Source organism: Nocardia sp. NPDC057668, assembly GCF_042799795.1.
Taxonomy (GTDB): Bacteria; Actinomycetota; Actinomycetes; order Mycobacteriales; family Mycobacteriaceae; genus Nocardia.
In genome coordinates this window covers 1,241,573-1,286,549 of the sequence record NZ_JBHVIC010000001.1, presented here as the reverse complement: position 1 = coordinate 1,286,549, position 44,977 = coordinate 1,241,573, and the positions used below count along the sequence as shown (strand labels likewise).

Sequence of the window (44,977 nt, the reverse complement as noted above, 5' to 3'; positions counted from 1 at the left end):
GTTTTTTTTTTTTACCCCCAACCCCCCCCCCGGGGGGGGGGGGGGGCCCGGGGCCCCCGGGGGGGCGCCCCCGGGGGGCGGCCGGCGAACCCCAGGGTTCGCCGCCGGCCGCCGCGCTCACCGCCGCGTATCGCTGTCGCGGAGCAGGGTGTTCATGATCGCGCCGATCTCCTTCGCGCCCCGCGGATTCATCATTCCGGTGTGCCACTCGTCGATCGGGATCTCGTGGATGGTCCCCGAGATGTGCCCGTCCCAGGTGTCCGCGATCTGATCGCGGTAGGACTCGCGCGTGGCGACGAACAGGACGGCGTCTCCGTCGTAGTGCGGCGGCGTGTGCGGGACCGGGGTGGTGAAGCATTCGGTCACGCGTTCCACCTGCTGCGCGGTCAGGATGCCTTCGCTGCTGAGCCGCTCGGCGATGAGCGGCAGCACCTCGTGCGGATCCTCGATCTGCTGATCGTCGGGCAGCGCGAGGAATTCGCGCCACCCGCGCAGGAACTCGGCGAGCTCCACCTGATCCCGCTCGCTGTCCGGTACCGGCGGCTCCGGGAGATTCTCCGCCACGCCCGCGTCCACGAGGGCGAGCAGACCCACCGAATGGCCCGATTCCTGCAGCCGCGCCGCCATGGCGTGCGCGATCTTCCCACCCAGCGACCAGCCGAGCAGGTGATATGTGGTGTCGGGGAAGGCCCGCAGGATCTCCTCGACGTACCGCTCGGCGTACGCGTCCACCGATTCGAGCCGGGGCCCGTTCTCGACGATGTACGGATCCTGCAGTGCGTAGATCGGCCGATCCGGGTCCAGGTGTCCCGCGAGCGCGCCGTACACCCAGGACAGGCCGCCGCCGGGATGCACGCAGAACAGCGGGGTCTTGTGTCCGCCCGACCGCAGCGGTGACAGCACACCGAGCGAAATGCCCATCTCCGATTGCGGCGCAGCCAGATACCGGGCCAGCGAGGCCGGGGTCGAATCGGCGAACAGCAATCGGTAGGGCACCGCGGTGCCGGTGCGCGCCCGCAGCTGGGACGTCAGGCGCATGGCGACCACCGATGTTCCGCCCAGGGTGAAGAAGTCGTCGTCCACGCCCACCCGCTCGACCTCGAGGATCTCGGAGAAGACCTCGACCACGATCTCCTCGAGCGGCGTCGACGGCGCACGGTACGGCGTCACCACCCACTCCGGCGCGGGCAGCGCCCGCCGATCGACCTTGCCGTTCACGGTCAGCGGCAGCGCGTCGAGCACGGTGACGGTGTCGGGCACCATGAACGACGGCAGTCGGTGCGCCACCGCCTGGCGGATCGCCGCCGGCTCCGCGGTGCGGCCCGGTGCGGCGGTGACGTAGGCCGCCAGGCGCACGCCGCCGGTCTCGCTGCCGCCGGGTGTGTGCACGGTGACCACCGACTGGCGCACGGCGTCCAAATCCGCCAGCGCCGTTTCGATTTCGCCGAGTTCGAGCCGCTGGCCGCGGATCTTGACCTGGAAGTCGGCGCGGCCCGCGAACATCAGCACCGCGTCTCCGTCGGCGTCGCACGCCCACCGCACCAGGTCCCCGGTGCGGTACATGCGCGACCCGGCCGGTCCGAAGGGATCGGCCACGAAGGACGTCGAGGTCCGGCCCGCCCGGTCGATGTATCCCCGGGCCAGGCTCGGGCCCGCCACGTACAGCTCCCCGATCGCGCCCGGCGGCACCGGCCGCAGCGCCGAGTCCAGCACCGTGAGCCTGGCGTCCGGAATCGGCCCGCCCAGCGACACCGGCACCCCGGTCCGCAGCGGCAGGCCCGCGATCCACATCGAGCACTCGCTGGGACCGAACACGTTGTGCACCCGGCGAATACCGGCGGCGTCGGTGCCCGACCAGCGCCGCACCAGCTCCGGCGGGCACGCCTCGCCGCCGCACAGGAGCTCGCGGAAGTCGTCGAGCCCGGTGGGATCGACCGACATCGCCACGGCCGGGGAGAGGAAGGCGTGCGTGATGCGCTCGGCGCGCAGCAGTTCGGCCAGCGGTTCCGCGGCGAAGACGTCGTCCGGCGCGACCACCAGCACCGCGCCCACCGGTATCGCGACCAGCAGCTCGATGATGGCAGCGTCGAAAGTGCGTGCGGTGCCCGCCAATACGCGGGAGTCCGCGTCCGGCTCGTACCGCTCGAGCTGAATGGCCATGACGGCCGCGAGCCCGGTGTGGGTGACCGCGACGCCCTTGGGCTTGCCGGTCGACCCGGAGGTGTAGATGACGTAGGCGGTGTTGTCCGGCCGTACTTCTCCGCCCCGGTCCGCATCGCTGATCGCGACATCGCCGTACCCGCTGAGATCGAGCGCGTCCAGATCGAGCACCCGGACGTCCTCGCCCACCCAGTCGGCCGGATTCGTGCCGGCGGCACCGCCCGCCCGCGAACGGATTTCGGTGCTGGTGAGCATGACGGTCGCCGTGCAGTCGGCCAGGATGAACCGATTGCGCTCGGCGGGATGGGCGGGATCCATCGACACGAACGCCGCGCCGGTCCGGGCCACCGCCCACACCGCCCGCACCCATTCGGCCGATCGCGGAATCGCCACCGCGACAATCGACTCGGGCCCCACGCCCGCCTCGATCAGCATGCGCGCACACTGATTCGACCACCGATCCAGCTCCCGGTAGGTCCACTCGCCGCCGGCGTCGGCCAGCGTGATCCGGTCCGGGTGCTCGACGGCCGCGCGATCCAGAATCTCGGCGAGCGTGCTGCGCTCGGGACCGCGCGGTCCACCTCCCCACCGCGACAACAGTTCCCGCTCGGCCGGATCGAGCACCTCGATGTCCCGCAGCCCCACCTCGGGGTCCGCGGCCACCGCGGCGATGACGTCGTGCAGGCGACGGGTCAGCGCGAGGATGGTCGGCCGGTCGAACAGATCGAGCGCGTAGCTCACCCCGACCAGCAGACCGCCGTCGTTGCCCGGGTCGTCGGACACGGTGACGGTGAGGTCGAATCGCTCGACCCCGCTGCCGAGATCGATGGGCGTGCACCGGATTCCCGGCAGCAGATCGTCCGCCGGATCCAGATCCAGGTTCTGGAACGCCAGCATCACCTGGAACAGCGGGTGATGCGCCTGGGTGCGCGGCGGATCCACGGCCTCCACCACCCGCTCGAACGGGATGTCGGCGTGGGCGAAGGCCGCCAGATCGACCCGGCGGCATTCGTCGAGCAGGTCGCCGAACGAGCCGGCCTCATCGATCCGGGTGCGCAGGACCAGCGTGTTGACGAACATGCCGATGAGCCCGTCCAGCGCCGCGTCGCCGCGGCCCGCGACGGGTGTGCCCACCGCGATGTCGCCGCCGCCCGAGACCCGGGCCAGCACGATCGCCAGCGCGGCGTGCATGACCATGAACACCGTCGCGCGGTGTGCGCGCGCGATCTCGTGCAGACTCGCGGCGGTCCTCGCGTCCACCGCGAACGAGTAGGTGTCCCCGCGGTGGGTGGCCACCGCGGGCCGGGTTCGGTCGGCGGGCAGCTCGATGCGATCGGGCAACCCGGCGAGCTGTTCGGTCCAGTACGCGACCTGACGGGCCGACACGCTCGCCCGATCGGACTCGGACCCGAGGACCTCGCGCTGCCACAGCGTGTAGTCGGCGTACTGCACCGGCAACGGCGCTGCCCATTCCGGAGCCCGTCCGGCCCGGCGCGCGTCGTACGCGAGCGCCAGGTCCTGTGCCAGCGGCGCGAGCGACCAGCCGTCCGCCGCGATGTGATGCATCACCAGCACCAGGACGTGCTCACCGGAACCGCTGTCCAGCAACGTGACCCGCAGCGGCGGTGCGGTCGTGAGCTCGAAGCCGCGCCGCACCAGCGGCACCAGCTCGCGGTCGAGATCGCCCGGCTCGACCCGGCGCTGTTCGATGATCGTCACCGATTCGGCCGCCGGAATGATCCGCTGGTAGGGATTGCCGTCCCGGTCCGGGAACACCGTGCGCAGGGTTTCGTGGCGCGCCACCACATCCCCGATGGCGGCGGTCATCGCGGCGACGTCCAGCTCTCCGGTCAGGCGCAGCACGAGCGGGATGTTGTAGGCCGGTGAGTCCGGTTCGAGGCGGTTGATGAACCACATTCGCCACTGCGCGAATGACAACGGCGGGTATTCGGGCCGTTCGCGCACCACGAGCGCGGACCGGCCCGGCGCGACGCCGGTCGACCGGTCGGCGAGCAGGCTGCCCAGCTGGGCCGCGGTGGGCGCGTCGAACACGTCGCGCACGCTCACCTCGACCCCCGCCGCCGCGGCCACCCGGGCCGCGACGCGGGTCGCGGACAGCGAATGCCCGCCGAGATCGAAGAAGTCGTCGTCCGCACCGACCCGGTCCGCCTCGAGAATCTCGGTGAAGGCCGCGACCACGATGTCCTCGAACGGCGTCGCGGGCGCCCGATAGGTGACGGTGACCCACTCGGGGGCGGGCAGCGCGCGCCGGTCCACCTTGCCGCTCGAGGTGAGCGGCAGGGCGTCCAGCACGATGACGATGCCCGGAACCATGAACGAGGGCAGCCGCTGCGCCACCTCCTGCCGGACGGCGTCGGGATCGGGGAACTGCCCGGGGGCCGGGGTGACGTAGGCGGCCAATCGCACCGCGCCGCCGGGGTCTTCGCCCGCGGTGTGCGGGACGACCACCGCGGCGCCGACCTCGGCGAGCCGGGCCAGCGCGGTTTCGATCTCGCCGAGTTCGAGGCGCTGGGCCCGGATCTTGATCTGCCGGTCGGCGCGCCCGGCGAACATCAGCGCGTGCGTGTCGCCGGAGGGCACCCACCGCACCAGATCTCCGGTGCGGTACATCCGCGCGCCGTCCGTTCCGTCGGGATCGGCGACGAAGGACCCGGCGGTCAGCCCCGCCCGGCCGAGGTAGCCGCGCGCGACGCCCGGTCCGGCGATGTACAGCTCGCCGACCACGCCCAGGGGCACCGGGCGCAGCCACGCGTCCAGCACCGTGAGCCGCAGGCCCGGAATCGGCCCGCCCAGCGATACCTGCTCGCCCGCGAGCAATTCCGCGACGGCGGCCCAGATCGTGGTCTCACTCGGCCCGTACAGGTTGAACAGCCGGCGGACGCCCGCGCTGTCGCTGCGGGACCACTGGCGCACCAGCGTTTGCGGGCACGCTTCACCGGCCACCATGAGCACGCGCAACGTGTCCAGCCGCCGGGCGTCCAGGGTGGCGGCCACCGCGGGCGTCAGACAGGCGTGGGTGACCGCTTCGGCTTCGATCAACTCCGTCAGGTCGGGGCCGGCGAAGGTCTCGCCGGGGGCGACGATCAGGGCCGATCCGGCGGTGACCACCGACAGCATCTCGAACACCGCGGCATCGAAAGTACGTGCGGCTACGGCCAATACCCGCGCGTCCACGCCCAGCCCGAAGCGGCGGCGCTGTTCGGTCGTGACCGCCGCCAGTCCGGCGTTGGTGACCGCGACGCCCTTCGGCGTGCCGGTGGTGCCCGAGGTGTACACCAGGTACGCGGTGTTGCCCGGCCGGACGACCGCGCTCCGGTCGGCGTCGGTCACCGGCACATCGCTGAACTCCAGCAGGTCCACCAGGTCCGGGTCGATGAACCCGATGCCGTCGTCGTGCCATTCGGCCGGTCCGGATTTCTGTGCGCCGGTTGGTGTTCCGGTATGGGCGAGAACCACTGCCGCGCCCACGTCGGTGAGTACGAACCGGTTCCGCTCGTGCAACTGGGCCGGATCGATCGAGACGAAGGCGGCCCCGGTCTTGGCCACCGCCCACACCGCCCGCACCCACGCCGCCGAGCGCGGCAGCGCGATGGCCACGACCCGCTCCGGGCCCGCCCCGCGCTCGATGAGCAGGCGCGCGCACCGATTCGACCAGCGATCGAGTTCCCCGTACGTCAGACGATGCCCGGCGTCGGCGACCGCGAGGTGCTCCGGGAACCGCGCGGCGGCCCGGGCGAGCATCTCGTTCAGTGTGATCGGATCGGGTGCGGAGCCCGCATCACCCCACTGCCGCACCGACTTCCGTTCGGCGGCGTCGAGCGGGTCGAGCTCGTGCAGGGCCGTCGCGGGGTCGCCCGCCGCCGCGATCAGGATGCGTTCGAACCGGCGTGCGAGCGCCGCAACGGTCGCCCGGTCGAACAGGTCCGTGGCGTAGCCGATGGTGACCGGGATGTCGCCCCGGGCGTCCGGTAGGTCGGCGACGGTGATGGACAGGTCGAACCGTTCGACGGTGACGCCGAGACTCATCGGCGCGACCCGCAGTCCGGGCAGCTGTGCGGCCGCCGGATCCAGATCCAGGTTCTGGAAGGCCAGCATCACCTGGAACAGCGGGTGGTGCGCCTGCGTGCGGGGCAGGTCGATGGCCTCCACCACCTGCTCGAACGGAATGTCCGCGTGTGCGAAGGCATCGAGATCGACCCGGCGGACCTGACCGAGCAGATCCGCGAACGACCCGGCCTCGTCGACGCGCGTGCGCAACACGAGCGTATTGACGAACATGCCGACGAGATCGTCCAGCGCGGCCGCGCCGCGGCCCGCGATCGGGGTGCCGATCGCGATGTCGGACGCGCCGGACAGCCGGGACAGCAGCAGCGCCACCGCGGCGTGCACGACCATGAAGACCGTCACCCCGTTCGCCTCGGCCATCGTGCCCAGGCGCGCGAACAATCCGGCGTCCAGCGCGAAGGCGTGGCTGTGACCGGCGTGCGAGGCGACCATCGGCCGCGGCCGATCGGCGGGCAATTCCAGTCGATCCGGCAGCCCGGCCAAATGCGCTGTCCAGTAGGCGAGTTGAGCGGCCGCCCGCGACTGCGGATCGTCCTGCGCACCCAGCGTCGCGCGCTGCCACAGCGTGTAGTCGGCGTACTGGACCGGCAGCGGAACCCAGCGCGGGGACCGTCCCGAGCGCCGCGCGGCGTACGCGGTGGACAGGTCGCGGGCCAGCGGTGCGATCGACCAGCCGTCCGCGGCGATGTGATGGATCACCAGCGCGAGCACGTGATCGCCGGAATCGCTGTCCAGCAGCGTGACTCGTATCGGCAGCTCCGCGGACAGGTCGAAGCCGTACCGGATCGCCACCGCGACAGCGGCTTCGAGCCCGTCGGGCGCGACCGCCTGCTCGATGACCGGGAGCACGGCCTGCTCGGCGGGCAGCACCCGCTGATACGGCGTGCCGTCCGCGTCGGGGAACATCGTGCGCAGGCTCTCGTGCCTGCCCACCACGTCGGCGAGCGCGGCGATCAGCGCCTCGGTGTCGAGGTCACCGGTCAACCGCAGCACCAGCGGAATCGTGTACGCCCCCGCGGCGCCCTGGAATCGGTTGATGAACCACATGCGCAGCTGGGCGAAGGACAGCGGCACCCGGTCGGGACGCTCCCCGGCGATCAGCTCGGGTCCCGCCGCGGCATCCGGTGTCGCGTCCAGCACCCGCGCCAGCAGCACGGGGGTCGGCGACTCGAACACATCGCGCACCCCGATCCGGGCGCCCGAGGTCGCGGCGAGCCGGGCGGTCACGCGCATCGCCGAGAGCGAATGCCCGCCCAGGGCGAAGAAATCGTCGTCCACACCGACCCGGTCGAGCCCGAGCACCTCGGCGAACGCCTCGGCCACCGTGCGCTCGGCCGGGGTCGACGGCTCGCGATAGGCGCGGCCCGACTGCTCCGGTTCGGGCAGCGCGGCGCGATCCACCTTGCCACTCACCGTGAGTGGGAACTCGGGCAGCACGGTGCACATATCGGGCACCATGTGCGCGGGCAGCCTGTGCCGCGCGCCGGCCAGGACCCCTTCCGGTTCGAGGTCGTCGCCCACGAGATAGGCGATGAGGCGACCGGATCGGGCGTGCTGCACCACGATCACGCTCTGCACCCCGGGCTGCTCGCCGAGCACCGCCTCGATCTCGCCGAGTTCGACGCGCTGCCCGCGCACCTTGACCTGGAAGTCGTTGCGGCCCGCGAACTCCAGGGTGCCCCTGGTGTTCCAGTACGCCAGGTCGCCGGTCCGGTAGAGCCGGGAACCGTCGCGGCCGAATGGATCGGCGACGAAGGCCGCGGCGGTCTGCCCCGGCCGGTTCGAGTAGCCGCGGGCCTGCTGGATGCCGCCCAGGTACAGCTCGCCCCGGACGCCGACCGGCACCGGACGCAGCAGCGCGTCCAGGACCACCGCTTCGATGCCGCGGATCGGACCGCCGAGGGTCACCGGCGCGTCCGGCGCCATCGGCTCGCTCAGCAGGGTGACGATGACCGTCTCGGTGGGTCCGTACGCGATGTACAGGTTCCGGTTCGGCGCCCACGCGGCCACCAGCTCCGCGGGCACGCGTTCGCCGCCGGTGACCAGCACCCGCAGGGTGTCCAGCCCGGCCGGGGACATGGTCGACAGCACGCTGGTGGTGACGAAGGCGTGCGTGACCCGTTGCCGCCGAATGAGATCGGTGAGCCCGGGCCCGCCGAACACGTCCTGCGGGGACACCACCAGCGTGGCGCCGTGCGGATGCGCCATGAGCAGTTCCATCATCACCGCGTCGAAGCCCGTCGCCGAGACGGCCAGCACCCGGGCGTCCGGGTCCAGCGCGTATCGCTCGCGCTGCTCGGCGGCGAAGTTCGCCAGACCGTCGTGGCTGACCACCACGCCCTTGGGTGTCCCGGTGGAGCCGGAGGTGTAGACGACGTAGGCGATGTTGGCCGTGCGGAGTGGCCGCGTCCGGACGGTGTCGTCCACCGGGTCCGCGGCGAACTCCGCGAGCCGAGCGGGCAGTTCCGGGTCGTCGAGCATCACCCGGTCGATGGTGTCCGGCACGGTGGCGACCGTCTCGTTCACCGAAAGCACCAGGCGCACATCGGAATCGGCGATCATTCCGACGACGCGTTCCAGCGGGTGCCGCGGGTCGATCGGCACGAAGGCCGCACCGGTCTTGGTCACCGCCCACAGCCCGACGAGGAACTCGGTGCTGCGCGGCAGCGCCAGGGCGACCGCGGTGCCCGGTCCGGCGCCGCGCTCGATCAGCAAGCGCGCCAGCCGGTTCGAGCGGGCATCGAGCTCACCGAAGCTCATCGTCCCGGTGCCGGCCACGATCGCGGGGGCGGCCGGGTCGATGGCCGCGCCCGCGGCGAGCAGCTCTGCCAGCGTGCGCGCCCGCTGCGCCGGGAGACCGCGAACCGGTGCGAGCCGGTCGCGTTCGGCGGGGGAGAGCAGATCGATGGACTCGGCAGTGCCCGGGACGTCGGCGGTGAGTGCGGTCAATGCGCGCACCAGCCGGTCCGCCACGGTCCGCACCCACTCGGGCTCGAAGGTGTCGGGCCGGTACTGCAGCAGCGCCCGGAACGGCTGGCCCTTGATCACCACCAGGGCCAGCGGATAGTGCGCGGCGTCGTTCGAGCGCAGTTCCTCGACGCGCATGTCGTCGATCGCTGCGGCCTGGGCCGCGAGCGCGGCCTCGTCCACGGGATAGGACTCGAAGACCAGCACGGTATCGAAGAGCACCGAAACATCCAGTGCGGCATGGATATCGGACAGTCCGATGTGGTGATGGTCCAGCAGGGCCGACTGCTCCGCCTGCACGCGGTTCAGCAGCGCGGCGACGGGCTCGCCGGTCCGCGGTCGGATCCGCACCGGAATGGTGTTGATGAACAGGCCCACCGCGGCTTCGATTCCGGGCAGCTCCGCGGGCCGGCCGGACACCGTCGCGCCGAACACGACGTCGTCGCGCCCGGCCAGATAGCCCACCACGATGGCCCAGGCCACCTGGAACAGGGTGTTCACCGTGACCCCGGCCGACACCGCCGCGGCGATCACCCGGTCGGAGAGTTCGTGATCGAGATCCACCGTGACCGAACCCATTCGCTCGGACTGGGCGGGCGCGTCGGTGTGCGGTGCGAGCAGTGTCGCGTCGGCGCCTTCGAGCGTCTCTCGCCACACCCGCACCGAGTTCGCCTGATTCTGGCGGGCGAGCCAGTCGAGATAGGACCGGTAGGAGCCCGCTGACTCGCCGCCGCCGGACCCGTCGGGTTCCGCGTATCCCGCGAGCAGGGTGCGCAGCAGGGTTGGCATGGACCAGCCGTCGAAGAGTACGTGGTGGTACGAGAGCAGCAGCGTGTATCGGTTCGGTGCCACCGTGACCAGGGTGTAGCGCATCAGTGGCGCGGTCTCGGTGTCGAACGGCTCGGCTCGGTCCCGTTCCATCACGTCCGAGAGGGAGGATTCGGACTCTGCCCGCAGGTCGATCTCGCGCCACGGCGCGGTCACCTCGTCGGCGACGATCTGCACGCCCTCACCCGCCTCGGTGGCATTGAAGGCCACGCGCAGATTCGAGTACCGCTCGAGCAGACCGTCGGCCGCGCGGCGCAGGCGTGCGGCGTCCACCCTGCCGGACAGGCCGATCGCGAGCTGGACCGCGTACACGTCCACCGTCGCCGCGGCCAGGCGGGCGTGGAACAGCAGCCCGGACTGCAGCGGTGAGAGCGGCCAGACCTCGGCCAGCGCCGGGTAGCGCGCCTCCCACGCCGTGATGTCGGCCTGGGTGGCCCGCACGAGCGGGAAGTCGCTGGGGGTGTGCCCACCGGCGTGCGGGTTTCGCAGCCGGGCGACGACCGCGTCCAGCGCGCCGACCCACAGCCCGGCCAGTTCGTCGACCTCGGCCTCGTCGAGCAGGCCGGAGAGGTAGCCGAACGTGGCCGAGAGACTGCCGTCGGTGACGGCCGCGGTGACGTCGACCACGGCGGTCGCCAGCACGTGCAGATCGTGATCGGCGATCGGCGCGCCGAGTTCGTCGGTGACGCCGAAGTCGGAAACGCCCGTGCCGCCCGATGTTCCGCGCGGGGAGAGCTGGCCGAGGTAGTTGAAGGCGACCTGTGCGGGCGGTGCGGCGGGCAGTGTCGGTGCCGTCTCGGGGTTGAGATAGCGCAGCAGCCCGTAGCCGATGCCGTGGTCCGGAATCGAGCGCAGGTGTTCCTTGGTGCTCTTGACCACCGCGTCGATCGCCGGGCCGCCGGCGTAGGCGTCATCGAGATCGATTCCGGCCAAGGGGATCCGGACCGGATACATCGTGGTGAACCAGCCGGCCGTCGCGGTCAGGTCCGCGCCGGGCACGGCCTGTTCCTCGCGGCCGTGCCCTTCGAGCCGGAGCAGAGTCGAGGACTCGTGGACACAGCGATCGGCCCGCCAGCGCAGGACCGCCACCGCCAGCGCGGCGACCAGCGCGTCCTGGACTTCGCCGTGGAACGCCGCGGGCACCCGGGTCAGCAGGGCCTCGGTGGTCTCCGGCGACACCCGCACCCGCCGCACCCGAATCGTGCTCGCGCCGTCGCGGGCGGGATCCGCCGCGCGCGAGCCGAGCGCGGGGTCGGGTCCGTCGGTGATGCGCTGCCACAGCGGCAGTTCCGCCGTGCGGTGCGGTGCGAGGGCGTCCTCGGCCAGGCCGTGCGCCCAGCGCCGCATGGAGGTGCCCACCGGCGGCAGCGCCACGGCGCCGTCGGCGCGATACCGCTGCCAGGCCGCGGCGAGATCGGGCAGCAGGATCCGCCACGAGACGCCGTCGACCACCAGGTGGTGCGCGACGACGACGAGCTGACCGCCCCGGCCGGTATCGGCCGGGGAGAACCAGAGCACCCGCAGCACCGCGCCTTCGGCCGGGTCGAGCCGGTTCAGCGCGGCATCGACCTCCGCCGCGACGAGCCGTTCGCGTTCGGTCGCGTCGAGATCGGGGGACAGCGGGATCGCGTGCACCAGTGCGTCGGCCTCGATCGCCTCGCTCGGGCGGACCTCGAGCCGCCAATCCCGGCCGTCGTGCCACAGCCGGGACCGCAGCATGTCGTGCCGGTCGAGCAGCGCGCGCACGATCGCGGTCAGTCCGGTCCGATCCATGTCGGCCGGGGCGGTCAGCACCAGGGTCTGGTTCAACCGCCCGAACCCGCCCTGATCGACCATCCACCGGACGATCGGCGTCAGCGGCATCTCGCCGACTCCGCCGCCGGGCAGTTCCGTGAGAATCGTTGCGGGCTCGACCGATTCGGCCACGCTGGCCAGTGCTGCCACCGTCCGGGCCTCGAAGACCTGGCGCGGAGTGAACACGACGCCGCGTTCCTTGGCCCGGGCGACCAGCTGAATCGAGACGATGCTGTCGCCGCCCAGGGCGAAGAAGTCGTCGTCGGCTCCGACACGGTCGAGTCCGAGCACCTGGGCGAAGGCCGCGGCCACGGTCTCCTCGGCCGGGCCGGCGGGCGCGCGGTACGCCGTGGTCGTCCACTCCGGCTCCGGCAGGGCCCGCAGGTCCACCTTCCCGGTCGCGGTCAGCGGCAATTCGTCCAGGACCGTGACGGTGTCGGGAACCATGTACGACGGCAGCCGCCGTGCGGCGGCGTGCCGGATGGCGGCCGGGTCGGGCTCCCGGCCGGGAGCCGCGGTGAGGTAGGCGGCCAGGCGCACGGCATCGCCCTGGGTGACCTGGGTGACCACCGCGCGCTGCACGTCGCCGAGTTCGGTGAGCACAGCCGCGATCTCGCCGAGTTCGAGGCGCTGGCCGCGAATCTTGATCTGGGTGTCGGCGCGGCCGACCACCACCAGGGCGCCGCCGCCGTCATCCGTGGGCTGCCAGCGCACCAGATCACCGGTGCGGTACATGCGGGAACCGGCGGGTCCGGACGGATCGGCCACGAAGGCCGCCGCCGTCACTCCGGCACGGTTCAGGTAACCCCGCGCCACCCCCGGCCCGCTGACGTACAGCTCGCCGACCACGCCCGGCGGCACCTCGGTCAGCCAGGCGTCCCGGACCGACGAGCGAATGCCGGGAATCGGGGTTCCGATCGATACCGGCTCGCCGGCAACCGATTCCGTGCCGGTGACCCAGATCGTCGCCTCGCTGGGGCCGTACAGGTTGTGCACGGCGCGCAGGCCCGCCGCGTCACTGCCGGACCACTTGCGCACCAGGTCCGGCGGGCACGCCTCTCCTGCGAGCACCAGCACCCGCAGCTCGTCGAGCCGATCCGGGTCGAGGGTGGCGCCGACCGCGGGAGTCAAGCACGCGTGCGTCACCCGCTCGGTGCGCATGAGCTCGGTCAGCGGTGCGCCGGCGAAGATCTCGGCCGGCGCCACGACCAGTGTCGCGCCGACCGGCACGGCGAGCAGCAGTTCGAAGATCGCCGCGTCGAAAGTGCGCGCGGCGACCGTCAATACGCGGGCGTCGGCGGTCGTGGCGAGCTCGTGACGCTGTGCCGTGGTGATGGCGGTGAGGCCCGCGTGGGTGACCGTCACTCCCTTCGGGATGCCCGTCGAGCCCGAGGTGTAGACGATGTAGGCCGTGGTGTCCGCGCGCAACGGGCCGAGTCGGTCGGCATCGGTGAGCGGAGCGGAATCCCGTGCGGCCGGGTCGAACTCGACCAGATCCAGGACGGCCGTCCCCGGGGTGTCCCAGGCCGCGGCCGTATCGGCGGTGAGCACGATGGCGGCCGCGCAGTCGGCGAGGATGCCGAGATTGCGTTCCCGCGGCTGGGCCGGATCGAGGGAGACGAACGCCGCGCCGGTCTTGGCGACCGCCCATACCGCCCGCACCCAGTCCGCGGATCGCGCGATGGCGATGGCCACCACGGTTTCCGGTCCGGCTCCGTGGGCGATCAGCGCCCGCGCGCAGCGGTTCGACCAGTCGTCGAGCTCGCGGTAGGTCCGGGTGCGGTCCCCGAACGTGAGCGCGGGCCGGTCCGCGAATTCCCGGGCGGCGTGCTCGAGGATCTCGGCCAGCGTGCGGGGCTCCGGACCGGGGCCGCCATCGTTCCACCGCCGCAGCGATTCTCGTTCATCGCCCGCGAGCAGATTCAGATCGCGCAGGCGGATCGCCGGATCGGCGACCGCGGCGCGCAGCGTGCACACGAGCCGGTCGGCGAAGGCGGCGATCGTCTGCTCGTCGAACAGATCGGCGGCGAACCCGATGGTGACGGGCACGTCTCCGCCCGCGTGCGCACCGTTGATGTCCGCCACGGTGATGGTGAGATCGAATCGCTCGACCCCGATGTCGAGGCTGCGCAGCGGTTCGACCTCGAGCCCGGGCAGCACTGCCGCCGTGGGATCCAGATCGAGGTTCTGGAAGGCCAGCAGCACCTGGAACAGCGGATGATGGGCCTGGCTGCGGGGCGGGTCCAGCGCTTCGACGACGCGTTCGAAGGGGATGTCGGCGTGTGCGAACGCGGCCAGATCCGTTGCCCGGCAGCGATCGAGCAGATCGGCGAAGGAACCGGAACCCTCGACCCGGGTGCGCAGCACGAGCGTATTGACGAACATGCCGACCAGCCCGTCCAGCGCCGCCGCGCCGCGCCCGGCGATCGGCGTGCCCACCGCGATGTCGGCGCTGCCGGACAGGCGCGAGAGCACCGTCGCCAAGGCCGCGTGCACCACCATGAACGCGGTCACCCGCCGGGTGCGTGCCACGGTGTTCAGCCCGGCCACCGTCTCGGCGTCCAGGACGAAGGTGTGGGTACCGCCGCGCTGGGACGCCACCGCCGGGCGCGGGCGATCGGCGGGCAACTCGAGGTGGTCGGGCAGTCCCGCCAAATGACCTGTCCAGTAATCCAGTTGGCGAGCGGCCGCGCTGTCCGGATCCGATTCCGCGCCGAGCAGCTCGCGCTGCCACAGCGTGTAGTCGGCGTACTGCACCGGCAGGGGCGTCCATTCGGGCGCGCGGCCCGCGCGGCGTGCGGTGTAGGCGTGGGACAGATCGCGCACCAGCGGCGCGATGGACCACCCGTCGGCCACGATGTGGTGCAGCACCGTGACCAGCAGATGGTCATCGGATGCGGTGCGCAACAGCGTTGTTCGCCACGGCGGCAGCACGGCGACGTCGAAGCCCTGGCGCACGATGGCGGTCACCCGGCCGGTGATCTCGGCCGGATCGACGGTCTCGACGGCGACGGCCGAGATGTCCGTGACGTCCCGGGCCGCCAGCACCCGCTGGCACGGCACCCCGTGTTCGTCGGGGAACACCGTGCGCAGGCTCTCGTGCCGCGCGGCCAGGTCGGCGATGGCCGCGGACATGGCCGCCGCGTCCAGTTCCCCGCGCAGCCGCAGCACCATGGCGATGTTGTAGGCGGCGGAGTCGGGTTCGAATCGATTGATGAACCACATCCGAGACTGCGCGAAGGACAGGGGAATTCGGTCCGGGCGGGGCTGCGGGGTGAGTGGAATGCCCGGCTGTTCGGCCGACCGCGCCGCCAGGACGGCGGCGAGCCGGGTGGGGGTGGGAGCGTCGAAGACGTCGCGCACCTCGACCGTGACACCGGTGGCCGTGGCGACCCGTGAGGCCACGCGGGTCGCGGACAGGGAGTGCCCGCCGAGCGCGAAGAAGTCGTCGTCGGCCCCGACCCGGGCGATGCCGAGAATCTCGGCGAAGACCGAGACCACGACCTCCTCCATGGGTGTGGCCGGCGCCCGGTAGACCGAGGCGAGCAGCTGCGGTTCGGGCAGGGCGCGCCGATCCACCTTGCCGCTGGGCAGCAGCGGCAGCTCGTCCAGGATGACGATCGCCCCCGGAATCATGAACTCCGGCAGGCGATGGGTGGCGAACTCGCGCACCTCGGCGACCAGATCACCGATGCCGGGGTCGTTGGCATAGGCGCTCGGCACGTCCAGCGGACCCGCAGCCAGGTAGAGGTCGTCGAATACCGCGGCGTCGTCGGCCTCCCGGACCAGCAGCGCGTCCATCAGGCCCGGCACCGGCGACCAGGTGACCGCGACGGTGTAGCCCAATGCCGTTCCGACTTCGCGAATCTCGTGCGGCAGCACCGAGGTTGTCGTATGCGTCAGGTCCAGCTCCGCCACCGGGGTGTGCTCGTCCGCCGCGTCCACCGTCCTGGTGGCCGTGACGTCGGACATCGTTCCGGTCTGCGGGATTCCGGTGACGCGCAGCGCGCCGGGATCGTCGGCGGCGAGCCGCTCGCGCAGTCCGCTCAGGTCACCGAAGTCGGTCCAGGCCCGCTGCGGCAGCGCGGCCAGCGAGCGCACGCGCGCCGGGGACTTGCGCAGCACGATGTCGTAGCGGTAGCGCGTCAGCTCGTTGTCGACCGGCGCGTACTTCAGTTCGATGTCCACCGCGGCGATCTCGGCGATCTGTTCCCGCAGGGCGAGGAAGAATTCCGGGGCGACCAGCAATTCCTGCTCGGCCAGCAGGGTCCGGCGCGCGCGTTCGCGCACCGCGGCCGCCGTGTCCTCGTCCCCGCTGCCGGCCAGCTGGGTGCCGGTGGCGAATTCCCGCAGCAGCGACAGGTTTCGGATGTCGCCCAGGAACAGCGCGCCGCCGGGGGCCAGCAGTCCCATGACCTTGGCGATCACGTCGATCAGGTAGGCGGCGTTCGGGAAGTACTGCGCGACCGAGTTGATGACCACCACGTCGAATCGGCCCGCGGGCAGGTCGGTGGTGTCGTCGGCGGCCTGTACGCGCAGCAGGACCCGCTCGGCCCAGTCCACCGCCGACTCGTGCAGGCGCGAACGGAGATTGGCGATGGTCGCCGCCGAGAAGTCGGTGCACCAGTACTCGGCGCACCGCTCGGCCAGTCGCGACATGAGCAGGCCCGATCCGACGCCGATCTCCAGCACGTGTTCGGGCCGCAGCTCCAGCACCCGGTCCACCACCGCGTCCCGCCACTCGCGCATCTGCGGCACCGGAATCGGCTCACCGGTGTAGCTGCTGTTCCAGCCGCCGAAATCCGCGTCCAGGGCGAGTGGTTCGGCGAATTCCCGGCCGTTGCCGAGATAGCTCTCCTTGCCCCCGTACAGGTTGTCGTAGACCTGGCGCCAGTGGTCGACGAGGTCGGCGGCGCGGTCGTCGTCGTCCCCGACGCTCGCGGCGCGGTCGCGCACGATGTAGGCGACCAATTGCTTGTCGAGCACGGCGGATTCGTCGCCGGACCCGAGCGTGCGCGCCACGACGACCGCCCGCGAGATCGCCGGATGCGCCACCAGGGCCGCTTCGACCTCACCGGGTTCGATGCGATAGCCGCGCACCTTGACCTGATCGTCGGCGCGGCCCGCGAATTCCAGGACGCCGTCGCGGGTCCACCGCACCACGTCCCCGGTGCGATACATGCGCTCGGCGGTACCGAACGGGCACGCCACGAACCGCTGTGCGGTCAGCGCGAGCCTGCCGGAGTAGCCGCGCGCCAATTGCGCACCGGCCACGTACAGTTCGCCGGCCACGCCCGTCGGCACCGGCCGCAGTCGCGCGTCCAGGATGAACACCCGCACGTTCGGCACCGGTGCGCCGATCGGCACCCGGGCGCCGGGCGCCCAGGGCTGCGCGGCGAGGATTCGGTGGGTCGTGACGCAGACCGTGTTCTCGGTCGGTCCGTAGGCGTTGGCGATGTCGATGCCGGGCCAGCGGTCACGGAAACGGGTCACCGCCGCCGAACTCAGCGCGTCGCCGCCGGTGACGACCTGTCGCACCGATTCGGCCGCGAGTTCGGGCCCGGCGGTGGCGAGCAGTTCGAACAGGGCGGTGGCTACGAAGAGCGTGGTCACGCGATGGCGGGCCACCGTGCGCATCAGCACGGTGAGATCGAGTCGATCGGGCGGTGCGACGACGAGGGTCGAGCCCGCGAGCACCGCGGGCCAGAGCTCGTACGCGGAGGCGTCGAAGGCCATCGAGGAGTGCAGCAGCACCCGCTCGCCCGGGCCGCCGGGCCAGCCGTGCACCGCCATGTTGATGACGCCGTGGTGCTGGACCACAACGCCCTTGGGGCGTCCGGTCGAGCCGGAGGTGTAGATGACGTACGCCGCGTCGGACGGCGACAGCCCGGGCAGCTCACCGCCGGCCACATCGCCGTCGAGCGCGGTCTCGTCCAGGCACAGCGGCACCCGATCGCCCAGCGGCAGCTCCGCCGCGGCGGCCGCGGTCGTGACCACGAGCACCGGGTCGGCGTCGTTCAGGATGAATTCGATTCGGCTGCTCGGGTATTCGGTGTCGATCGGCAGGTACGCGGCGCCGGCCGCCACCACCGCGAGCAGCGCCGTCACCAGATCGGCCGAGCGCGGCATCGCGACCGCGACCACCGAGCCCCGCACCACACCCCGGGACATCAGGACGCGGGCGAGAACATCGACGCGCGTGGCTAGCTCGCGATAGGTCAGCCCACCGTCCGCGTGGGCGACGGCGATCGCGTCCGGCGCCTGCGCGACCCGTTCGGCGAACAGCCGGTCCAGCGAGGGCGCCTGCGGCAGGGCCGCGGACGTGTCGTTCCAGACACGCAGCAGCCGGTCGTGCTCCTGCGGCGCGAGCAGCTCCATGCGGTCGATGGACACGGCGGGATCGGCGGTGACCGTCGCCAGCAGGCGCAGGTACCGGTCGGCGAGGTCGAGCACGGTGCCGCGATCGAAAAGGTCGGTGGCGTATTCGATCCGGCCCGACAGCACCGGCGCGGCGGTGCTGTCGGCGGGATCCATCCGCTCGACCACGTCGACGTGCAGATCGAATTTGGCGGTGCCGGTGAGCGCAGGGACGATCTCGGCGTCCAGGTCGGGCAGGCGCAGATCGGGCAGCAGGTTGTTCTGCAGGGCGAACGACACCTGGAACAGCGAGTGGTAGGCCGGTGAGCGGGTCGGCTGCAGCAGTTCGACCAGCCGCTCGAAGGGCGCGTCCTGATTCTCGTAGGCGGTCAGGGCCTTTCGGCGGACCTGCTCGAGCACCTGCTCGAACCGCGGGTCGCCGGACAGGTCCACGCGCAGCACCCAGGTGTTGACGAAGAAGCCGATCAGATCGTGGGTCGCCTCCTGCGTTCGCCCGGCGACCGGGCCGCCGATGCAGACGTCGTCCCCGGCGCCGAGCTGGGACAGCAGCACCGCGAGGGCGGACTGCAGCAGCATCGACACCGTCACCTGGCGCTCGTGGGCGAGTTCGTAGAGCCGCGCGCTGAGCGCGGGCTCGAACGCGAACTCGATGACGTCGCCGCGATTGCTGGCGACCGCGGGGCGCGGGCGGTCCACCGGGAGCGTGATCGGCTGCGGTGCGTCGGCCAATTCGGTTTCCCAGTAACGGAATTGGGTCGAGAGCACGCTGTCCGGATCCGATTCCAGGCCCAGGGTCTCGCGCTGCCACAGCGCGAAGTCCGCGTACTGCACGGGCAGGGGCGTCCACGCCGGTGCGCTGTCCTGGCGGCGCGCGGTGTACGCGGCGGTCAGGTCGCGCACGAACGGCGCGATCGACCAGCCGTCCGCGGCGATGTGGTGCAGCACGAGCACCACGATGTGATCGTCGGAGCCGTTGCCCAGCACCGTCACTCGCAGCGGCGTCGAGGTCGAGACGTCGAAGCCCCGGCGGACGAGCGTGATGATGGTCCGGTCGAGCCCGGCGGGATCGGCCGTGCCCGTCTCGATTTCGGGCACGGCCGCCTCGGCGGGCAGAATCCGCTGGAACGGCACCCCGTCCTCGTGCGGGAACACCGTGCGCAGGCTCTCGTGCCGTGCGACGACATCGCCCAGGGCATCGGCCAGCGCCCGCTGATCCAGCGGGCCGCGCAGGCGCAGCACCATCGGAATGTTGTAGGCCGGTGAATCGGGCTCGAACCGGTTGATGAACCACAGTCGCGACTGCGCGAACGAGAGCGGCGTGCGTTCGGGCCGTTCGCGAACCGTCAGCGCCGCCCGGGTGGGCTGCGCCGCCGCGTCGCGGTCGGTGAGGGCCGCGGCCAGCCGGGCGGAAGTGGGGGCTTCGAAGACCTCGCGTACCCCGACCTCGGAACCCAGCAGCGCGGTCAGCCGCGAGGCCACCCGCATCGCGGACAGCGAATGCCCGCCCAGGGCGAAGAAGTCGTCGTCGACCCCGACCACGTCCAGCCCGAGCACCTCGGCGAAGACGGTGACGACGATCGTCTCGGCGGGGGTCAGGTCGGCGCGCGACGCGGTGACGGCGATGCTCGGCACGGGCAGCGCACGCCGATCGACCTTGCCGTTGGGAGTGAGCGGCAGCGCGTCGAGCACGACTACGGCCGCGGGCACCATGTACTCGGGCAGTCGATCCGCGACGAAACGCCGCAGCTCGGCGGCGCGCGCAGCCTCATCGGCGCCGGTATCGGTATCGGAGTGATCCAGCACGACGTACCCGACCAGTCGCTTGTCCGCCACGGCCGTGGAATCGGTTGCAGCCGAGCCGATCTCGCGCGCTATCACCACCGCTTGCGCGACCAGCGGGTGCGCGGTCAGGGCGGTCTCGACCTCGCCGGGCTCGATCCGGTACCCGCGCACCTTGACCTGTTCGTCGGCGCGCGTGACGAATTCGAGGATGCCTTCGCGCGTCCACCGCACGACATCGCCGGTGCGGTACATCCGCGTGCCGGCCCCGAACGGGCAGGCCGGGAACCGTTCCGCGGTCAAGCCCGGCCGATTGCGGTAGCCCCGCGCCAGCTGCGTTCCGGCAACGTACAGTTCGCCCGCCACGCCCACCGGAACCGGCCGCAGGCGCGAATCCAGCACGAACACCCGCATGTTCCCGATGGCCGCGCCGATCGGCACGCTGCCCCGGTACATCCCGTCCATCGCGCCGGGTATCTCGAAGGCGGTGACACACACCGTGTTCTCGGTCGGCCCGTACGCGTTGACCACTCCGATGCCGGGCCATCGATCCCGGAAACGGGTGACCGCGACCGGTCGCAGCGCGTCACCGGCGGTGACCACCCGCTGCACGGTGTCCAGGCGCAGTTCCGTACCCGCGCCCGCGAGCACCTCGAACAGCGGCGTCGTGACGTACAGGGCCGTCACCCCGTGCCGCGCTATGGTCCGGCCCAGCTCCGCGAGATCGGCGCGACCGGGTGGTGCGACGACGAGGGTCGAACCCCCGAGCAAGGTGGGCCAGAGCTCGTACGCGGAGGCGTCGAAGGCCATCGAGGAGTGCAGCAGCACCCGCTCGCCCGGCCCGCCCGGCCAGCCGTGGGCCGCCATGTTGACCACGCCGCGGTGTTCGAGCACAACGCCTTTGGGGCGTCCGGTCGAGCCGGAGGTGTAGATGACGTAGGCGGCATCGGCCGGGGACAGCTCGGGGAGCTCGATCCCGTCGGGCGCGCCGTCGAGCGCCTCGGTGTCCAGGCACAGCACGGGCCGCTCACCCAGCGGCAACCCCGCCGCGGTCGCCGACGTGGTGAGCACCAGGGACGGATCGGCGTCGCCGAGAATGAATTCGATTCGGCTGCTGGGGTATTCGGGATCGATCGGCAGATACGCGCCGCCGGCCGTGACCACCGCCAGCAGCGCGATGACCAGGTCGGCCGAGCGCGGCAGCGCCACGGCCACGACCGAGCCCCGGCCCACGCCGCGGTGCACCAGCTCGCGGGCCAGTGCGGCCACCCGCTCGTCCGTGTCCGCGTACGTCAGTTCCACCTCGCCGCAGGCCACCGCGACCGCGCTCGGGGCCGCCTCGACTCGTGCGCGGAATGCCTCCGTGACAGTCGATTCCGGCTCCGCGAGCGCCGCATCGGCGTTCCAGCCCGTCACCAGTTCGTCGCACTCGGCGTCGTCGAGCAGGGCGATGTCGGCGACCAGCTGGGCCGGATCCGCGCTCACCGCGGTCAGCACGCGCAGGAAGCGGTCGGCGATGCCGGTCACGGTGTCGTGGTCGAAAAGGTCGGTGGCGTATTCGATCCGGCCCAGCAGCGTCGCGGGGGTCTCCGCGGTGGCGAGGGTTTCGATCAGATCGACATGCAGATCGTGTTTGGCGCTCGCGGTGGACACCGGCACGAACTCCGCGACCAGATCGGGCAGTACGAGGGCGGGCAGGCCGCCGCTCTGCAACTCGAGCGAGACCTGGAACAGCGGCGCGTGCGCGGTGGACCGGATCGGGTTGATCCGCTCCACCAGCCGCTCGAACGGCGCGTCCTGATTCTCGTAGGCGGTCAGCGCTTTTCCGCGCACCTGATCCAGCACCTGGTCGAACCGCGGGTCGCCGGACAGGTCCACGCGCAGCACCCACGTGTTGACGAAGAAGCCGACCACATCGCGCAGCGCCTCGTCGGTGCGACCGCCCACCGGTCCGCCGATCGAGACGTCCGGTCCGGCGCCCAGCCGCGACAGCAGCACCACCAGGGCCGCCTGCAGCACCATGGACGCGCTCACCCGGTGTTCCCTGGCGAGCCGGTACAGCTCCTCGCGCAACGGCGCGTCGACGGTGAATTCCACGACGCCGCCGCGATTGCTCAGCACGGGCGGGCGCTGCCGGTCCGCGGGCAGCGCGATCGGCTGCGGCGCACCGGCCAATTCCCGTTCCCAGTAGCGGCATTGGGCCAGCAGGGCGCTGTCGTCGTCGGCCTCGGTGCCCAGCAGGTCCCGTTGCCACAGCGCGTAGTCCGGGTACTGCACCGGCAGCGGGCTCCAGCCCGGTTCCCGGCCCGTGGAATGCGCGCCGAACGCCGCGGACAGATCTCGCAGCAGCGGCGCCATCGACAGTCCGTCCGCGGCGATGTGATGCACCACGAGCACCAGGACGTGCTCGAGTCGCCCGGACCGCAGGATCGTGGCGCGCAGCGGCAGGTCGGTCCGCAGATCGAAGCCGCGCCGGACCCGCTGTGCCACCGCATCGCTCAGCTCGCCCGGTCCGAGGTCGACGACCTCCAGGAGCGCGGCGGCGTCGGGACCGGGGACCACGTCCTGATAGGGCACCCCGTCCGCCTCGGGGTAGCGGGTCCGCAGCGCTTCGTGCCGGTCGATCAGCGTGTTCAGCGCCGCTGCCAGGGTCCCGATGTCCAGCACACCGGCCAACCGGAAGACCAGCGGAATGTTGTAGGTCGGGGCCTCGGGTTCGAACCGGTTGCCGAACCACATCCGAAGTTGCGCGAACGACAACGGTATTCGCGCGGGCCGCGGCCCGGCGACCAGCGCCGGGTGCTTGCGGCCCGGGCCGATCTCGCGTGCGGCGAGCACCCGGGCGACCCCGGCGACGGTGGGGGCGTCGAAGATGTCGCGGACGCCGACCGCGCGACCGGTCACCTCGGCCAGGCGGCCGGCCACCCGGGTAGCCGAGATGGAATGCCCGCCGAGCGCGAAGAAGTCGTCGTCGGCGCCGACGCGGTCGACCGCGAGCGCCTCGGCGAAGGCGGCGGCGATGATCTCCTCGAAGGGCGAGGCCGCCGGCCGGTAGGCGGCGACCGGGCGCAGCGGTGCGGGCAGGGCGCGGCGATCCACCTTGCCGGTCGGGGTCATCGGCAGGTCGTCGAGCACCGTGATCGTCTCGGGGACCATGTACGACGGCAGTCGCCGCGCCAGCGCCTGCCGGATCGCTCCGGTGTCGGCGGTGTGGCCCGGCGTGGCGGTGACATAGGCCGCGACCCAGGTCGAGGCGTCCGCGCCCGCGGTGCCGACGACCGCCTGCCGGATCTCTTCCAGGTCGGTCAGCGCCGCCTCGATCTCGCCGAGTTCGAGGCGCTGGCCGCGGATCTTGAGCTGTGAATCGGTGCGGCCGACGAAGATCAGCGTCGTCGCGCCGTCCGGTCGCGGCTCCCAGCGCACCACGTCGCCGGTGCGGTACATCCGCGCACCGGCCGGACCGTCCGGATCGGCGACGAACGCGGCCGCGGTCAGATCGGCCCGGCCCAGGTAGCCGCGCGCCACCCCGGGCCCGGTCACGTACAGCTCGCCCGCGACGCCGAGGGGGACGGGCCGCAGCCACGCGTCCAGCACCGAAAGCCGTACGCCGGCGATCGGAGTGCCCAGTGCGACGGGGCCGTCCGGGCGCAACTCGGCGCCGGTGACCCAGATGGTGGCCTCGCTCGGGCCGTAGAGGTTGTACAGCCTGCGGACTCCGGCGGAGTCGCTGCCGGACCACTGGCGCACCAGCGCGGGCGGGCACGCCTCGCCCGCCACCATGAGCACGCGCAACGCGTCGAGCCGCGGAGCGTCGAGGGTGGCGGCGACCGCCGGAGTCAAACATGCGTGCGTCACACCCTGGGCCCGCATCAGCTCGGTCAGCGGCGGACCGGCGAAAACACCTGCGGGGGAGACGATCAGGGCCGCGCCCGCCGGAACCGCGGCCAGCACTTCGAAGACCGCCGCGTCGAAGGTGCGGGCCGCGACGGCCAGCATGCGCGAATCACGGTCGATTCCGTACTGCCGCACGAGGGTGTCCGAGATCGCGGACAGGCCCGCGTGCGTGACCGCGACACCCTTGGGGGTACCGGTCGAACCGGAGGTGTACACCATGTACGCGGTATTGCCGGGCTGGACCGCGCCGCGCCGATCGGCGTCGGTGATCGGATCCGCCCGGTGCGCGGCCGGTTCGAACCCGTCGAGGTCGGCCACCCGGGCGCCGCATCCGTCCAGACCGCTGATGTCCGGTGCGCCCGCGCCGTCGATCAGCAGGATGGCGGCGGGGCAGTCGGTGAGGACGAACCGGTTGCGCTCGACCGGCTGGGTGAGATCCAGGGACACGAACGCGGCGCCGGTCTTGGCCACCGCCCACAGCGCGCGCATCCAGGCCGCGGAGCGCGGGATCGCCACCGCCACGGTGGTTTCCGGCCCCGCGCCGAGCTCGATCAGCGCACGGGCGCACCGGTTCGACCACTCGTCGAGTTCGCGGTAGGTCCAGGTGCGCTCGTCCGCGCGGACGGCGATCCGATCGGCGTGCGCCGCGGCCGCCCCGGACAACAGCTCGGGCAGGGTGAGCTGTTCGGGACCCGGCGCCCCGGCGCCCGCGCGCCGCAGTTCCCGGCGCTCCTCGGGCTCGAGCAGTTCCACCGAGCGCACCCGGGTAGCGGGATCGGTGAGCACGCAGCTCAGGAAGCTGTCGAAGAAGTGCGCGAACCGCTCGTGATGCGCCGCGACCTGTTCGGGGGTGTACGCGCTCGGATTGGCGAAGAAGTCGACGCGGGTGCTCTCCCCGCCGACGGCCGGGTAGACGTTCACCGACAGGTCGGGAACCAACCCCGGGGTGAGGACTCGCAGCCGGCCGGTGATGTCGCCGAGCTCGATCCGGGTGTCCAGGATCATCAGGTCGACCATCGGCCCGGCGGCCTGCGGAAGATGGCGCGCGGCAACCGATCCCGAGTCCGCGAGCATGTCCTCGTGCCGATAGCGCTGTCCGCGCAGGACCTCCATCAGGGTGCCCTGGGTCCGCTCGAGCAGCTCGCCGACCGACAGATCCGGGGTCAGGCGAATGCGGAACGGGACGATGTTGGCGGTCATGCCGCCCGAGCGGCTCATCGACGCGGTGACGCGCGCGGACACCGGAAGGCTCAGCACCACATCGTCGGAGCCGGTCATCCGGGCCAGATACACCCCGAACGCGGCCAGCAGGAAGACCGCCGGGCCGGTGGCGCGGCTCGCGACCGCGGCGCGCAGCGCGTCGTCGGTGCCGGCGGACAGCACCGCGCTCACCGCGAGCGGATGCGCCTCGGCCAGCGCCACCCGATCGGTCAGGGTGACCGGTTCGGGCAGCTCGGCCACATACTCCGCCCAGAACAGGCGGTCGTCGCGGAAGCGCTGCGACGATCGGTACTGCTCGTCAGCCGCCACGATCTCGCCCAGCGTCCGAATCGCCTGGCGCGCGGGCTCTTCGCCCGCGAGCGCCGCGGTGTACAGCCCCGCGCTGCGGGTGAGGATGTTGAGCGCGGCGACGCCGTCCATCACGATGTGGTGGGCGCGCAGGTACCAGAACCAGCGGTGCTCGGCGACCCGCAGGACAGCGCCGAGCACCACCGGGCCGTGGGGCAGGTCGATGGGTGCGCGGAAGTCCGCGTTCATCCAATCCTGCGCGGCGGCAACGGGATCGGGTGTGGCCGTGAGGTCGAGCAGCCGCACCGCGCCGTTGGCGGTGTCGTCCACCACCTGGCGCGCCACGCCGTCCACCTCGACGATTCGCACCCGGCTGACCTCGAACTCGTCGAGCGCCCGCCCGAACGACGCGATCAGCAGCGCGGTGTCCAGGTCACCGGCGAGTTCGAGGTACAGCGCGTTCGACACCGGTGTGTCGCCCGCGAGCTGTTGCAATAACCGAATCGCACGCTGCGCCGCTGTGAGCGGGTAGGTCGATGCGGGGCCCTCGAGGGCTTGCAAAGGTGATCGATGGTCGCGCATCCCGCCTCCTGAAGATCCGAAACTCAAAGAGAACGTGCTTTGTTTGCCAGGGTGGCCAGCGATTCCAGGCCGTCGAGCACCGTCGGAACGGGCACCCCGAAATCGATGAGACAGGCGATCTCGTCGGCGCCCGCCCGATGCAGGCTCTCGACCATGGGCAGCGCCGACTCCGGGGTGCCGAACAGTCCGCTCTCCCGGTAGTACCGTTCGAAAGCGAAGTCCAGCACCTTGTTTCGCGACCGGTCGTCCAGCTTGTCCAGGGCTTCCGCGCCCCGGCGCCACAGGTCGACCGAATCGGCGAGGTAGGTCTTGAACGGGTCCCGCACGGTCTGGCGCACCGCGGCCTCGTCGGCTCCGACGAAGGTGTGCAGCATGACGGTGACCTTGCCCGCGCCGTGCCCGTGGCTCGCGCGCGCCTTGCGATAGGCGGTGATCTTGTCCGCCAGTTCGTCCACGCTCTGGAACAGCAGGGCGGTCAGCACGTTCGCGCCGGACTCGCCCGCCATCTCGAAGCGCTCCACCCCGCCGCTGCAGGTCAGCCAGGTGGTGAGTTCGGGCTGGATCGGCGCGGGGAAGATGCGCACCGATCGGGATTCGCCCGCGCCGTTCGGCAGTTCGATCGGCTCACCGCGCCACAGCTGCTTGACCGTGTCCATACCCGAACGCGTGAACGCGACCCGGTCGGCGTAATTGTCCGGGGCCAGCACGAAATCGTCGGCGTTCCAGCCCGTGGCGAAGGCGATGTCGACCCGGCCGTCCGAGAGGTTGTCGACCACCGACCAGTCCTCGGCGACCCGGACCGGGTGGTGCAGCGGCAGAACCACGCTGCCCGCCCGGATTCGGATCCGCCGGGTGCTCGCCGCCAGTGCCGCGGCCAGCACGGCCGGGTTCGGGTACAGCCCGCCGAAGGTGTGGAAATGGCGCTCCGGCAGCCAGATCGCGGCGAAGCCGTGCGTGTCGGCGAAGCGGGCGCTGTCCAGCAGTAGCCGGTAGCGCTGCGAATCGTGATGCTGCGCGTCGCTGGCGAAGAAGAACAGGCTGAGGTCCATCCCCGCGCCGGGCTGCCGCGCCCGCCCGGTCTGCCCGGTCGCCGCGGCGACCGCCTGGGCGGCGGGGGAGCCGTGGTCGGCGACCGCCGCCGCCAGGTCCGCCACGCACATGCCGCCGTAGATGTCCTCGGCCGAGACCTCGATGCCGAAGCGGTCCTCAAGGATCGTCAGCAGTTCCGCGGCCTTGACCGAATCGAGGCCGAGGGCGGTGAGCGGCGTGCTCGGGTCGACCGATTCGAGGCCCAGGCGCGCTCTGGCCCAGTCCAGGAAGAAATCCGTGGTGTCCGCGTCGTCCCGTGGCTCGCTCAATTGGCCCTCGATTCGAATTCGTTGGCGTACAGGGTGCGTAGGTGCGATCGGCGAATCTTGCCGCTGGTGGTTTTCAGGACCTTGCCCTTGTCGACGAAGAGCACCCGGTACAGCGCCACGGCGTGTTCCCGGCTGACCGTTGATTTGATCGATTCCGCCAGGGCGGCATTGTCATGGGTGGATTCGGAATCGAGCTCCTGAATGACGACCAGCCGTTCCTCGCCGTCCGCCTCGACCGACAATGCGGCACAGCCGCCGCGGCGCAATTCCGGATGCGTGGATTCGATGCTCCATTCGATGTCCTGCGGAAAGAGATTGCGCCCGTTGATGATCATGACTTCTTTGAGCCGTCCGCAGATGAAGAGATTGTCGTCCACGGTGAAGCCGAGATCGCCGGTGCGCAGATACCGCTCGCCCGGCTCGCCGTCGATTTCCGCCGCGAACCCGCGCGCGGTCTCCTCCGGCTTGTTCCAGTAGCCCGCGGTGATGCTCTCGCCGCACAGCCAGATCTCGCCGACGCGACCGGGTTCCACGCGCCGCAGGGTGTCCGGATCGACCATCGCCGCTGTTCCGGCCTCTACCGGTCCGTAGCCGACCAGCTCGCGCCCGCCCGTGTTCGGCACCGCGCGGCCCTGTTCCAGCTCCTGGCTCGCGAACGACGTGGTGCGCACGCCCGCACCGACGGGACCGCCGGCGACGTACAGGGTCGCCTCGGCGAGACCGTATCCGGGAAAGAAACTTTCGCGCCGGAATCCGCTCGCGGCGAAGATGTCGGCGAATGTTCCCAATATGGTGGGATTGACCGGTTCGGCGCCGATGAATGCGATTTCCCAGCCCGAGAGATCGAGCTGTTCGATGTCCTCGCGGGAAACTCGTTCGGCACAGATCGCGTAGGCCAGATTGGGTCCGCCCGCGGTGGTATTCGCTTTCTGCGATATCTCCCGCAGCCACATGAGAGGATGACGCAGGAACGCCAGCGGTGACATGAGTGTGACGGGATATCCGGTGAACAGTGGTTCCAGGATTCCCAGGATCAAGCCCATATCGTGCGAGGGCGGCAGCCAGTGCACGGCCGTGCTGTTCTCGTCGTGCTGGAGCACGCGCCGCAGGACGTCGAGATTGGTCATGATGTTGCGGTGCAGCACCACCACGCCTTTGGGGCTTCCGGTGGAGCCCGAGGTGTATTGCAGGTGAGCCACATCGTCCGGACCGGGCAGGGCTATGTCGAGCAGATCCAGTCCGCCGCCATCGGTGGCGGGGGCACTGTCGATGATCCGCTCGTCCGGCCAGCCCAGCAGCTCGCGCGCCACCACGCCGACCGACCGCGGCGCGATGACCGCGACCGCGCCGCTGTCGCGCGCGATCGCGGCGACGGTGTCGGAATGCCGTTGCGAGGTAGGCACATACAGCGGCACGGCGACACGCCGTGTGAACAGGCACGCGAGGAACGCATGCACCATGCCGGGTCCCGGCGGGCACAGCAGCAGGATCCGATCGCCCGGCGCGCTGACCGCCTGCAATCGGGTGGCCAAGGCGGCCACCCGATTCAGCAGCAGCGTGTAGTCCTCGACCTCGCGATTGCCGCGATCGTCGATGAACGTGTAGCCGATCCGTCCGGGTTGCTCGACGGCACGACGCATCAGAATGTCCGCCAGGGTCGTCGGGCAACCCGGTAGTTGTTGGTAACTCATCGACCTTCGACCTCTCGAATCAGCTTCAGCCACAGTGGACGAACGGTATTCAGGCCTGCGAAAAGGCGCTCGGCAGCGGGCTGGGATGTGCGCTGCGCGCAGGACATCTTCGCAGGTATTCGGCCGATCACCGGGAGGCGCGAGGAGCCCGTCGCGAACGAGGTTGCGGCGACCCGAAGTTCAGCGCGTCCGCGAAGATTGTGATAGCTAAAAGATAGCTGAACTAACGACGGCGCGGCGATCGGGTTTCTCTGCCGCGCCCGAAGCGCGCGCACCGCTGCGGATTACACGCGTGTCGCGGCGTCGGCACGGCGTTCGAGCGGCCGATCTGCCTGCTCGATGACGGCATGAAGGAACGCCAGGACATATCGAACCGTGGCACTGTGCTCCTTTCGTAGTGGGGCGCAACGGCAGTGGTCGAAGTGTCCTGTTGGATCGTCGCCGCGAGTTGGTTCGGCACCGGGGGTGCGGCGGATGGGTCGGGGTCGATGTCGAATTCGCAAACCTGCGGTCGGTACCGGAGTCGGCCCGCGCGGCCGCGGACACCGCGCGGCGCACCCGGCCGCGAGTGCGGTCCGCCGTCTCGAGATGCGCCGACGCCGGTTCGGTGCGATGGTTCTGACCGCTTGGTTGTGTGGAATCAGGGACGGGAGCGTCGTCATAACACTTCGGATTTGGCTGAGCAGTGCCGGCGCGGTGAGTGCGCAGATCATGCGGCTGTTGCGCGAGAACCCGGACGAGGCCGACGTCATGATCTACGCGGGCAACGTCGATCCGGGCGCCGTCGCGCTGCTGGCGTGTGATGTGCCGGTCGTCGAACCCCGCTGGGTCGACAACGACGAGTACGCGCGGTTCGCGCTCGACTTCTGTCTCAGGAACGGGATCGACGTCCTCATACCGTCCCGGCGGCTGGAGGCGCTGGCGCATCGCGCCGCGGATTTCGCGGCGGTGGGCACCAGCCTGATGTGCGCGCCCGCGGCGGCGGTGCGGGCGCTGGTGGACAAGGCACGCACCTACGAAATCGCCGGGGCGGCAGGGGTTCCGGTGCCGCCGTGGCGGGTGGTGTCCGATGCGGACGAGCTGTTCCGGGCGGTCGGGGAACTCGCGCCCGCCGGTGAGAAGCTGTGCATCAAACCCAGCGGCGAGTACTCCGCGTTCGGCTTCCGCATCCTCGACGATCGCCCGCTGAGCATCGCGGGCCTGCTCGCGCCGCCGCAGCCGGTGGCCTCGGTCGACCAGGTCGCGGCGGCCCTGCGCGTGGCCGCGGCACAGGGCGAGCGGGTGCCGGAACTGATGGTCATGCCCTATCTGGACGCGCCCGAGGTCAGTATCGACTGCCTGTCCGGTCCGGGCGGTGAACTGCTGGTGGCCATTCCCCGCGCCAAGCACGGCCGCTTCCGCACCCTGCTCGACGATCCGGCCCTGGTGGACATCGCCCGCCGCCTGATCACCGGTTTCGAACTGCCCTACCTGTCCAATGTGCAGCTGCGCTACCTGCACGGCGAACCGGTCCTGCTCGAGGTCAATCCCCGCGCCTCGGCCGGTCTGTTCCAAACGGCGTTCGCCGGTGTCAACCTGCCCTGGTCCGCGATTCGCCTGCTCCTGCACGGCGACTCGTCCCAGCCTCGCACACCCCGGCTCGGTGTTCGCCTGGCGGTGACCGAGGCGGTGATGGAGGTGGCCGCCCCGCGGCCCTGCCCGGCCGTTCCCGCCCGGCCCCGGCCGACCCCCGCGCCGGCCGTGGAGACCCCCGCGCTGGCCGTGGAGACCACCGCCATGGGGGTGTGAGGACGGCGAACGAGGCGCTGCCGCATACGTTATGGCCGCGGGTAAGGTTCCATGTCGCGCAGTCGCTGCCGGTGACTGCGCTGTAGTTCGCTCACCCGGGTGAGAAAGCCCGCGATCAGTTCCAGTTCGGCGGGATCGTAGCGGCTCAGCATCATCCGGTAACCGTCGTCGACCAGCGTCGACAGCAGATCGTGCAGTCGCCGGGTGGCCAGATCGGTGGCCACCACGATTACCCGCCGCCGATCGGTGGGGTGCAGCGAGCGGGCGATATAGCCCTGCTTTTCCAGCCGATTGAGCATGATCGTCACACCCGCGGCGGTGAGATCCAATCGCTCGGCGAGCATTCCGGGCGTGGTGGCTTTCGCATCGCCGAGCAGAACGATTTCCAATGCCCGCCTATCGGTTTCGTTCACACCCAGCAGCCGGATCAATTCGCGGGCCAGATCCTCGAGGGTGCCGTGATAGAACTCCAGCGCCTTGCGCAGCTCGACCGCTATCGGCGCCGGATCAATTGACATCGGACGCACGGGCTCCCATCCTCGAACACTCGAAACATGAAACCTCTCAACAGGAGTCACCGTCCACGGGGGCCGGACATTGCACTGTACGACACGTCTGCCGTGCCGAAGGCCCGCATCGCACACCCGAATCGGAGTATTCACCGCGGCACGAAACCCGCGGCGGCGCGGCGGGATTGGGCGAACGTCGCACGCGCGAGCCTGGACTGGGCCGCTGATCGCAGCCCAGTCCAGGCACTCACCACCACTCAGCAGCGTGCATGCGGGCCGTCACGCTGCACCGTCGGCTCAGGGATCAGCTGACGGTCGTGGTGGTGAGGGTCGGGGACGGATTCGGGTAGCACGCGGTTGCCACGTTGCCGACGAACGCCACCTTGGTCGTCATGGTCATACCGGGATTGCCGTAGCTGGTCCCGGCGTACTTGCTGGTGATCGGCGTTCCGGGCGAACCCGCGGTGACGTTGATGGTCACCGCCGGCGGGGTGAAGCTGGACCCGCCCGCGATCGGGCCGGGCACGGTCAGCACCACGTTCCCGCCCGAGGTGGACACCGAACCGGCCACGGTGCCGCCGGAGGCGGTCGCCGAGACCAGCGTCGAATTCGCGGGCACCGGGAAGGTCATCTTCAGATTGCTGATGTTCGTCACCGTGAATCCGGACGCCGAACTGGGCACCGAGGAGGCCCCGGGCGTGAGGGTGATGGCCACCGCCGAACCGGAGGTCGCCGACGCCGGCGCGGTCCCGGTCACGGTGGTGCCCATGCTCGAGGTCTGCCCGATGCCGAAGATGGTGCCCTGGCAGCTCCAGTTCACGCTGATCGGTGCGGCATTCGCGGGAGCGGCGAAACTGAAGAAAGTGGCAAGCGCCACCGGAGTAACGATGCCGGCACGAAGCAACACGGATGCGGTCGTTCTCATGACAATCTCCAATATTGTGAAGCAATGGCACGACCCGGGTTGCGAGCCGTAACCGTAAGAGATCTGAAATATAACCTGTTCTCATGGCACCGTGGGTGAATTCGGAAATAAATTCGCCAGGTCGGAGACGTGGGAAAACATCACGTGTTCGGTATGTATCTATCCGGAATTGATTATTAACTCCGGAAAGTTAACTCGACCAAGACATCGATACCGATGAATTAATTCCGGCGTGCTCGGCCGGAATTGCAGATGCAAGAACAATGCGGCGAGAACTCGCTTTCGCCGCTGAATTGCCTACGGGTGTGGGGCCGCGGCGTCAGGGCAGATCGAGGGCGCTCACCGGGACGCCGTAGGGCAGGAAGCGGACGCGGCGGCGTTCGTCGGTGTTGTCGCGGTGCGCGCGCAGGGCCTCGAGTTCGCTCGGGAAGACCTGGTCGATTCGGGCCGCGCCGTCCTCGACGGTGTAGATGGTCCAGACGCCGCTGCCGGTTTCGCCGGTGGTCTCCTCGCGCGGCTCGGCGGCCCGCGGGCGTTCGGGCGTGATGAACTGGCCGAGCAGCGAGCCCAGGGTGTTGGCGCCGGTGCGGTCGATGTACTGACCGGCCTTGCCGATGAGGTCTTGGAGGTTGATCCCGGCGTCGCGTAGTGCGCGTTCGAAATCCTCGGGATCGATCCCGAAAGGCCCGTTGGTTGCCATCGCATGTGCTCCTGGAGAGAGGAAGGGGGCGCTACGCACCCAGTCTCCCCGCGAATTCCGGCCCGCGCCACGTCCGTTCCGCGTGCGGCGCGGCGGACACGCCTCGGCGTTACCGGGCTGCCGGGCATTGTCGGTGCAGGTCACTACACTGCGGGCCACCCAGCCGAGGAGGACCCGCATGGCAGTCATCAGCGTCGCCCGCACCATCAACGCACCCGTCGAGCGGGTCTGGGCGGTGTTGACCGACCTCGACCACGCCGCCGACACCCTCACCGGCGTCCGTAAGGTCGAGCGGCTCGCGGGGGAGGGATACGGGGTCGGCACGCGCTGGCGCGAGACCCGGGCGATGTTCGGTAAGGAGGCCGCCGAGGAGATGGAGGTGGCCGAGGTGTCGCCGCCGAATCGCACGGTGGTCGTTGCCAATTCGCGGGGCGTGGACTACCGCACCGAGATCACGGTCGAGCCGCGCGGTACCGGATCCGAACTCACCTTCGTCTTCTCGGGGGAGACCCAGCGGCCGAGCCGGCTGCGCGCTCTCCTCGAACGCGTCACCATGCCGCTGGCCGCGTCCATGACGAAGAAGATGATCGCGGCCGACCTCGCCGACATCGCTCGCGTCGCGGAAGCGGGATAACGCGAGCGGTCGCCGCCGCCGAATTGTGCTGGAATGCCGCGGTTTCGACGCGCCGGCGCGCCACCGTCCCTACGATGAGAGGATGAGTAGCTCTTTTTCTCATCATTCCGAGGGTGCGGCCGCCGCGCACGTGGTCGTTGCCGGAGGCGGGCTGGCCGGGCTGGCCTCGGCGGTGTGGCTGGCCGAACGCGGACATCGAGTCACCCTGGTGGAGAAGGCGGGCCGGCTGGGCGGGCGCACCTTCTCGTTCGAGGTGCCCGGGGTGGAGGGGCTGGTGGACAACGGCCAGCACCTGTTCGCGGGGTGTTACGACGCGCTGTTGAGCTACGTCCGGACCATCGGCAGCGCCGAGGGATTGCGCTGGGACGCACCGCCGCTGGCGATCCGGACCGGTCCGGGCGAACTGCGCACCGGCTCGGGCCCGGCGTGGCTGCCCTCGTGGGCCAGGCGGGTGGTGGGTCCCGCGTGGCTGGCGTGGCCGCCGATTCCCCTGCGCGACCGGCCCGCCACGCTGCGGACCTGGGCGCGGCTGGCTCTCGCGGTTGCCCGCCAGGACGAGCGGCTCGACGAACTGACGGTCGACCGCTGGTTTCGCACGATCGGGGTGCCGGCGTCGCTGCGTGCGCTGACCCTCGATCAATTCGTCATCGGCCTGCTCAACGAGCAGCCCGACCGGGTCTCGGCCTTCACCTTCGTGCAGGCGTTGCGGTTCATCTCCGGGCGGGCGCTCGCCGGGAATCCCCGTGCGGGGGACGCGATCTGGCCCCGCGTCAGCCTGCACGAGTTGTTCGTCGCCCCGGCCGAGCGGTATCTGCGGGCGCGCGGCGGGGAGATCCACACCGGCGCGAAGCTGGCCGACGTCGTACTGCGGGACGGGCGCGTGCACGGGGTGGAACTGGCCGGCGGCCGGGTGATCGATTGCGACGCGGCGGTATTGGCGCTGACGCCGTGGGCGCTGGCCACGGTGCTCGATCGCGGCGGGCTGGGTGCGCATGATTTCTTCACGCCGGTGCGCAAGATCGAGGCTGCGCCCATCTCCAGCGTGTACCTCTGGCTCGATCGTCCGCTGCGGATGCGGCGGCTGGCGGAGAATCTGCGCGGTACGACCATCGAATGGGTCTTCGACACCGGCGGCATGCACGGTGCGGCGGATGCGGCCGAGCACTGCTACTCCCTGGCGGTCAGCGCCTCCTGGAACGTCGTTCATCAGCGCAACGCCGAATTCATCGACGCGGCAATCGAATCGCTGCACCGGCACTATCCCGAGTCCCGGTCGGCGCGGGTGGTGCGCAGCAAGGTGATTCACCAGCCCGCCGCCACGTTCTCGGCGCAGCCGGGCTTCGAATCGCTGCGCCTGCCACACGTCACGCCGATCCCAGGATTGTTCCTGGCGGGCGACTGGACCCGCACCGGGCTGCCCTCGACCATGGAGTCCGCCGCCGACAGCGCACGCCGCGCGACCGGGGCGGTGGCGGACTACCTCGCCGCCCCCGCCGCCCCCGCCGCCCCCGCCGGGAGCCGATGATCGGTCGAGCAGCCGCGGGCGCGGATCAGCTCGCGCCGCGCATCAGGCCCTGGGCGGTGACCGAGGCGACCAGTTCGCCGGTGTGGGCGTAGACCTGCAACTGGCCGTACATGCGGCCGCCGCCCGCGAAGGTGCTCTCGCAGCGCAGCAGCAGCCACTCCCCGATGGTGAAGGGGCGGTGGTAGGTGACCGTCTGGGTGAGCATGGCGGCGGTGCCGCGCCCGCCGCGGCGGGCGATCTCGGATTGCGGGTACGGGCGGGTGGCCACCGGGCCGAGGAAGCCCTCGGTGCCGTGCGCCAGCAGGGCGCGGCCGATGGTGGGCGCCTCGGGCGCCTTGGGGGCGCGCATCCAGACGTCCAGGGTCGGCGGCCCGGCGAGTTCGGCGGCGAAAGCGTCGGCGCCGCCCGGGGTCCGGACCTCCCAGGGCAGGAGGGCGCAGGGGAATTCGGTGCAGTCGTCCGGGCCGGGCACATCCCGGGGCAACTGCGCGCCGTGGCTCAGGAAGTCGGGTTCCTCGGTGCTGAGCATGGCGAGCACCCGGGCGTGCTCACGACCGTCCTGGCTGAAGCTCACCTGGACGGTGGCCAGGGCCCGGCCCGATTGCACGACCTCGGCGTGCACGTCTACGTCCCGATCGGCGTAGCCGCCGCGCGGGAACACCCCGTGCAGGGACTGGACCGCCATGTGCGGCACCGTGCGCTCGGCGGCCACCACGGCCTGGGCCAGGGTCTGGCTGCCCAGGGTGGTCGGCAGGGTCGAGACGACGTTGCGGGCGCGGAACTGCCCGGGACCCGCCTCGGTGAGGTCGAGGACGTCGAGTAGGTCGGGCAGGTCGACGACCGGCCACGAATCAGTTCCACCAGCCATCGCGAAATATTCGCATATGCGACAGCGGGGCCGGTTGTCGAGACCGGTCACCGGACACGGCCGGTGGCCCGGGCGCGACGGGATCGTGCGGCCGGACGGTCCCATGGCGTTGGCAACAGTGCGAACCGGGGCGGTTCACGAAGGGTTTTCGATATCCCTGTGAAGGCTCACAGCCGGGGGTTGGTGATTGTGCACCAACGGTGTCCGGCCGCATCGGGCAAAGAGCTGAATTGCGTTGAAATTCAAGGTTTCTCATCGGCGGACATTTACAGTTTGTCGTCACCACCATTCGGTGGGTGCCACTCAGATTCAGGAACACGTATGCAGAATCGAATTCTCGGTACCCGTCTCGCTGTGCTCGCCGCCGCTGCCGTCGCTGTACTCGCAGTGCCGAGTACGGCCGTGGCGGCCGGTTCCATAACTTTCGCTCCCAAAGTCGATTCGCCGTCCGGCGGGTCATTTCCCTCGTGGGGGCCGGGGCCGTCCGCGATCGGGATGATGGGCGGTGATTTCAACGGTGACGGAATTCCGGACATCGTCGCCGCCGATTTTCAGGGTGAGGGCCCGATCCTCATGACGGGTAAGGGCGACGGCACATTCAACAGGGGCACCCGGGTCGGCAAGCCCGGAATCGGCTACGGCGCCATCGGCGCGGGCGATGTCAACGGCGACGGCAAGATCGATGTCGTCGCGCAGGGGTGGGTGAACCTGGCGGTGTTCCTGAACAACGGTGACGGCACGTTCAAGACCGGCAAGAACTACCTGACGGTCGAAGGGGCGCAACAGGAGGTCATCCTGGCCGACGCCAACGGCGACGGCAAGCTGGACATGCTGAGCCTGGTGCCGGCCGGGGTGCAGGTCTGGCTCGGCAAGGGCGACGGCACGTTCAACCAGGGCGGCTCGGCGCTGATCGCGGGTGCGCCGACAGCGTTCGCGGTGGGAAAGTTCAACGCGGACAACAAACTCGACATCGCGGTCAACAACACCGTGCTGCAGCGAGTGGAGGTGTTTCTCGGAAAGGGCGACGGCAAATTCGACAGGAAGGGTTCCAGCACCAGCGGACTCATCACCGAGGATGTGCGAGCGGGGGATTTCGACGGTGACGGCATCGATGATGTGGTGACCGCGGATTCGTTCTCCTTCAGCACCACGCTGCTCGTGTCCGATGGCAACGGCGGGTTCGAGAAAACCAATCGCATCGGGCTGTCGGGACTGGGCCCGACGAGTATCGCGGTGGCGGATTTCGACCGGGACGGCAGGTTGGACGCGGCCATGTCGGCGGTGCTGAATTCGCGCATGGTGATCTTCTCCGGAAACGGTGACGGCACGCTGACCAAACGCGGCGAGCTGGAGGTGACCGCGCTGCCGCAGACTCCGGTGCTGCTCGACTTCGACCGCGACGGCAAGGTCGATATCGCGGTCGCGGGCAGTGTGAACGCGGTGTCCTTCCTGAAGAACCAGTCCTGACCCGCGCGGTCCCGGCGTGCCCGGCACGCCGGGGCCGATCGGCTCGACACGCACGACGCCCGGCCCGGCGGTGAGAAGGCGGCACCCATGCGACAAACGGACAGCAACGAACCCGATTCCCCCGACCCGCACGCGACCGAGATCCTCCCGATCGAGGCGTACGACTCCGCCCCGCCCCCCTGGCTAGGACGCTGGAAGGCCGCGCTCGGCACCTATCTCGCCGGAGACGACTTCCGGCGGCACCGGCCGCAGATCGCCGCCGTCGCAGCGCTGTTGGCGGTGACCACCGGTGTGTTCGTCGCGGTGGAGTCCAAGGGCGACCACCGGGTGGGGGACACCCTCGCCACTGCGTCGCAGACCTCCGACGGGCTGCCGCCGGCCGTCGAACTCGAACCGGAGGCCGACCCCGCGCCCGCGGACGGCACGCCACCCGACATTCCCGTCCCCGGTGAGTCCGAACCAGGCGATACCGCCCTCGTGGACAGTGCGACCGTGATCGAGGAGCCCGCCCCCGTCCCGGAATCAGCGGAGTCGGTGGTCGATCCCGCGCCTGCAGCGCCCGGCACCGAGCCGGCGGTCATCGACACCACGACCAGCCTGCCGGAGACGACGACAGACCCGCCGAGTTCTGTTGGTGCACCTGGCTTCTCGGTGAGCCTGAGCGCGAGCGCGAGCGTGTCGATCCAGCCGAATCCCCTCACCGTTGTCGCCGGCCCGGACCCGGTCCCCGATCAGGCGGGCACCCGCACGGTCACGGTGGTGGTAACCCCGCCGGCCATCACCGAACCTCTGCCGACCACCCGACCGGCGACAACAACCCGTCCGGTGGCGACAACCAGGGCGGCTACCCCGCCCGTCACGACGACTCGGCCCGTAACCACCACGCGCCCGGCCACCACGACGGGGCCCGGCGCGACATCCGGTCCGGCAACCGCCACACGTCCGGTGACGACCACACGCCAGGCGACCACGGTTCCCGCCACCACCTGTGCCACCACGACGACCACCCGCAAGTCGACGACTTCCGGCCCCGCCACCGCCCGCCCGCCGGCAACCACCGCACCGACTCGAACCGAGCGTCCGTCCAGCGCTCCCGCCGAAGTGTGCGAATAGCACGGCGGGGTGAGGTGCTTTGAGTAGCAGCAGAATAATCGCCCGCGACCCGGACGACGCGGCCGACCGGTCACAGCGATCCGATCGGCAGCCCTTAGGGCCGGCAGCGTCATCGACACGAGACGAATGCCCGCGCCCGCGCCCCCGCGACGGCAACTCGCCCCGCGACTGCCACCTGCCTCGTGATCGTGGACGTCGGTGTGGCGAACGTGCCTCGCACCGCAACCGGGACCCGGATGTCGCGCGGGACCCACGCGGCCACGGCTCGAGCGGAATGTGGGTGGCCCTGCTGGCATCCGCCGTCGTGGTCGCGGGCCTGGTGTCCGTTCACCGTGCGAGCGACCCCGCCCCGCCCGGCCCCGGCGACCCGATCCCCGAGATCCGTCTGGACGCGGTCGAATCCGGGGTCGACCAACTCCGCGACTGGGCACGTCCGCGCGCACGCAGGTTCGGCATCCCCGAACGCGCCCTCACCGCCTACGGCTACGCGTCCGTGGTGATGGCCAAGGCCCAGCCCACCTGCCACCTGGGCTGGACGACCTTGGCCGGAATCGCCCGTGTGGAAAGCGATCACGCCCGGTTCGGCGGCGCGACGATCGCCCCCGACGGCTCGGTCCGCCCCCCGATCCGCGGCGTCCCACTGAACGGCACGGCGGGCAACGCCACGATCCTCGACCCCGCGACCCGCCCAGGCCACCCCGTCTACGCCCGAGCCCAGGGCCCCTTCCAGTTCATCCCCGACACCTGGACCCGCTGGGGCGTAACCGCGGCCACCCCCTACGCCACCCTCGCCCCCACCCTGACATCCGCCGAAAAGGCTCCCACCCAAACCCTTTCCGGTAACCCCGACAACATCGACGACGCCGCCCTGGCGGCAGCCCGCTACCTCTGCGCCTCCGGCGGTGACCTCGCCACCCCCGCGGGCTGGCGCCGAGCCGTGTTCGCCTACAACCATTCCAATTCCTACGTCGCCCAGGTTCGCACCGCCGCGCGGGGTTTCGACGCATAGCTGACCCGGTGAAATCGCCGGAACCCCTCGTGAGTGCCGCTACACGAGTGCCTTCGGCGACCTGCCCGAATTCGCAGGCTGTGCCAAGCCGTGCTCTCCGGCAGCCGCGTCGCCCGAGTCCGCGCGGCACCGCACGCTGCAATCCGTTTCGACTCCGCGAGATCACCGCTGCGCCACTGCCGCCGCCTTTCGGGAGAGACCTGTCTGTCGCGGCGAGTCAGGTGCCAAGTTTTGTGCACAGCCGCTCCACGGTGTCGTCGGCCGAACCCGCACAGCCGCAGGGTCGCGACACCCTGCGACGTGGCCCCGAGTGCGATCCCGGCGATCGGGTGAGCTACGCGCACAACGGAGTTCCGTACGCGCCGGTGGTGTCCGGCTCGGACGCGGGCGACCCCTGAGAGCGGGAGTGCCCAGCCTGGCGAACACGGGTTCGTGTCTCGGATGCTCGAGCGGTGATCTGGCCGATCACGTCGGGCTGCCCCGCCACGGATACCGAATGTGATGCCGACGGGATACAGGTCGTTGCCGGGAGCGCGGGCCTACTGTTCCAAATGAGGGCGGCGGAGGTCGGTGACGGCTATGCGGGCGGCCTCGGCTATCGCGGCGTCGGCGGCGGGCAGGACCGGGTCGGCGCGGGCCGCGCGGGTGAAGACGGCCACCGCGATGGGGGGTTCGCTGGGGAACTCGATCACCGAGACCTCGTTGCGGATGATGCCGATGGTTCCGGTTTTCGCGGCCACCGAGATCGTGGGGTGGGGGAAGGCCGAGGCGGTGCGGTGCGGCCAGATCTGGTTGCGCATCACCGCCTGGGCCTCGTGGGTCTGGTTGGGGGACAGGATCTTTCCGGTCCACAGGGCGCTCAGGAGGCGGGTCATCTCCTCGGGGGTGGTGGCGCTGGTGTACGAGGGGTCGTAAGCCGAGACCGACCACGCCTCGTCGTTGTCGGCCAGGGCGGCGAAGGCTTCGGCGGTGGTGTGGGTGTCGGTGTCGCGGACCAGGGTGCGGTGCAGGTCGGCGGTGCCGCCGATGAGATGTGTTTCGGTGAGGCCGAATTCGGCCAGCAGCGCGTGGACCGCGGGCAGCCCGATCTCACCGAGCAGGACATCGGCGGCCGCGTTGTCCGAGGCCGTCATCATCGAGGCGGCCAGGTCGCGGCGGCTCAGGGTGACGGGGTCCCGCATGATCGCCAGCCCGGTCGGGCCGGGGGTGCACTCGGCGGGCACCACCGTCAGTCGTTCGGTGGGATCGATTGCGCCGGTGTCGATCCGGCGGCAGAAGGTCAGGAACAGCGGCAGCTTGTACACCGAGGCCATGACCACCCGGTCCCGCCCGTCCACCGAGATCTCGGCGGCCGAGTCGTCGCAGCGGCGGGCGTGCAGCCAGCCGGTGCACCCCGCGTCGGCGAAGACCGCCCGAATCCGGTCGGCGGCCGTCATCGCAGCCGCTCCCGGTACAGCGCCCGATCGAGCGCGGAGGCCTGCGCGGTCGCCTCGGCCCGGCGAATCACCCGCAGCCGCAACGCGATCGCCTGCGGCGCGAGCCGCACCCACGCGACTCCCGGCGTCGCGGTCGGCGGTGTCGCGGTCAGTCCGAAACTGGTCCCGGCGGCCACCGCCGCGAACAGCGCCCGGTCATCGCGCGCGGTCACGACCGGGGTGTCGACCCCGCGTTCGCGCAGCAGATCCACGACGGTGTCGTAGGCGGGCGGGTTTCCCGCCCGCGCCGGGTGCGCGAAGCTCAGATCGGACAGCATGGTGAAGGCCGGGCGTTCGGCGACCGCCCCGCGATGATCCGCCGGCACCACCACCCAGCGCGGAATCTTCACCACGGGACCGGCTTCCACCCCGTCCACCAGCGCCGGGTGGTCGATCACCGCGACGTCGCACACCCCCGCCCGCACCTCGGCGATCAGCTCGACCGTCGTTCCCATGGTGGTGGAAACCGTTGCCCCCGTGGCATTGTCCGCCCGCAACGCACTCACGCAGGCGGTGACGATGTGATCGGGCAACGCTTCGCAGGCGCCCCACTGCACCGCGCCGCGCGCGTTGGCGATGCGCTGGGCCTCGGCCAGCAGGCGTTCGGCGTCGTCGACCAGCAGCCGCGCCCGGGGCAGCAGCTGCCGACCCGCGGAGGTCAGCAGCGCACCCTGCCGGGTGCGATGGATGAGCTCGACCCCGAGGTGTTCCTCGAGCTTGCGCAACCCCTGCGACAGCGGCGGCTGGGTCATGTCCAGCACGGTGGCCGCGCGCCCGAAATGCCCCTCGTTGGCGACGGCGACGAAGAAGCGCAGATGCCGGACCAGATCCATGCGGCCATTGAACCAGCCGTTTGCGCGCCGGCCGCGCCCCCGCTTCGACGGCCACCGCTTTTCCCGGTTTTACGAGGCTCTCACCTGCGTCGATACCGAACACGACTCGGCAAGCGCCCGCCTCGCTATTGGTCCGCGCCGCCCCCGCGATAGTTTGCTGAGGCGGTGACCAACTCGGTATCGACCCGCACCCGACCATCCCGCCGCACCCGTCTGCTGGCTGCCGCGCTGGCGCTGTCCGCACTGACCGGCATCGCCGCCTGCGACAGTCAGCCGGCCTCGACCGCGCCCGCCGCCACCTCCGCCCCCGCGGCGGCGGACCCCGCTTTCGCCGAGCTGGAAGCGCGGGCGGAGGCCCGCCTGGGCGTCTACGCCGTGGACACCGCCACCGGCCGCACCGTGTCCTACCGCGAGGGCGAACGCTTCCCCATCGCCTCCACCTTCAAGGGCCTGGCCTGCGGGCTGCTGCTGCGCGAGCATCCGCTGTCCTCGGGCTACTTCGATCAGCGGATCACCTATCCGCCAAGCGATCTCGTCGAGTTCTCGCCCGCGACCGGACAGCACGTCGCCACCGGTATGACGATCGGCGAACTCTGCCACGCCGCCATCACCCTGTCGGACAACACCGCGGGCAACCTGATCCTGAAGCAGCTCGGCGGCCCGGCGGGCTTCACGAACGGCATGCGCGCACTGGGCGATTCGGTGACCCGCCTGGATCGCTGGGAGACCGACCTGAACACCGCGATTCCCGGCGACGACCGCGACACCACCACCGCGCAGGCGCTCGCGGCCGGCTATCGCACCCTCGGGCTCGGCGAAACCCTGCCCGAACCCGAACGCGCACAACTGATCTCCTGGCTGAAAGCCAACACCACTGGCGACAAGCGCATTCGCGCCGGACTGCCCGCGGACTGGGTCGTCGGCGACAAAACCGGCAGCCCCGCCTACGGTTCGGCCCTGGACGCGGCCATCGCCTGGCCGCCCGGCCGCGCCCCCGTGGTGATCACCGTGCTCACCACCAAATCCGAGGAGCGGGCCGAGCCGGACAACGCCCTGGTCGCGGCCGCCGCCCGCGCGGCCGTTGTCGCGTTGGGCCTGACCCCGTAGCCGCGTTGGGCCTGGCCGCGTTGTCGCGTTGGGCCTGGCCGCGTTGTCGCGTTGGGCCTGGCCGCGTTGTCGCGTTGGGCCTGGCCGCGTTGCCGCGTTGGGCCTGGCCCCTAGCGCCCCTGGGTCTGACGCCATAGCACCGCTGGGCCTGGCCACATAGCCGCGTCGGGTCTGATCCCGTAGTCCTGCCGGGCCTGGCCAGATTGCCCCGCACGCCAGCCGGTCCGCCGCCTGCACCGGCGGACCAGCCGCGCGCCGATCAGGTCAGGGCGCCCGGAAACACAGCGTCCCCCACTGGAATCCGGCCCCGATAGCGGACAGCAGGAACGTGTCCCCGCCGCCCACCCGGCCCTCGTGCCGCGCCCGGTGCAGCGCGGTGAGCACCCCCGCCGACCCGGTGTTGCCGAGTTCGTCCAGGGTGACCGGAGCCCGCTCCATGGGCACCCCAAGCTCGGTCATGGCGGCGGTCAGGATATTGATGTTGGCCTGGTGCAGGAAGAAATGGTCGATCTCTGTGATCCCCAGCCCGGCCCGCTCGGCGGCGGCGCGCATGCTCTCGGGCAGCCGCCGCGTAGCGGTCTCCCACACCGCGCGCCCGTCCATGCGCAGGTAGTGCTCCCGGTCGGCCACGGTCCGCTCGCTACTGGGCAGGCGCGAGCCGCCCGCCCGGATCTCCACCTCGTGCGAGAGCCGGGAACCGAAGTCCCAGGCCAGCAATCCCGCGCCGGGGGTTTCGGTGCGGGAGAGCACGACCGCGCCCGCCGCGTCGCCGAAGAACACCCCGGCGGTGCGGTCGCGCGGATCGGTGACCCGGGACGCGCAGTCCGCGGCCACGATCAGCACCGTGCGCGCGGACACGCTCAGCAGATGCGCCGCGAGCAGGATCGCCTGCAGCCCATTGGCACACGCCGCTTGCGTGATATCGATCGGCAGCGCGCGCCACGCGCCGAGGCGTTCCTTGACCATCAGCGCCGTCGAGGGCAGCGGCTGATCGAAGGTGTAGCTCGCCACGATCACCGCGTCCAGCTCGCTCGCCCGCACGCCCGCCTCGGCCAGTGCCGCGGGCGCGGCCGCGACGCACATGTCCGAGACCGCCGCCTCCGGCGCGAGCCGGCGGCGTTCGCGGATGCCGGTGCGCCGCACGATCCATTCGTCGGAGGTGTCCAGGGTCCGGGCCAGATCCGCGTTGGTCACCACGGTCTCGGGCAGATGAATCGCGGAGCCGGACACCGTGATCGGCAGCGGCGCCGGCGGGCGCACGGACTGCGAACGGCTGTCCCGGGGTGCGTACGACATCGTCATGTCAGGGCCCCGTCCAGTTCGCGGGCGGTGTTGTGCTCGGGTGCGATCAGGGCGTCGAGGTCGACGTAGAACCGGCCCGAGGCGCAGGGCGCGCCCAGCAGGATGCGCCGCGCGGCCGAGGTGACGAGCGCGCCGCCGAGGGCCACGTCCGAGGCCAATTGCGGCCAGCTGCTCAGGGTCCGCCCGATCTGCCCGAACGAGTCCGCCAGCTCGGGGCTGATGCGCTCGGCATCGACCATGGCCAGAATCAGATCCGATGTGGCCTGCGCGGTGAGTTCGGGTAGATCCGCGGCGCGCAGATCGCCGATTCTGCCGTGCAGCAGCGGCCGATCGGGCTCGAGATCGAAGCGCTCGATGTCGAGCATGCCCCGGTCGTTGCAGTCCATCACCACCGGAATACCCAGTGCGCGAGCGCATTCCCGGGCCGCGATCTTGACGTACGGTGTGTCGCACTCCTCGACCAGCAGATCGATTCGCTCGTGCTCGCCCCCGAAGAACTCCGCCATGTTGTCCGCGTGCAGTCCGCCGCTGTAGATCTCGATGTCCAGGTACGGGTCGATCTCGAACATCTGCCGGGCGCAGATCACCGTCTTGGCCAGCCCCAGATGCTGCACGCCCGCCCGCAGCCGGTTCATGTTCGACAGGCTCAGCTCGTCGAAGTCCGCGAGCCGGAACGCGCCGCCGACCCCTTCGAGC

The 44,977-nt window shown here is 70.8% G+C and carries 20 protein-coding genes (1 of these 20 only partly in view); 9 read left to right on the top strand and 11 right to left on the bottom strand.

Annotated elements, in window-relative coordinates; translation table 11 throughout:
- Positions 1-117 precede the first annotated feature (117 nt).
- Genes ACFVBH_RS05885 through ACFVBH_RS05875 form a run of 3 tightly spaced genes read right to left on the bottom strand, consistent with a single transcriptional unit; the run spans position 118 to position 29,026 of the window.
- Positions 118-25,977, bottom strand: coding sequence for a non-ribosomal peptide synthase/polyketide synthase (locus tag ACFVBH_RS05885; RefSeq protein ID WP_379000161.1), 25,860 nt, complete (start codon positions 25,975-25,977; stop codon positions 118-120).
- A 23-nt stretch (positions 25,978-26,000) separates the two neighbouring features.
- Positions 26,001-27,335, bottom strand: a complete 1,335-nt coding sequence (locus ACFVBH_RS05880) for a MupA/Atu3671 family FMN-dependent luciferase-like monooxygenase (protein WP_379000159.1) — start codon at positions 27,333-27,335, stop codon at positions 26,001-26,003.
- Complete coding sequence (locus ACFVBH_RS05875; protein ID WP_379000157.1) at positions 27,332-29,026, bottom strand: fatty acyl-AMP ligase; 1,695 nt, start codon at positions 29,024-29,026, stop codon at positions 27,332-27,334. Before ACFVBH_RS05875 ends, ACFVBH_RS05880 begins: the two co-directional genes overlap by 4 nt.
- A 696-nt stretch (positions 29,027-29,722) precedes the next feature.
- Here ACFVBH_RS05875 and ACFVBH_RS05870 point away from each other — a divergent pair.
- A complete protein-coding gene (locus ACFVBH_RS05870; RefSeq protein ID WP_379000155.1) occupies positions 29,723-30,814 on the top strand; it encodes an ATP-grasp domain-containing protein in 1,092 nt (363 codons plus the stop codon).
- Positions 30,815-30,843: 29 nt separating this feature from the next.
- Here ACFVBH_RS05870 and ACFVBH_RS05865 read toward each other — a convergent pair whose 3' ends face one another.
- Both ACFVBH_RS05865 and ACFVBH_RS05860 read right to left on the bottom strand, forming a co-directional pair.
- Positions 30,844-31,332, bottom strand: coding sequence for a MarR family transcriptional regulator (locus ACFVBH_RS05865; RefSeq protein WP_354991010.1), 489 nt, complete (start codon positions 31,330-31,332; stop codon positions 30,844-30,846).
- Positions 31,333-31,627: 295 nt separating this feature from the next.
- Positions 31,628-31,978 (bottom strand): hypothetical protein, encoded by a 351-nt coding sequence (locus tag ACFVBH_RS05860; protein ID WP_354991011.1) that lies wholly within the window; start codon positions 31,976-31,978, stop codon positions 31,628-31,630.
- On the opposite strand from ACFVBH_RS05860, the gene ACFVBH_RS05855 reads away from it, so the two are divergent.
- Positions 31,968-32,300 (top strand): hypothetical protein, encoded by a 333-nt coding sequence (locus tag ACFVBH_RS05855; protein ID WP_354991012.1) that lies wholly within the window; start codon positions 31,968-31,970, stop codon positions 32,298-32,300. The two genes, ACFVBH_RS05860 and ACFVBH_RS05855, sit on opposite strands and share 11 nt — an antisense overlap.
- A gap of 267 nt (positions 32,301-32,567) precedes the next feature.
- Here the strand turns inward: ACFVBH_RS05855 and ACFVBH_RS05850 are convergent, their stop codons facing one another.
- Complete coding sequence (locus ACFVBH_RS05850; RefSeq protein WP_354991013.1) at positions 32,568-32,948, bottom strand: hypothetical protein; 381 nt, start codon at positions 32,946-32,948, stop codon at positions 32,568-32,570.
- A 178-nt stretch (positions 32,949-33,126) separates the two neighbouring features.
- Between ACFVBH_RS05850 and ACFVBH_RS05845 the strand changes: the two genes are divergently transcribed.
- On the top strand, positions 33,127-33,582 hold the full coding sequence (locus ACFVBH_RS05845; RefSeq protein WP_354991014.1) for an SRPBCC family protein: 456 nt from the start codon (positions 33,127-33,129) through the stop codon (positions 33,580-33,582).
- 82 nt (positions 33,583-33,664) lie between these two features.
- A complete protein-coding gene (hpnE, locus tag ACFVBH_RS05840) occupies positions 33,665-35,107 on the top strand; it encodes a hydroxysqualene dehydroxylase HpnE (protein WP_379000151.1) in 1,443 nt (480 codons plus the stop codon).
- A gap of 25 nt (positions 35,108-35,132) precedes the next feature.
- Here the strand turns inward: hpnE and ACFVBH_RS05835 are convergent, their stop codons facing one another.
- Complete coding sequence (locus ACFVBH_RS05835) at positions 35,133-35,975, bottom strand: acyl-CoA thioesterase (RefSeq protein WP_379000149.1); 843 nt, start codon at positions 35,973-35,975, stop codon at positions 35,133-35,135.
- Positions 35,976-36,473: 498 nt separating this feature from the next.
- On the opposite strand from ACFVBH_RS05835, the gene ACFVBH_RS05830 reads away from it, so the two are divergent.
- From ACFVBH_RS05830 to ACFVBH_RS05815, 4 genes are all read left to right on the top strand, one after another.
- Positions 36,474-37,442 carry a VCBS repeat-containing protein gene (locus ACFVBH_RS05830; RefSeq protein ID WP_354991017.1) on the top strand — a complete coding sequence of 323 codons (969 nt, stop codon included), beginning with the start codon at positions 36,474-36,476 and terminating at the stop codon, positions 37,440-37,442.
- An 87-nt stretch (positions 37,443-37,529) separates the two neighbouring features.
- A complete protein-coding gene (locus ACFVBH_RS05825; RefSeq protein ID WP_379000147.1) occupies positions 37,530-38,555 on the top strand; it encodes a hypothetical protein in 1,026 nt (341 codons plus the stop codon).
- Between the two features lie 274 nt (positions 38,556-38,829).
- Positions 38,830-39,564 carry a murein transglycosylase gene (locus tag ACFVBH_RS05820; protein WP_379000145.1) on the top strand — a complete coding sequence of 245 codons (735 nt, stop codon included), beginning with the start codon at positions 38,830-38,832 and terminating at the stop codon, positions 39,562-39,564.
- 221 nt (positions 39,565-39,785) lie between these two features.
- The gene (locus ACFVBH_RS05815) at positions 39,786-39,962 is read left to right on the top strand and encodes a hypothetical protein (RefSeq protein ID WP_379000143.1); all 177 of its coding nucleotides are present in this window, start codon (positions 39,786-39,788) and stop codon (positions 39,960-39,962) included.
- Between the two features lie 141 nt (positions 39,963-40,103).
- On the opposite strand, the gene ACFVBH_RS05810 is transcribed toward ACFVBH_RS05815, so the two are convergent.
- The gene (locus ACFVBH_RS05810) at positions 40,104-41,000 is read right to left on the bottom strand and encodes a serine hydrolase (protein ID WP_379000141.1); all 897 of its coding nucleotides are present in this window, start codon (positions 40,998-41,000) and stop codon (positions 40,104-40,106) included.
- The gene (locus tag ACFVBH_RS05805) at positions 40,997-41,872 is read right to left on the bottom strand and encodes a LysR family transcriptional regulator (protein WP_379000139.1); all 876 of its coding nucleotides are present in this window, start codon (positions 41,870-41,872) and stop codon (positions 40,997-40,999) included. Before ACFVBH_RS05805 ends, ACFVBH_RS05810 begins: the two co-directional genes overlap by 4 nt.
- Positions 41,873-42,037: 165 nt before the next feature.
- Here ACFVBH_RS05805 and bla point away from each other — a divergent pair, with 165 nt between their 5' ends.
- Complete coding sequence (gene bla / locus ACFVBH_RS05800) at positions 42,038-42,979, top strand: class A beta-lactamase (RefSeq protein WP_379000137.1); 942 nt, start codon at positions 42,038-42,040, stop codon at positions 42,977-42,979.
- A gap of 264 nt (positions 42,980-43,243) precedes the next feature.
- On the opposite strand, the gene ACFVBH_RS05795 is transcribed toward bla, so the two are convergent.
- Together ACFVBH_RS05795 and ACFVBH_RS05790 are read right to left on the bottom strand one after the other, a co-directional pair.
- Positions 43,244-44,281, bottom strand: a complete 1,038-nt coding sequence (locus ACFVBH_RS05795; protein WP_354990254.1) for a ketoacyl-ACP synthase III — start codon at positions 44,279-44,281, stop codon at positions 43,244-43,246.
- Positions 44,278-44,977 carry the 3' portion of a ThiF family adenylyltransferase gene (locus tag ACFVBH_RS05790; RefSeq protein ID WP_379000135.1) on the bottom strand. 1,070 nt of this gene lie beyond the right edge of the window, so the window shows 700 of its 1,770 coding nt (coding positions 1,071-1,770); its start codon lies beyond the right edge, outside the window; its stop codon occupies positions 44,278-44,280. The genes ACFVBH_RS05795 and ACFVBH_RS05790 overlap by 4 nt, the downstream gene beginning before the upstream one ends.

Excerpts from the sequence above, each read along its gene's own strand:
- ACFVBH_RS05885 (WP_379000161.1), bottom strand. The coding sequence starts at position 25,977 with ATGCGCGACCATCGATCACCTTTGCAAGCCCTCGAGGGCCCCGCATCG.
- ACFVBH_RS05875 (WP_379000157.1), bottom strand. The coding sequence starts at position 29,026 with ATGAGTTACCAACAACTACCGGGTTGCCCGACGACCCTGGCGGACATT.
- ACFVBH_RS05865 (WP_354991010.1), bottom strand. The coding sequence starts at position 31,332 with ATGTCAATTGATCCGGCGCCGATAGCGGTCGAGCTGCGCAAGGCGCTG.
- ACFVBH_RS05855 (WP_354991012.1), top strand. The coding sequence starts at position 31,968 with ATGTTCGTCACCGTGAATCCGGACGCCGAACTGGGCACCGAGGAGGCC.
- ACFVBH_RS05850 (WP_354991013.1), bottom strand. The coding sequence starts at position 32,948 with ATGGCAACCAACGGGCCTTTCGGGATCGATCCCGAGGATTTCGAACGC.
- ACFVBH_RS05845 (WP_354991014.1), top strand. The coding sequence starts at position 33,127 with ATGGCAGTCATCAGCGTCGCCCGCACCATCAACGCACCCGTCGAGCGG.
- hpnE (WP_379000151.1), top strand. The coding sequence starts at position 33,665 with ATGAGTAGCTCTTTTTCTCATCATTCCGAGGGTGCGGCCGCCGCGCAC.
- ACFVBH_RS05835 (WP_379000149.1), bottom strand. The coding sequence starts at position 35,975 with ATGGCTGGTGGAACTGATTCGTGGCCGGTCGTCGACCTGCCCGACCTA.
- ACFVBH_RS05830 (WP_354991017.1), top strand. The coding sequence starts at position 36,474 with ATGGGCGGTGATTTCAACGGTGACGGAATTCCGGACATCGTCGCCGCC.
- ACFVBH_RS05825 (WP_379000147.1), top strand. The coding sequence starts at position 37,530 with ATGCGACAAACGGACAGCAACGAACCCGATTCCCCCGACCCGCACGCG.
- ACFVBH_RS05820 (WP_379000145.1), top strand. The coding sequence starts at position 38,830 with ATGTGGGTGGCCCTGCTGGCATCCGCCGTCGTGGTCGCGGGCCTGGTG.
- ACFVBH_RS05810 (WP_379000141.1), bottom strand. The coding sequence starts at position 41,000 with ATGACGGCCGCCGACCGGATTCGGGCGGTCTTCGCCGACGCGGGGTGC.
- ACFVBH_RS05805 (WP_379000139.1), bottom strand. The coding sequence starts at position 41,872 with ATGGATCTGGTCCGGCATCTGCGCTTCTTCGTCGCCGTCGCCAACGAG.
- ACFVBH_RS05795 (WP_354990254.1), bottom strand. The coding sequence starts at position 44,281 with ATGACGATGTCGTACGCACCCCGGGACAGCCGTTCGCAGTCCGTGCGC.